Source organism: Streptomyces sp. SID1328, assembly GCF_009865595.1.
GTDB classification, from domain to species: domain Bacteria; phylum Actinomycetota; class Actinomycetes; order Streptomycetales; family Streptomycetaceae; genus Streptomyces; species Streptomyces griseoluteus.
In genome coordinates, this window is sequence record NZ_WWKH01000702.1 from 1 (window position 1) to 49,714 (window position 49,714).

Annotated in this window: 45 protein-coding genes and 1 pseudogene; 43 read left to right on the plus strand and 3 right to left on the minus strand. The window is 71.2% G+C overall.

What is annotated here, in order from left to right:
* Positions 1-305 precede the first annotated feature (305 nt).
* From pdxS to GT030_RS22365, 11 genes are all read left to right on the plus strand, one after another.
* The gene (gene pdxS / locus GT030_RS22310) at positions 306-1,211 is read left to right on the plus strand and encodes a pyridoxal 5'-phosphate synthase lyase subunit PdxS (protein WP_161202612.1); all 906 of its coding nucleotides are present in this window, start codon (positions 306-308) and stop codon (positions 1,209-1,211) included.
* A 12-nt stretch (positions 1,212-1,223) separates the two neighbouring features.
* Positions 1,224-1,829: a pyridoxal 5'-phosphate synthase glutaminase subunit PdxT gene (gene pdxT, locus GT030_RS22315; protein ID WP_135792740.1), complete on the plus strand. Its 606-nt coding sequence runs from the start codon at positions 1,224-1,226 to the stop codon at positions 1,827-1,829.
* Positions 1,830-1,909: 80 nt separating this feature from the next.
* Complete coding sequence (locus tag GT030_RS22320) at positions 1,910-2,662, plus strand: YebC/PmpR family DNA-binding transcriptional regulator (protein WP_161202613.1); 753 nt, start codon at positions 1,910-1,912, stop codon at positions 2,660-2,662.
* 210 nt (positions 2,663-2,872) lie between these two features.
* Positions 2,873-3,448, plus strand: coding sequence for a crossover junction endodeoxyribonuclease RuvC (ruvC, locus tag GT030_RS22325; RefSeq protein WP_161202614.1), 576 nt, complete (start codon positions 2,873-2,875; stop codon positions 3,446-3,448).
* The gene (gene ruvA, locus GT030_RS22330) at positions 3,445-4,050 is read left to right on the plus strand and encodes a Holliday junction branch migration protein RuvA (RefSeq protein WP_161202615.1); all 606 of its coding nucleotides are present in this window, start codon (positions 3,445-3,447) and stop codon (positions 4,048-4,050) included. The genes ruvC and ruvA overlap by 4 nt, the downstream gene beginning before the upstream one ends.
* 30 nt (positions 4,051-4,080) lie before the next feature.
* Complete coding sequence (gene ruvB / locus GT030_RS22335) at positions 4,081-5,151, plus strand: Holliday junction branch migration DNA helicase RuvB (protein ID WP_161202616.1); 1,071 nt, start codon at positions 4,081-4,083, stop codon at positions 5,149-5,151.
* Between the two features lie 163 nt (positions 5,152-5,314).
* Positions 5,315-5,857: a preprotein translocase subunit YajC gene (gene yajC / locus GT030_RS22340; RefSeq protein ID WP_161202617.1), complete on the plus strand. Its 543-nt coding sequence runs from the start codon at positions 5,315-5,317 to the stop codon at positions 5,855-5,857.
* A 144-nt stretch (positions 5,858-6,001) separates the two neighbouring features.
* Positions 6,002-7,783: a protein translocase subunit SecD gene (gene secD, locus GT030_RS22345; protein WP_346009715.1), complete on the plus strand. Its 1,782-nt coding sequence runs from the start codon at positions 6,002-6,004 to the stop codon at positions 7,781-7,783.
* Between the two features lie 3 nt (positions 7,784-7,786).
* Positions 7,787-8,896 carry a protein translocase subunit SecF gene (gene secF / locus GT030_RS22350; protein WP_161202618.1) on the plus strand — a complete coding sequence of 370 codons (1,110 nt, stop codon included), beginning with the start codon at positions 7,787-7,789 and terminating at the stop codon, positions 8,894-8,896.
* On the plus strand, positions 8,893-9,432 hold the full coding sequence (locus GT030_RS22355; RefSeq protein ID WP_161202619.1) for an adenine phosphoribosyltransferase: 540 nt from the start codon (positions 8,893-8,895) through the stop codon (positions 9,430-9,432). The genes secF and GT030_RS22355 overlap by 4 nt, the downstream gene beginning before the upstream one ends.
* Positions 9,433-9,672: 240 nt before the next feature.
* Positions 9,673-12,186, plus strand: a complete 2,514-nt coding sequence (locus GT030_RS22365; protein ID WP_161202620.1) for a bifunctional (p)ppGpp synthetase/guanosine-3',5'-bis(diphosphate) 3'-pyrophosphohydrolase — start codon at positions 9,673-9,675, stop codon at positions 12,184-12,186.
* Positions 12,187-12,255: 69 nt separating this feature from the next.
* Here the strand turns inward: GT030_RS22365 and GT030_RS22370 are convergent, their stop codons facing one another.
* Both GT030_RS22370 and GT030_RS22375 read right to left on the minus strand, forming a co-directional pair.
* Positions 12,256-13,485 carry a DUF349 domain-containing protein gene (locus GT030_RS22370; protein ID WP_161202621.1) on the minus strand — a complete coding sequence of 410 codons (1,230 nt, stop codon included), beginning with the start codon at positions 13,483-13,485 and terminating at the stop codon, positions 12,256-12,258.
* 168 nt (positions 13,486-13,653) lie between these two features.
* Entirely contained in the window at positions 13,654-14,478 is an 825-nt protein-coding gene (locus GT030_RS22375) for a peptidylprolyl isomerase (protein WP_161202622.1), read from the minus strand.
* A 231-nt stretch (positions 14,479-14,709) separates the two neighbouring features.
* Between GT030_RS22375 and GT030_RS22380 the strand changes: the two genes are divergently transcribed.
* The 18 genes from GT030_RS22380 to nusB all read left to right on the plus strand — a co-directional run bounded on the left by GT030_RS22380 (position 14,710) and on the right by nusB (position 32,958).
* Complete coding sequence (locus GT030_RS22380; protein WP_161202623.1) at positions 14,710-15,417, plus strand: MBL fold metallo-hydrolase; 708 nt, start codon at positions 14,710-14,712, stop codon at positions 15,415-15,417.
* 13 nt (positions 15,418-15,430) lie between these two features.
* On the plus strand, positions 15,431-16,690 hold the full coding sequence (hisS, locus tag GT030_RS22385; RefSeq protein ID WP_030810658.1) for a histidine--tRNA ligase: 1,260 nt from the start codon (positions 15,431-15,433) through the stop codon (positions 16,688-16,690).
* 224 nt (positions 16,691-16,914) lie between these two features.
* The gene (locus GT030_RS22390; protein ID WP_161202624.1) at positions 16,915-17,571 is read left to right on the plus strand and encodes a vitamin K epoxide reductase family protein; all 657 of its coding nucleotides are present in this window, start codon (positions 16,915-16,917) and stop codon (positions 17,569-17,571) included.
* A gap of 60 nt (positions 17,572-17,631) precedes the next feature.
* On the plus strand, positions 17,632-18,987 hold the full coding sequence (locus GT030_RS22395) for a replication-associated recombination protein A (RefSeq protein WP_161202625.1): 1,356 nt from the start codon (positions 17,632-17,634) through the stop codon (positions 18,985-18,987).
* A 343-nt stretch (positions 18,988-19,330) separates the two neighbouring features.
* Positions 19,331-19,945: a 30S ribosomal protein S4 gene (gene rpsD, locus GT030_RS22400; protein WP_135788065.1), complete on the plus strand. Its 615-nt coding sequence runs from the start codon at positions 19,331-19,333 to the stop codon at positions 19,943-19,945.
* Positions 19,946-20,125: 180 nt separating this feature from the next.
* Complete coding sequence (locus GT030_RS22405) at positions 20,126-20,569, plus strand: DUF948 domain-containing protein (protein ID WP_161202626.1); 444 nt, start codon at positions 20,126-20,128, stop codon at positions 20,567-20,569.
* Between the two features lie 8 nt (positions 20,570-20,577).
* Complete coding sequence (locus GT030_RS22410; protein ID WP_161202627.1) at positions 20,578-20,925, plus strand: hypothetical protein; 348 nt, start codon at positions 20,578-20,580, stop codon at positions 20,923-20,925.
* Positions 20,925-23,597: an alanine--tRNA ligase gene (alaS, locus tag GT030_RS22415; protein WP_161202628.1), complete on the plus strand. Its 2,673-nt coding sequence runs from the start codon at positions 20,925-20,927 to the stop codon at positions 23,595-23,597. The genes GT030_RS22410 and alaS overlap by 1 nt, the downstream gene beginning before the upstream one ends.
* Before the next feature lie 11 nt (positions 23,598-23,608).
* Positions 23,609-24,073: a Holliday junction resolvase RuvX gene (gene ruvX / locus GT030_RS22420; RefSeq protein WP_161202629.1), complete on the plus strand. Its 465-nt coding sequence runs from the start codon at positions 23,609-23,611 to the stop codon at positions 24,071-24,073.
* Between the two features lie 122 nt (positions 24,074-24,195).
* Entirely contained in the window at positions 24,196-25,827 is a 1,632-nt protein-coding gene (gene mltG, locus GT030_RS22425; RefSeq protein WP_202460427.1) for an endolytic transglycosylase MltG, read from the plus strand.
* A gap of 63 nt (positions 25,828-25,890) precedes the next feature.
* On the plus strand, positions 25,891-26,730 hold the full coding sequence (locus tag GT030_RS22430; RefSeq protein WP_161202631.1) for a shikimate dehydrogenase: 840 nt from the start codon (positions 25,891-25,893) through the stop codon (positions 26,728-26,730).
* A gap of 177 nt (positions 26,731-26,907) precedes the next feature.
* Entirely contained in the window at positions 26,908-28,092 is a 1,185-nt protein-coding gene (aroC, locus tag GT030_RS22435) for a chorismate synthase (RefSeq protein ID WP_161202632.1), read from the plus strand.
* Positions 28,089-28,607, plus strand: a complete 519-nt coding sequence (locus GT030_RS22440) for a shikimate kinase (protein WP_161202633.1) — start codon at positions 28,089-28,091, stop codon at positions 28,605-28,607. Before aroC ends, GT030_RS22440 begins: the two co-directional genes overlap by 4 nt.
* Positions 28,604-29,695: a 3-dehydroquinate synthase gene (gene aroB, locus GT030_RS22445; protein ID WP_135788059.1), complete on the plus strand. Its 1,092-nt coding sequence runs from the start codon at positions 28,604-28,606 to the stop codon at positions 29,693-29,695. The genes GT030_RS22440 and aroB overlap by 4 nt, the downstream gene beginning before the upstream one ends.
* Before the next feature lie 166 nt (positions 29,696-29,861).
* Positions 29,862-30,734 (plus strand): Pro-rich N-terminal domain-containing protein, encoded by an 873-nt coding sequence (locus tag GT030_RS22450; protein ID WP_161202634.1) that lies wholly within the window; start codon positions 29,862-29,864, stop codon positions 30,732-30,734.
* A 70-nt stretch (positions 30,735-30,804) separates the two neighbouring features.
* Complete coding sequence (locus GT030_RS22455; protein WP_161202635.1) at positions 30,805-31,911, plus strand: aminopeptidase P family protein; 1,107 nt, start codon at positions 30,805-30,807, stop codon at positions 31,909-31,911.
* Positions 31,912-31,960: 49 nt separating this feature from the next.
* Positions 31,961-32,527: an elongation factor P gene (efp, locus tag GT030_RS22460; protein WP_130339883.1), complete on the plus strand. Its 567-nt coding sequence runs from the start codon at positions 31,961-31,963 to the stop codon at positions 32,525-32,527.
* Positions 32,528-32,529: 2 nt separating this feature from the next.
* The gene (gene nusB, locus GT030_RS22465) at positions 32,530-32,958 is read left to right on the plus strand and encodes a transcription antitermination factor NusB (RefSeq protein WP_161202636.1); all 429 of its coding nucleotides are present in this window, start codon (positions 32,530-32,532) and stop codon (positions 32,956-32,958) included.
* A 188-nt stretch (positions 32,959-33,146) separates the two neighbouring features.
* On the opposite strand, the gene bldD is transcribed toward nusB, so the two are convergent.
* Positions 33,147-33,647, minus strand: coding sequence for a transcriptional regulator BldD (gene bldD, locus GT030_RS22470; protein ID WP_018549006.1), 501 nt, complete (start codon positions 33,645-33,647; stop codon positions 33,147-33,149).
* A 252-nt stretch (positions 33,648-33,899) separates the two neighbouring features.
* Between bldD and pyrR the strand changes: the two genes are divergently transcribed.
* The 14 genes and pseudogenes from pyrR to GT030_RS22540 all read left to right on the plus strand — a co-directional run.
* Positions 33,900-34,472: a bifunctional pyr operon transcriptional regulator/uracil phosphoribosyltransferase PyrR gene (gene pyrR, locus GT030_RS22475; protein WP_086694204.1), complete on the plus strand. Its 573-nt coding sequence runs from the start codon at positions 33,900-33,902 to the stop codon at positions 34,470-34,472.
* 91 nt (positions 34,473-34,563) lie between these two features.
* Positions 34,564-35,544 (plus strand): aspartate carbamoyltransferase catalytic subunit, encoded by a 981-nt coding sequence (locus GT030_RS22480; RefSeq protein ID WP_161202637.1) that lies wholly within the window; start codon positions 34,564-34,566, stop codon positions 35,542-35,544.
* A gap of 5 nt (positions 35,545-35,549) precedes the next feature.
* Positions 35,550-36,836 (plus strand): dihydroorotase, encoded by a 1,287-nt coding sequence (locus GT030_RS22485; protein ID WP_161202638.1) that lies wholly within the window; start codon positions 35,550-35,552, stop codon positions 36,834-36,836.
* Positions 36,833-37,417 carry a hypothetical protein gene (locus tag GT030_RS22490; RefSeq protein WP_161202639.1) on the plus strand — a complete coding sequence of 195 codons (585 nt, stop codon included), beginning with the start codon at positions 36,833-36,835 and terminating at the stop codon, positions 37,415-37,417. Before GT030_RS22485 ends, GT030_RS22490 begins: the two co-directional genes overlap by 4 nt.
* Positions 37,414-38,568 carry a glutamine-hydrolyzing carbamoyl-phosphate synthase small subunit gene (gene carA, locus GT030_RS22495; RefSeq protein ID WP_161202640.1) on the plus strand — a complete coding sequence of 385 codons (1,155 nt, stop codon included), beginning with the start codon at positions 37,414-37,416 and terminating at the stop codon, positions 38,566-38,568. Before GT030_RS22490 ends, carA begins: the two co-directional genes overlap by 4 nt.
* Positions 38,561-41,869 (plus strand): carbamoyl-phosphate synthase large subunit, encoded by a 3,309-nt coding sequence (gene carB / locus GT030_RS22500; protein ID WP_161202641.1) that lies wholly within the window; start codon positions 38,561-38,563, stop codon positions 41,867-41,869. Before carA ends, carB begins: the two co-directional genes overlap by 8 nt.
* 77 nt (positions 41,870-41,946) lie before the next feature.
* The gene (locus GT030_RS22505; protein ID WP_135792769.1) at positions 41,947-43,053 is read left to right on the plus strand and encodes a quinone-dependent dihydroorotate dehydrogenase; all 1,107 of its coding nucleotides are present in this window, start codon (positions 41,947-41,949) and stop codon (positions 43,051-43,053) included.
* Positions 43,050-43,889, plus strand: a complete 840-nt coding sequence (gene pyrF, locus GT030_RS22510) for an orotidine-5'-phosphate decarboxylase (RefSeq protein ID WP_161202642.1) — start codon at positions 43,050-43,052, stop codon at positions 43,887-43,889. Before GT030_RS22505 ends, pyrF begins: the two co-directional genes overlap by 4 nt.
* A gap of 255 nt (positions 43,890-44,144) precedes the next feature.
* On the plus strand, positions 44,145-44,468 hold the full coding sequence (locus tag GT030_RS22515) for an integration host factor (RefSeq protein ID WP_030810589.1): 324 nt from the start codon (positions 44,145-44,147) through the stop codon (positions 44,466-44,468).
* Positions 44,469-44,528: 60 nt separating this feature from the next.
* A complete protein-coding gene (gene gmk / locus GT030_RS22520) occupies positions 44,529-45,122 on the plus strand; it encodes a guanylate kinase (protein WP_135792771.1) in 594 nt (197 codons plus the stop codon).
* Between the two features lie 84 nt (positions 45,123-45,206).
* Positions 45,207-45,479, plus strand: coding sequence for a DNA-directed RNA polymerase subunit omega (gene rpoZ, locus GT030_RS22525; RefSeq protein ID WP_005319902.1), 273 nt, complete (start codon positions 45,207-45,209; stop codon positions 45,477-45,479).
* An 85-nt stretch (positions 45,480-45,564) separates the two neighbouring features.
* Positions 45,565-46,812 carry a bifunctional phosphopantothenoylcysteine decarboxylase/phosphopantothenate--cysteine ligase CoaBC gene (gene coaBC / locus GT030_RS22530; RefSeq protein ID WP_161202643.1) on the plus strand — a complete coding sequence of 416 codons (1,248 nt, stop codon included), beginning with the start codon at positions 45,565-45,567 and terminating at the stop codon, positions 46,810-46,812.
* Positions 46,813-47,075: 263 nt separating this feature from the next.
* Positions 47,076-48,284, plus strand: coding sequence for a methionine adenosyltransferase (gene metK, locus GT030_RS22535; RefSeq protein ID WP_086694212.1), 1,209 nt, complete (start codon positions 47,076-47,078; stop codon positions 48,282-48,284).
* A 111-nt stretch (positions 48,285-48,395) separates the two neighbouring features.
* Positions 48,396-49,714: pseudogene (locus GT030_RS22540) on the plus strand (primosome assembly protein PriA); the annotation flags it as partial.

Genomic DNA, 49,714 nt, shown 5'->3' on the forward strand with positions numbered 1-49,714 from the left:
GCGGTGCGCCGGGTGCCGATGGCCCGCCGCTTCCACAACGACGCCGTGGGCGCCGCCCGCCGGCTGCGCGAGCACCGCAAGGTCCGCTGGTTCCGGCTGGCCGGGCACGCGCCGTTCCCGCTGGCCTTCGAGATGGACGACGAACCGCCCGCCGCGCTGGTCGAACGGGTCGCCTGAGCGGGGTCCCGCAGGGGCACGCGGGGACAAAACGATCCACCGGCTTCCCATTGGCCCTTGATGTGGCCCGGCCCGGTCGCGTTTCCTCGGCGGTGCAGAAACCGTCTTACCCACCAGTGAGGTCACGCGTGTCCATCATCGACAACCAGGGTCCCGAGACCGGCACCGCCCGTGTGAAGCGCGGCATGGCCGAGCAGCTCAAGGGCGGCGTCATCATGGACGTGGTCAACGCCGAGCAGGCGAAGATCGCCGAGGACGCGGGCGCCGTGGCCGTCATGGCCCTGGAGCGGGTCCCGGCCGACATCCGCAAGGACGGCGGCGTGGCCCGCATGTCCGACCCGGACATGATCGAGGGCATCATCGACGCCGTCTCGATCCCGGTCATGGCCAAGTCCCGCATCGGTCACTTCGTCGAGGCCCAGGTGCTCCAGTCCCTCGGCGTCGACTACATCGACGAGTCCGAGGTGCTCACCCCGGCCGACGAGGTCAACCACTCCGACAAGTGGGCGTTCACCACCCCCTTCGTCTGCGGTGCCACCAACCTGGGCGAGGCCCTGCGCCGCATCGCCGAGGGCGCGGCCATGATCCGCTCCAAGGGCGAGGCCGGCACCGGCAACGTCGTCGAGGCCGTGCGCCACCTGCGCCAGATCAAGGGCGAGATCGCCAAGCTGCGCGGCTGCGACCACAACGAGCTGTTCGCCGCCGCCAAGGAGCTGCGCGCCCCCTACGAGCTGGTCAAGGAGGTCGCCGAGCTGGGCAAGCTCCCCGTCGTCCTGTTCTCCGCCGGTGGCGTCGCCACCCCGGCCGACGCCGCTCTGATGCGCCAGCTCGGCGCCGAGGGCGTCTTCGTCGGCTCCGGCATCTTCAAGTCCGGCGACCCGGCCAAGCGCGCCGCCGCCATCGTGAAGGCCACCACCTTCTACGACGACCCGAAGATCGTCGCGGACTCCTCCCGCAACCTCGGCGAGGCCATGGTCGGCATCAACTGCGACACCCTCCCCGAGACCGAGCGCTACGCCAACCGCGGCTGGTAGGACCTGCACACCATGAACACCCCCGTCATCGGCGTCCTGGCCCTCCAGGGCGACGTACGGGAGCACCTCATCGCCCTGGCCGCGGCGGACGCCGTGGCCAGGCCGGTCAGGCGCCCCGAGGAACTCGCCGAGGTGGACGCCCTCGTCCTGCCCGGCGGTGAGTCCACCACCATCTCCAAGCTGGCCGTCCTCTTCGGCCTGATGGAGCCCCTGCGCGCCCGTGTGCGCGCCGGGCTGCCCGTCTACGGCACCTGCGCCGGGCTGATCCTGCTCGCCGACAAGATCCTCGACCCGCGCTCGGGCCAGGAGACCATCGGCGGCATCGACATGATCGTCCGCCGCAACGCCTTCGGCCGCCAGAACGAGTCCTTCGAGGCGGCGGTCGACGTCAAGGGCGTCGAGGGCGCTCCCGTGGAGGGCGTCTTCATCCGCGCCCCGTGGGTCGAGTCCGTGGGCGCGGCCGCCGAGGTGCTCGCCGAGCACGACGGGCACATCGTCGCCGTACGCCAGGGCAACGTGCTCGCCACCTCGTTCCACCCGGAACTGACCGGTGACCACCGTGTGCACGCGCTCTTCGTCGACATGGTCCGCGCGAACCGGACACCGGAGTCCTTGTAGGATCTGCGGCGGTACCCCCCAGGCTCTCCCAGCACCGGGGGAGTCCGTATCGGATCGGGTTACGCGAAGGAGACAGGCAGATGTCCGGCCACTCTAAATGGGCTACGACGAAGCACAAGAAGGCCGTGATCGACGCCAAGCGCGGCAAGCTCTTCGCGAAGCTCATCAAGAACATCGAGGTCGCGGCCCGCATGGGCGGCGTCGACATCGACGGCAACCCGACGCTCTACGACGCCATCCAGAAGGCCAAGAAGCAGTCGGTCCCCAACAAGAACATCGACTCCGCGGTCAAGCGCGGCGGCGGCCTGGAGGCCGGCGGCGCCGACTACGAGACGATCATGTACGAGGGTTACGGCCCCAACGGTGTCGCGGTGCTCATCGAGTGCCTCACCGACAACCGCAACCGTGCCGCCTCCGACGTCCGCGTCGCCATGACCCGCAACGGCGGCAACATGGCCGACCCCGGCTCGGTGTCGTACCTGTTCAACCGCAAGGGCGTCATCATCGTCCCCAAGGGCGAGCTGACCGAGGACGACGTACTCGGCGCCGTCCTGGACGCCGGTGCCGAGGAGGTCAACGACCTCGGTGAGTCCTTCGAGGTGCTCAGCGAGGCCACCGACCTGGTCGAGGTCCGCACCGCCCTCCAGGAGGCCGGCATCGACTACGACTCCGCCGACTCCAGCTTCGTCCCGACCATGCAGGTCGAGCTGGACGAGGACGGCGCCCGGAAGATCTTCAAGCTGATCGACGCCCTCGAGGACAGCGACGACGTCCAGAACGTCTTCGCCAACTTCGACGTGAGCGACGACGTCATGGAGAAGGTCGACGCGTAACGCCGCCACGGGCTTGGCGGTGGGCACGGGCCGGCGGGACACATCCCGCCGGCCCGTCGTCGTTGTCGGTGGCAGCGGCTAGCCTTGCGGTGTTCGTTCAAAAGATCACCGTCCACGGGCCGCGACCATCAATTGCGGGACCACGACGGTGCTCAGCCACCTCCGCGGGAGCGGCGGCGGTTCAGCCGCAAAGAAGGGTTGGGGGCGGCGTTGCGGGTGCTTGGGGTGGACCCCGGACTGACGCGGTGCGGGGTGGGCGTGGTCGACGGGGTCGCGGGACGGCCGCTCACCATGGTCGGCGTCGGTGTCGTCCGTACGCCCCCCGACGCCGAGCTGAGCCACCGGCTGCTCGCCGTCGAGCAGGGCCTCGAACAGTGGCTGGACGAGCACCAGCCGGAGTTCGTGGCCGTGGAGCGGGTCTTCAGCCAGCACAACGTCAGCACCGTCATGGGCACCGCCCAGGCCAGCGCCGTCGCCATGCTGTGCGCCGCCCGGCGCGGCATCCCGGTCGCCCTGCACACCCCCAGCGAGGTCAAGGCCGCCGTCACCGGCACCGGCCGCGCCGACAAGGCCCAGGTCGGGGCCATGGTCACCCGGCTGCTCCGGCTCAGCGCGCCCCCCAAGCCCGCCGACGCCGCCGACGCCCTCGCGCTCGCCATCTGCCACATCTGGCGCGCCCCCGCGCAGAACCGGCTCCAGCAGGCGGTCGACCGGCACACGGCCCAGAAAACGGTCCCGGGAACAGCACCGCGCACCGCCCACGCAACGAAAGGCCGAACGGCATGATCGCCTTCGTCAGCGGCACCGTCGCCGCCCTCGCCCCCGACTCGGCGGTCGTCGAGGTCGGCGGGGTCGGCATGGCCGTCCAGTGCACGCCCGACACCCTGGCGAAGCTCCGCGTCGGCCAGGAGGCCCGGCTGCACACCTCGCTCGTCGTCCGGGAGGACTCGCTCACCCTCTACGGCTTCGCCGACGACGACGAGCGCCAGGTCTTCGAGCTGCTCCAGACCGCCAGCGGCGTCGGCCCCCGCCTCGCCCAGGCCATGCTCGCCACCCACCGCCCGGACGCGCTGCGCCGCGCCGTCGCCACCGCCGACGAGAAGGCCCTCACCGCCGTACCCGGCATCGGCAAGAAGGGCGCGCAGAAGTTGCTGCTGGAGCTGAAGGACCGGCTCGGCGCCCCCATCGGCGCCCCCGCCGTCGGCGCCCCGGTGAGCCAGGGCTGGCGTGACCAGTTGCACGCGGCCCTCATCGGTCTGGGCTACGCCACCCGCGAGGCCGACGAGGCCGTCACCGCCGTGACCCCCCAGGCCGAGGCGGCGGGCGGCGCCCCCCAGGTCGGCCAGCTGCTCAAGGCCGCCCTCCAGACCCTGAACCGCGCCCGCTGACCCGCGCGCATCCCGCTAGGAGCACCTGAAGTGAACTGGGACGACACGACGGACGGCGCCGCCGCGGAACGGCTGGTGGACACCGCCGCCGACCGGGAGGACCAGGCCGTCGAGGCCGCCCTGCGCCCCAAGGACCTCGGCGAGTTCATCGGCCAGGAGAAGGTGCGCGAACAGCTCGACCTCGTACTGCGCGCCGCCCGCGCGCGCGGCGCCACCGCCGACCATGTGCTGCTCTCCGGCGCGCCCGGCCTCGGCAAGACCACCCTGTCGATGATCATCGCGGCCGAGATGGGCGCCCCCATCCGCATCACCTCCGGCCCCGCCATCCAGCACGCCGGCGACCTCGCCGCGATCCTCTCCTCCCTCCAGGAGGGCGAGGTCCTCTTCCTGGACGAGATCCACCGCATGTCCCGGCCCGCCGAGGAGATGCTGTACATGGCGATGGAGGACTTCCGGGTCGACGTCATCGTCGGCAAGGGCCCCGGCGCCACCGCCATCCCGCTGGAGCTGCCCCCGTTCACCCTGGTGGGTGCCACCACGCGCGCGGGTCTGCTGCCGCCCCCGCTGCGCGACCGCTTCGGCTTCACCGCGCACATGGAGTTCTACGAGCCGCGCGAACTCCAGCGGGTCGTGCACCGCTCGGCCGCCCTGCTGGACGTCGAGATCGACCCGTCCGGCGCCGCCGAGATCGCCGGCCGTTCGCGCGGCACGCCCCGGATCGCCAACCGGCTGCTGCGCCGGGTGCGGGACTACGCCCAGGTCAAGGCGGACGGCATGATCACCGAGGGCATCGCGGCCGCCGCCCTCGCCGTCTACGAGGTGGACGAGCGCGGCCTCGACCGGCTCGACCGGGGCGTGCTGGAGGCGCTGCTGAAACTGTTCGGCGGCGGCCCGGTGGGCCTGTCCACCCTGGCCGTCGCGGTGGGGGAGGAGCGGGAGACGGTGGAGGAGGTCGCCGAACCGTTCTTGGTGCGCGAGGGCCTGCTCGCCCGAACCCCGCGCGGGCGCGTGGCCACCCCGGCCGCCTGGGTCCACCTGGGGCTCACCCCGCCGCAGCGGCCGGCCACGGGAAACGGACAACAGGATCTGTTCGGGGCGTGAGAGCGGCGCATTGGCCCCAGGAGGAACCCAAGTGCCATGCTGAGCGTTGTTCCATGCGCGCGGACTCGCTTAGACTCCGCCGATGCCGCCCTTGCGGGCGACGCCGACCAGCACCCTCCAACAGGCCGCTCACCGCGCGGTCGCGCGAAGGAAATTCCGTCCCGTGAATGTCTATACCCTTCTCCCCTTCATCGTGCTCATCGCGGTCATGTTCCTGATGACGCGCTCGGCCAAGAAGAAGCAGCAGCAGGCCGCCAATATGCGGAACGAGATGCAGCCCGGTTCGGGCGTCCGCACGATCGGGGGGATGTACGCGACGGTCAAGGAAGTCACGGAGGACACCGTCCTCCTCGACGCCGGGCCGGGCGTCGAGCTGATCTTCGCCAAGAACGCGATCGGCGCCGTCCTCTCCGACGACGAGTACAACCGCATCATCCACGGCATCGAGCACGACCTTAAGTCGGACTCCGAGATCGTCCCCGACGACGCCTCCTCCCTCACCGCCGCCGACGCCGAGCACAAGGCGGTCGACTTCGGCAAGAAGGACACCGCCGAGGAGACCGCCGTGGCCGAGGACACGACGCTCGCCGACAAGACCGAGACCGTCGAGCCCGCCGCCAAGGACGACACCGTCGTGAACAAGGCGGAGACGGCCGAGCCGGCCGAGGCGCCGAAGAAGACCGACGGCGACACCGACGCGAAGTAGTCACGTCCCCGGGGCGTCCCGGCGCCCCTCACCGGGCGCGCGGCACGTCCCGGACGCCTCTGTTTCCCGCACGGAATCCCGACACCATGTCATGGCCACCGGCGCCCACGGCGCACCGGGCGGCCCGAGAGGGAGTACGAGAAGGTGGCAGCACCTAAGAAGGGCCGGGGCGCGAGTGCCCAGAGCAAGCCAGGGCGCTCGCTGGTCCTCATCCTGATCGCCATCGTGGCGATGACCGGGGGCATGTTCCTCGCCGGTCACACCACCCCGCGTCTCGGCATCGACCTTGCCGGCGGTACGAGCATCACGCTCAAGGCGAAGGCCGACCAGGGGTCGGCGATCAACAAGGCCAACATGGACACCGCGGTCGACATCATGAACCGCCGTGTCAACGGCCTTGGTGTCTCCGAGGCCGAGGTGCAGACCCAGGGCGACGATCACATCATCGTCAACATCCCCAAGGGCACCAACTCCAAGGAGGCCCAGCAGCAGGTCGGCACCACCGCCAAGCTGTACTTCCGCCCGGTCCTGGCCAGCGAGCCCAGCGGCGGCGCGGCCCCCAAGCCGTCGCCGAGCACCTCCTCCGGCGCCAGCGGCTCCCCGAGCCCGGCCGCCAGCCCCTCCGGCGACCAGAAGGCCACCTCGCCCTCCGGTGCCCCCTCGCCGAACGCCTCGGCCACCTCGCAGGGCCGCGCCGTCAGCGACGCCCTGAAGGCCGACGCCACCCCGTCGCCCACCGGCTCCGCGAGCGCCAAGTCCTCCGGTGCCCCGGCGAGCCCCTCCCCGACGCCGAGCGCCAACGCGGACGCCGCGAAGCTCCAGGCCCAGTACGCGGCCCTGGACTGCACCAAGCCCGCCGAGCGCGCCAAGGTCGGCAAGGCCGGCAAGCCCGGGGAGCCCACCGTGGCCTGCGGCGAGATCGACAAGGTCTGGTACAAGTACGTGCTCGGCCCCGCCGCCGTGGACGGCACGGAGGTGAAGAACGCCAAGGCGGTCTTCGACACCCAGGGCGCCTCCGGCTGGCAGGTGCAGATGAACTTCACCTCCTCCGGCGCCAAGAAGTTCGCCGACATCACCGGCGAGCTGGCCAAGAACCAGCAGCCGCAGAACGAGTTCGGCATCGTCCTCGACGGCGACGTGGTCTCCAGCCCGTACGTGCAGCAGGCCATCACCGGCGGCCAGGCCGAGATCTCCGGCCGGTTCACGCAGGAGGAGGCCCAGAGCCTCGCCAACATGCTGTCCTACGGCGCGCTCCCGCTGTCCTTCCAGGAGGAGACCGTCACCACGGTCACCGCGGCCCTCGGCGGCGAGCAGCTCAAGGCGGGCCTCCTCGCGGGTGCCATCGGCCTCGTGCTGGTCGTGATCTACCTGGTGGCCTACTACCGCGGCCTGTCGCTGGTGGCCATGGCCTCCCTGCTGGTCTCCGCGATCCTCACCTACGTGATCATGTCGCTGCTCGGCCCGGCCATCGGCTTCGCGCTGAACCTGCCCGCCGTCTGCGGTGCCATCGTCGCCATCGGTATCACCGCGGACTCGTTCATCGTGTACTTCGAACGCATCCGGGACGAGATCCGCGAGGGCCGCACCCTGCGCCCCGCCGTGGAGCGGGCCTGGCCGCGCGCCCGGCGCACCATCCTGGTCTCCGACTTCGTGTCGTTCCTCGCCGCCGCCGTGCTGTTCATCGTCACCGTCGGCAAGGTCCAGGGCTTCGCGTTCACGCTCGGCCTGACCACCGTCCTCGACGTCGTGGTGGTCTTCTTCTTCACCAAGCCGCTCATGACGCTGCTGGCCCGCCGCAGGTTCTTCGCCGACGGCCACAAGTGGTCCGGCCTCGACCCGCAGAGCCTGGGCGCCAAGCCCCCGCTGCGCCGCACCCGCCGTCCCTCCGGTCCCACCACGGGCCCCGTCGACCCCAAGGGGGCGTGAGCGATGTCGAAACTCGGTAACCTCGGCGCACGGCTGCACCGCGGCGAAGTCAGCTACGACTTCATCGGCAAGCGCAAGATCTGGTACGGCGTCTCCATCCTGATCACCATCACGGCCATCCTCGGCCTGGCGGTGCGCGGCCTGAACATGGGCATCGACTTCCAGGGCGGCGCCGTCTTCACCACCCCGACCAAGATGAGCGCCTCGGTCGCCCAGGTCGAGGAGTACGCCCACGACGCCTCCGGTCAGGAGGCCGTCGTGCAGAAGCTCGGCAACGGCAGCCTTCGCATCCAGATCGCCGGCCTCGACACCGCCAAGTCCGACCAGGTCAAGCAGACCCTGGCCAAGGACCTGAAGCTCGACCCCGAGCGGCTCAACGCCGACCTGGTCGGCCCGAGCTGGGGCGAGCAGATCGCCAACAAGGCGTGGCAGGGCCTGGCGATCTTCATGGTGCTCGTGGTGATCTACCTGGCGATCGCCTTCGAGTGGCGCATGGCCATCGCGGCCCTCGTCGCGCTGATCCACGACATCACCATCACCGTCGGCATCTACGCCCTCGTCGGCTTCGAGGTCACGCCCGGCACGGTCATCGGTCTGCTGACCATCCTCGGTTACTCGCTCTACGACACGGTCGTCGTCTTCGACAGCCTCAAGGAGCAGACCAAGGACATCACCAAGCAGACCCGCTTCACCTACAGCGACATCGCCAACCACTCGATCAACGGCACCCTGGTGCGCTCCATCAACACCACGGTGGTCGCCCTCCTCCCGGTGGCGGGCCTGCTGTTCATCGGCGGCGGTTTCCTCGGAGCGGGCACCCTCAACGACATCTCCCTGTCGCTGTTCGTCGGCCTCGCGGCCGGCGCGTACTCCTCGATCTTCATCGCCACGCCGCTCGTCGCCGACCTCAAGGAGCGCGAGCCGGCGATGAAGGCCCTCAGGAAGCGGGTCATGGCCAAGCGTGCCCAGGCCGCCGCCGGAGAGGCCCAGGGGGAGTCCCGGTCCGCCACCGGAGAACCGTCCGACGGCGCGGCGCCCGCTGTGGTGGGCCCGCGCGACCAGTCCGCGACCCGCAACCGGGGCCGCGGCCGACCCTCTGGAAAGCGCCGATGACCTCCATCCAGGAGCTGCTGCTCAGCCGTATCCGCGACGTGGCCGACTACCCGGAGCCGGGCGTGATGTTCAAGGACATCACCCCGCTCCTGGCCGACCCCGCCGCGTTCACGGCCCTCACCGACACGCTGGCCGAACTCGCCACGGCCACCGGGGCCACCAAGATCGTCGGCCTGGAGGCGCGGGGCTTCATCCTGGGCGCGCCGGTCGCCGTCCGCGCGGGCCTCGGCTTCATCCCCGTCCGCAAGGCCGGCAAGCTCCCGGGAGCGACGCTGCGCCAGGCGTACGACCTGGAGTACGGCTCCGCCGAGATCGAGGTGCACGCCGAGGACCTGTCCGACGGTGACCGCGTGTACATCGTGGACGACGTGCTCGCCACCGGCGGCACCGCCGAGGCCGCGGTCAAGCTGATCGAGCGCGCCGGCGCACGCGTCTCGGGCGTCGCCGTCCTCATGGAGCTGGGCTTCCTCCAGGGCCGCGCCCGCCTGGAGTCCGCCCTGAACGGCGCGCCCCTGGAGGCGCTGCTGCAGGTCTGAACCGGACCGAGCGGACCCTGAGCGGCCGCGAGCGCACCGGGCCGTCCCGGCCCGCGCTCGCGGCCGCTCGGCGTCCCGCGGCCTCCGGGTTCCGGCCCTCCGGAATCCACCACCCGTCCCACGTGTTCCACTGGTGGGCCGTTCTCCCCACCGCCTGAAGGCGATGGCGGGGCGCGGGATCGCTACCATGGGGTATCCGGAGCCTGACCGGGGGACCCGGATCGCGCACTAGGAGTCCTCTTGCCAGACGAGGCCCAGCCACTGACCGCCGCCAAGCCGGAGTCCGCCTCGGCGCCCGCGGTGAAGCCCGTGCCGAACGCGTCCGACGCGAAGAACGACCGGCGCGGCTCGGTCGAGCACGCCCAGTCGGCGCCGGTGGAGAAGACCGCCGACACCGCGCGCCCCAAGCCCGCCCCCGTGCGCCCCGCGGCCGGTCAGCCCGCGCCCCGCTCCGGCTCCTCCAACCGCGTCCGCGCCCGCCTGGCCCGTCTCGGCGTGCAGCGCGCGAACCCGTACAACCCGGTGCTGGAGCCGCTGCTGCGGATAGTGCGCAGCAACGACCCCAAGATCGAGAACGCGACGCTCCGCCAGATCGAGCGCGCCTACCAGGTGGCCGAGCGCTGGCACCGCGGCCAGAAGCGCAAGAGCGGTGACCCGTACATCACCCACCCGCTCGCCGTCACCACCATCCTGGCCGAGCTGGGCATGGACCCGGCGACCCTGATGGCCGGGCTGCTGCACGACACCGTCGAGGACACCGAGTACGGCCTGGACGACCTGCGCCGGGACTTCGGTGACGTGGTCGCGCTGCTGGTGGACGGCGTCACCAAGCTGGACAAGGTCAAGTTCGGCGAGGCCGCGCAGGCCGAGACCGTGCGCAAGATGGTCGTCGCCATGGCCAAGGACCCCCGCGTCCTGGTCATCAAGCTCGCCGACCGCCTGCACAACATGCGCACCATGCGCTACCTCAAGCGCGAGAAGCAGGAGAAGAAGGCGCGCGAGACCCTGGAGATCTACGCGCCGCTCGCCCACCGGCTGGGCATGAACACCATCAAGTGGGAGCTGGAGGACCTGGCCTTCGCCATCCTCTACCCCAAGATGTACGACGAGATCGTGCGGCTGGTGGCCGAGCGCGCCCCCAAGCGTGACGAGTACCTCGCCATAGTCACCGACGAGGTGCAGGCCGACCTGCGCGCCGCCCGGATCAAGGCGACCGTCACCGGCCGGCCCAAGCACTACTACAGCGTCTACCAGAAGATGATCGTCCGCGGCCGGGACTTCGCGGAGATCTACGACCTGGTCGGCATCCGCGTCCTGGTGGAGACCGTCCGGGACTGCTACGCGGCGCTCGGCACGATCCACGCGCGATGGAACCCGGTCCCCGGCCGGTTCAAGGACTACATCGCGATGCCGAAGTTCAACATGTACCAGTCGCTGCACACGACGGTCATCGGCCCCAACGGCAAGCCGGTCGAGCTGCAGATCCGCACCTTCGACATGCACCGCCGCGCCGAGTACGGCATCGCCGCGCACTGGAAGTACAAGCAGGAGGCCGTCGCCGGCGCCTCCAAGGTGCGCACCGACGCGCCGAAGTCCTCCGGCAAGGGCAAGGACGACCACCTCAACGACATGGCGTGGCTGCGCCAGCTGCTGGACTGGCAGAAGGAGACCGAGGACCCCGGCGAGTTCCTGGAGTCCCTCCGCTTCGACCTGTCCCGCAACGAGGTCTTCGTCTTCACGCCCAAGGGCGACGTGATAGCGCTCCCGGCCGGGGCCACCCCGGTCGACTTCGCCTACGCGGTGCACACCGAGGTCGGCCACCGGACCATAGGGGCACGCGTCAACGGACGCCTCGTCCCGCTGGAGTCCACCCTGGACAACGGCGACCTGGTGGAGGTCTTCACCTCCAAGGCACCCGGCGCCGCGCCCTCCCGCGACTGGCTGGGCTTCGTCAAGTCGCCCCGCGCCCGTAACAAGATCCGCGGCTGGTTCTCCAAGGAGCGCCGGGACGAGGCGATCGAGCAGGGCAAGGACGCGATCGTCCGCGCGATGCGCAAGCAGAACCTGCCGATCCAGCGCATCCTGACCGGCGACTCCCTGGTCACGCTGGCGCACGAGATGCGGTACTCCGACATCTCCGCGCTGTACGCGGCGATCGGCGAGGGCCATGTCTCCGCGCAGAACATCGTGCAGAAGCTCGTCCAGGCGCTCGGCGGCGAGGAGGCGGCCACCGAGGAGATCGAGGAGCCGGTCCCGCCGACCCGGCGCAGCCGCAAGCGCCGCTCCAGCGCCGACCCCGGTGTCGTGGTCAAGGGCGTCGACGACGTGTGGGTGAAGCTGGCCCGCTGCTGCACCCCGGTACCGGGCGACCCGATCATCGGGTTCGTCACGCGGGGCAGCGGGGTCTCGGTGCACCGCAGCGACTGCGTCAACGTGGACTCGCTCTCCCGCGAGCCCGAGCGCATCCTCGACGTGGAGTGGGCGCCCACCCAGTCCTCGGTCTTCCTGGTCGCCATCCAGGTCGAGGCGCTGGACCGCTCCCGGCTGCTCTCGGACGTCACCCGCGTCCTGTCCGACCAGCACGTCAACATCCTGTCCGCGGCCGTGCAGACCTCCCGTGACCGGGTCGCCACCTCCCGCTTCACCTTCGAGATGGGCGACCCCAAGCACCTGGGCCACGTCCTGAAGGCGGTCCGGGGCGTGGAGGGCGTGTACGACGTCTACCGCGTGACCTCGGCCCGCAACCGCGGCTAGCCACGCATACGCCGAGGGGCTCCGTACGGTGTGTACGGAGCCCCTCGGCGTACGCGGTGGGGGAGTGTCTCAGCCCCCGAACTCCTCAAGACCCTTCAGCGCCTGGTCCAGCAGCGCCTGGCGGCCCTCCAGCTCACGCTCCAGCTTGTCGGCGCGGGAGGTGTTGCCCTGGGCGCGGGCCTGCTCGACCTGGCCGCGGAGCTTGTCCACGGCGGCCTGGAGCTGACCGGTCAGACCCGCGGCACGCGCACGCGCCTCCGGGTTGGTCCGGCGCCACTCGGCCTCCTCGGCCTCCTGGATCGCCCGCTCCACGGCGTGCATCCGGCCCTCGACCTTGCCCCGCGCGTCGCGCGGCACATGCCCGATGGCCTCCCACCGCTCGTTGACCGAACGGAAGGCGGCACGTGCGGCCTTCAGGTCCCGCACCGGGAGGATCTGCTCGGCCTCCTCGGCCAGCGCCTCCTTGAGCTTCAGGTTCTCGCCCTGCTCCGCGTCCCGCTCGGCGAACACCGAGCTGCGCGCGGCGAAGAACACGTCCTGCGCGCCCCGGAAGCGGTTCCACAGGTCGTCCTCGTGCTCGCGCTGGGCGCGGCCCGCGGCCTTCCAGTCCGTCATCAGCTCGCGGTACCGGGCCGCCGTGGCACCCCAGTCCGTCGAGCCCGACAGCGCCTCCGCCTCCGCGACCAGCCGCTCCTTCACGCGCCGGGCGTCCTCGCGCTGCGAGTCGAGCTGCGCGAAGTGCGCCTTGCGGCGCTTGGAGAAAGCCGACCGGGCGTGCGAGAAGCGGTGCCACAGCTCGTCGTCGGACTTGCGGTCGAGCCGGGGCAGGCCCTTCCAGGTGTCCACCAGGGCCCGCAGCCGCTCACCGGCCACCCGCCACTGGTCGGACGCCGCGAGCTGCTCCGCCTCCGCGACCAGGTCCTCCTTGGCCTTGCGGGCCGCGTCGGACTGCTTGGCCCGCTGCGCCTTGCGCTCCTCGCGGCGCGACTCGACCTTCTCGACGAGCTTGTCCAGCCGGGTCCGCAGCGCGTCCAGGTCGCCCACCGCGTGGTGCGCGTCCACCTGCTCGCGGATGTGGCCGATCGCGGTCTGGGCGTCCTTCGCGGACAGATCGGTGGTCTGCACGCGCTTTTCGAGGAGGCCGATCTCGACCACCAGGCCCTCGTACTTGCGCTCGAAGTAGGCAAGCGCCTCCTCGGGGGAGCCGGCCGCCCACGATCCGACGACCTGCTCGCCGTCGGCCGTACGCACGTACACGGTCCCCGTCTCGTCGACGCGGCCCCACGGGTCGCTGCTCACAGCGCCTCCTCCACATGATGCCTGCGGGGAGCCTCCCGGCCCCCTGGCATCGTCCACAATTTCGTCATCGCCAACATAGGCGACCGGCAGGGGGCCTGTCCGCATCCGGAGGCACCCAATTCCGCAGGCGACCGGCCCGCGGGGGCGGACCGGAAGGCCCCCGCGGGGTCAGGACTTCGTGACCGTCGCCTTGTCGATCACGACCGTCGCGTTCGGGGCGCCGTCGCCCTGGCCGGTGTTCTCGCCCGCCTTGGCGATCTTGTCCAGCACCTTCAGCCCGGCCTTGTCGATCGTGCCGAAGGGGGTGTACGACGGCGGCAGCGGGCTGTCCTTGTACACCAGGAAGAACTGGCTGCCGCCGGTGTGCGGCTGCCCGGTGTTGGCCATCGCCACCGTGCCCGCCGGGTAGGTGTTCTTCTTGAGGCTCTTGTCCTTCAGGTTCTCGTCCGGGATCGTGTAGCCCGGCCCGCCGGTGCCGGTGCCCGTCGGGTCACCGCACTGCAGGACGTAGATCCCGTTCGTGGTCAGCCGGTGGCACTTGGTGTGGTCGAAGAAGCCCTTGTCCGCGAGGTAGGAGAAGGAGTTCACCGTGTGCGGGGCCGCAGACGCCTTCAGGGCCAGACCGATGTCGCCGCAGGTGGTGGCCAGCTTCATCGTGTAGTCGGCCGACGTGTCGATCGACATCGCCGGCTCCTTCTTCCAGGACTGCTTCTTCACCGAGCCCTTGGCCGGCTTCTCGCAGGGGTCCGGGGCCTTGCTGGGGCTCGCGGACGCGCTCGGCGAGGACCCGGCGGCGTCCACCTTCTTCTCGCCGTCGTCCTTCATCACGCCCGTCGTGTACAGCGCCACACTGCCGATCACGATCACGCCGAGCACCGACGCGATCACCGAGTTGCGCATGCGCGCCTTGCGTCGCGCGTCCGTGCGCCGCTGCTGCTGCCGCAAGAACTTCTCCCGTGCGAGCTGACGCCGCCGCTGCTCCTGGCTGACCACCGGGTTTCTCCCTCATGCGTGTCGTGTGCCGACCGGTACGTGTGCGTCCTGTGATCCGACAGGCGCGTGTAGCCCCGTACCGTATATGGGTTCGCTGAGGAAACGGCAGCGCCGGTAGGCTCTAGGGGGCTTCTTCCCGGTCCTCGCGGGCCCGCGAGGACCGGGAAGAAGCCCCCCACCACGGGCCGCCCGCGCGCGAGCCCTCCCGTACCGACACAACGAAGGACGATCGTGCTCATTGCCGGGTTCCCCGCCGGGGCCTGGGGGACGAACTGTTATCTCGTCGCCCCCGCCGCCGGTGAGGAGTGCGTGATCATCGACCCCGGCCATCAGGCCGCCCCCGGCGTCGAGGAAGCGCTGAAGAAGCATCGCCTCAAGCCGACCGCCGTCGTCCTCACCCACGGCCACATCGACCACGTCGCCTCCGTCGTCCCCGTGTGCGGCGCGCACGACGTGCCCGCGTGGATTCATCCCGACGACCGCTACATGCTGAGCGACCCGGAGAAGGCGCTCGGCCGGTCCATCGGGATGCCGCTCATGGGCGAACTGACCGTGGGGGAGCCGGACGACGTCCGGGAGCTGACCGACGGGGCGAAGCTGGACCTGGCCGGGATGGAGTTCTCCGTCGCCCACGCGCCGGGCCATACCAAGGGGTCGGTGACCTTCCGGATGCCCGAGAGCGCCGACGTCCCGTCGGTCTTCTTCTCCGGGGATCTGCTGTTCGCCGGCTCCGTGGGACGCACCGACCTGCCGGGCGGATCGATGGAGGAGATGCTCGGGTCGCTGGCACGCGTGTGCCTGCCGCTCGACGACTCCACCGTGGTCCTGTCCGGCCACGGCCCCCAGACCACCATCGGCCAGGAACGCGCCACCAACCCCTATCTGCGGCAGGTGGCCGCCGGCCAGGGAACCGACCCGGCTCCCCGACGAGGAATGTGACGAGAGAACTTCCGTGAGCACCTTCAAGGCCCCCAAGGGCACGTACGACCTGATCCCGCCGCAGTCCGCGCAGTACCTCGCCGTCCGGGAGGCCATCGCCGCCCCCCTGCGCAACTCCGGGTACGGCTACATCGAGACGCCGGGCTTCGAGAACGTCGAGCTGTTCGCGCGCGGTGTCGGCGAGTCCACCGACATCGTCACCAAGGAGATGTACGCCTTCGAGACCAAGGGCGGCGACCGCCTCGCCCTGCGCCCCGAAGGCACCGCCTCCGTGCTCCGCGCCGCCCTGGAGGCCAACCTGCACAAGGCGGGCAACCTCCCGGTCAAGCTCTGGTACTCCGGCTCCTACTACCGCTACGAGCGCCCGCAGAAGGGCCGTTACCGCCACTTCTCCCAGGTCGGCGCCGAGGCGATCGGTGCCGAGGACCCCGCGCTGGACGCCGAGCTGATCATCCTGGCCGACCAGGCGTACCGCTCGCTGGGTCTGCGCGAGTTCCGCATCCTGCTCAACAGCCTGGGCGACGCCGAGTGCCGTCCGGTGTACCGGGCCGCGCTCCAGGACTTCCTGCGCGGACTCGACCTCGACGAGGACACCCTGCGCCGCGCCGAGATCAACCCGCTGCGCGTCCTGGACGACAAGCGCGAGTCGGTGCAGAAGCAGCTCACCGGCGCCCCCCTGCTGCGCGACTACCTGTGCGACGCCTGCAAGGCGTACCACGAGGAGGTCCGCGAGCTGATCACCGCCGCCGGCGTCGCCTTCGAGGACGACCCCAAGCTGGTCCGGGGCCTGGACTACTACACCCGCACCACCTTCGAGTTCGTCCACGACGGCCTCGGCTCCCAGTCCGCCGTCGGCGGCGGCGGCCGGTACGACGGCCTCTCCGAGATGATCGGCGGCCCCGCGCTGCCCTCGGTCGGCTGGGCGCTCGGCGTGGACCGCACCGTGCTCGCCCTGGAGGCCGAGGGCGTGGAGCTGGACCTGCCCTCCACCACCAGCGTCTTCGCCGTCCCGCTCGGCGAGGAGGCCCGGCGGGTGCTGTTCGCCAAGGTCACCGAGTTGCGCAAGGTCGGCGTCGCAGCCGACTTCTCCTACGGCGGCAAGGGCCTGAAGGCCGCGATGAAGGCCGCCAACCGCTCCGGCGCCCGCTACGCGCTGGTGCTCGGCGAGCGCGACCTCGCCGAGGGCCTGGTCCAGGTCAAGGACATGGAGTCCGGCGAGCAGACCGCGGTCGGCCTCAACGAGGTCGTCGCGGAGCTGGAGTCCCGGCTCTGAGCCTCCGGGAGCAGCAAGGGGCCGACGGGCCGGACGGACTGCCGTCCGGCCCGTCACCGTTCGATCGCCTGTGCTGCCGTACGGCCCGAACCGGCCGAAAATAGAGACAGCGTGCCCCGCCCGCCTCGAACTTATGCACAGCGAACGGTGCGCGAGGGGCCCTGTGCGGCACAATGACCGATGCCCGAAGCAGGTCCGATCTAGCGAGTGACGGAATCGGCGTGATGAGCAAGACGACAGTCAACGACGTCTCCACCCAGTCCGGGCCCGAGCGTTCTCGCGGCACGGCCCGCCTTGAGGGCGGCAGCCGCGCCTTCGCCCTGATGCTGGTGATCACCGGCGCGGCCGGACTGCTCGCCGCCTGGGTCATCACGCTCGACAAGTTCAAGCTGCTCGAGGCCAAGGCCGCGGGCAAGACCTTCGTCCCCGGCTGCAGCCTCAACCCCGTGGTCTCCTGCGGCAGCGTCATGGAGAGCAAGCAGGCCGCCGCCTTCGGCTTCCCCAACCCCATGCTGGGCCTGGTCGCCTACGGCATCGTGATCTGCGTCGGGGTGAGCCTGCTCGCCCGTGCCCGCTTCCCCCGCTGGTACTGGCTGACCTTCAACGCCGGCACGCTGTTCGGGGTCGGTTTCTGCACCTGGCTCCAGTTCCAGTCCCTGTACCGGATCAACGCCCTGTGCCTGTGGTGCTCACTGGCCTGGGTCGCCACGATCATCATGTTCTGGTACGTCACCTCCTTCAACGTGCGCCAGGGCTTCCTGCCCGCCCCGCGCCCGCTGCGCTCCTTCTTCGGCGAGTTCACCTGGGTCCTGCCCGTGCTGCACATCGGGATCATCGGCATGCTGATCCTGACCCGCTGGTGGAGCTTCTGGACGAGCTGACCGGCCCGCCCCGACCGGCGGCCGGGGGCGTTGTCAGTGGCGTGATTTAGGGTTTTCGGTGTGGAAGCCGACCTGTTCACCGCCGCAGCCGAAGAACGCCAGGAGAAGGAGCCCGCGGGCAGTCCCCTGGCGGCGCGCATGCGTCCGCGCACCCTCGACGAGGTGGTGGGCCAGCGCCACCTGCTCAAGCCGGGCTCACCGCTGCGCAGACTGGTCGGCGAGGGCGGCCGGGGTCCGGCCGGACCCTCCTCGGTGATCCTCTGGGGCCCGCCCGGCACCGGCAAGACCACCCTCGCCCACGTCGTCTCCCGCGCCACCGACCAGCGCTTCGTGGAGCTGAGCGCGATCAGCGCCGGCGTCAAGGAGGTCCGCGCGGTCATCGACGGCGCCCGCCGCGCCACCGGCGGCTTCGGCAAGGAGACCGTCCTCTTCCTCGACGAGATCCACCGCTTCAGCAAGGCCCAGCAGGACTCCCTGCTCCCGGCCGTGGAGAACCGCTGGGTCACCCTGATCGCGGCCACCACCGAGAACCCGTACTTCTCGGTCATCTCCCCGCTGCTCTCCCGCTCCCTGCTCCTCACCCTCGAACCGCTCACCGACGACGACGTACGCGACCTCGTGCGCCGCGCCCTCGCCGACGAGCGGGGCCTCGGCGGGACGCTCACCCTCCCCGAGGAGTCCGAGGAGCACATCCTGCGGGTGGCCGGCGGCGACGCCCGCCGCGCCCTCACCGTGCTGGAGGCCGCCGCGGGCGCCTCCCTCGACAAGGGCGACGACGCCATCACCCTGACCACGCTGGAGGAGACCGTCGACCGCGCGGCGGTGAAGTACGACCGTGACGGCGACCAGCACTACGACGTGGCCAGCGCCCTGATCAAGTCCATCCGGGGCTCCGACGTGGACGCCGCCCTGCACTACCTGGCCCGCATGATCGAGGCCGGCGAGGACCCCCGCTTCATCGCCCGGCGCCTGATGATCTCCGCCAGCGAGGACATCGGCGTCGCCGACCCGGGCGCGCTGCCGATAGCCGTCGCGGCCGCGCAGGCCGTCGCGATGATCGGCTTCCCCGAGGCCGCGCTCACCCTCAGCCACGCCACCATCGCGCTCGCGCTGGCCCCCAAGTCCAACTCCGCGACCACCGCGATCGGCGAGGCCCTGGCCGACGTGCGCAAGGGCCTCGCGGGCCCGGTCCCGCCCCACCTGCGGGACGGGCACTACCAGGGCGCCAAGAAGCTGGGCCACGCCAAGGGGTACGTCTACCCGCACAACCAGGCCGACGGCATCGCCGCCCAGCAGTACGCCCCGGACGCCCTCAAGGACCGCGAGTACTACACCCCGACCCGGCACGGCGCCGAGGCGCGGTACGCGGACGCGGTCGAATGGACCAGGAAGCACCTGGGTCGCAAGCGGTCCTGAGCGCCCTGTAGACTGCCTCGAAGTGCTGAGTCCCGTGTCCGGGCCCCCGACAAGGGGGAACGGCTCACCAGAGCGGGACATCCAGCCGGAGAGTCCGGCCCCAGGGCGGGGTTCTCCAGGAGCGTCGCGCACCGTCGAAGGTGTCGCGGGCAGCCCACCACCCTCCGGCCAATCGCCGGGACCGGTCGGTGGGCCACTCGCGTGCTGCACGTATGTGCCCAGTTCGGGGAACGGCTGCCCGGCCCGTCCGGCAAGGACAGGCAGGGTCTCCCCGGCTGCGGATGCGACCTCCCCTAACCCTGGTGAAGCCGTATTCGCATAAGAAACACGAGGTGTCGGTTCCATGGCGAACCAGTCCCGCCCCAAGGTCAAGAAGTCGCGTGCCCTCGGCATCGCGCTGACCCCGAAGGCCGTCAAGTACTTCGAGGCCCGCCCCTACCCGCCGGGCGAGCACGGCCGCGGCCGCAAGCAGAACTCGGACTACAAGGTCCGTCTGCTCGAGAAGCAGCGTCTGCGCGCGCAGTACGACGTGTCCGAGCGCCAGCTCGTCCGCGCCTACGAGCGTGCCTCCAAGGTTCAGGGCAAGACCGGTGAGGCCCTGATCATCGAGCTCGAGCGCCGCCTCGACGCGCTGGTCCTGCGTTCGGGCATCGCCCGCACGATCTACCAGGCCCGCCAGATGGTCGTCCACGGCCACATCCAGGTCAACGGCCAGAAGGTCGACAAGCCGTCCTTCCGTGTCCGCCCGGACGACGTCGTGCAGGTGCGCGACCGCTCCAAGGACAAGACGCTCTTCCAGGTCGCGCGCGAGGGTGGCTTCGCCGCCGACGGTGAGACCCCGCGCTACCTCCAGGTGAACCTCAAGGCCCTGGCGTTCCGCCTGGACCGTGAGCCGAACCGCAAGGAGATCCCGGTGATCTGCGACGAGCAGCTCGTCGTCGAGTACTACGCCCGCTGATCCCAGCCCCGGCGCAGCACCACGGCCCGTCGTCCCCCCGCCCTCCGGCGGACGGGACGGCGGGCTCGCGCGTTCCCGGCATCCCCGTCGGAGCCCGGTAATCCGGTACGGAGCCCCGCCGGTGGCGCGATAGGCTCGGTGCACGACTTTATCGATGCTCAAGCACGTTTCAGGGAGCTGGTGCGCACAGTGTCCGGTGGAGAGGTTGCCGGGATGCTGGTGGCCGTCTTCTGGGCGATCCTGGTCTCCTTCCTCGCCGTAGCGCTGGCGAGGCTGGCCCAGACGCTCAAGGCGACCACCAAGCTCGTGGCGGACGTGACCGACCAGGCCGTCCCGCTGCTGGCGGACGCGTCCACGGCGGTGCGCTCGGCGCAGACCCAGATCGAGCGCGTCGACGCCATCGCCTCCGACGTGCAGGAGGTGACGTCGAACGCCTCCGCGCTCTCCTCCACCGTCGCCTCCACCTTCGGCGGCCCCCTGGTCAAGGTCGCGGCCTTCGGCTACGGCGTCCGCCGCGCGCTCGGCGGCCGCGACGAGGCCAGGCCCGCGAAGACGCCGCGCCGTACGGTGATCGTGGGCCGGACGGTCCCGGCCGCACGGCGGGGCAAGCGAAAGAAGGACTGAGGACCGCGATGTTCCGCCGTACGTTCTGGTTCGGCACCGGCGTCGCCGCCGGTGTGTGGGCCACCACCAAGGTCAACCGCAAGCTGAAGCAGCTCACCCCCGAGAGCCTCGCCGTCACCGCGGCCAACAAGGCGCTGGAGACCGGGCACCGGCTCAAGGACGCGGCGGTCGGCTTCGCACTCGACGTCCGCCACAACATGGTCCAGCGCGAGGCGGAGCTGGAGGAGGCGCTCGGCATCCACGAGAGCCCCGCCCTGCCGGAGCCCCGGCGGATCACCGCCATCGAGAACAACAGCAGCACAGTGAAGTACATCGAGAACACGACGTACTCGTACAACCGGAATGAGGACCACTGATGGAGTCGGCCGAGATTCGCCGCCGCTGGCTGAGCTTCTTCGAGGAGCGCGGGCACACCGTCGTCCCTTCGGCGTCGCTCATCGCGGACGACCCGACTCTGCTCCTCGTCCCGGCCGGCATGGTGCCCTTCAAGCCCTACTTCCTGGGTGAGGTCAAGCCGCCCTTCCAGCGCGCCACCAGCGTGCAGAAGTGCGTGCGCACGCCCGACATCGAAGAGGTCGGCAAGACCACCCGCCACGGCACCTTCTTCCAGATGTGCGGCAACTTCTCCTTCGGCGACTACTTCAAGGAAGGCGCCATCAAGTTCGCCTGGGAGCTGCTCACCAGCCCCCAGGACAAGGGCGGTTACGGCCTCGACCCCGAGCGCCTGTGGATCACCGTCTACAAGGACGACGACGAGGCCGAGCGCATCTGGCACGACGTCGTGGGCGTGCCCAAGGAGCGCATCCAGCGCCTGGGCATGAAGGACAACTACTGGTCCATGGGCGTCCCCGGCCCCTGCGGCCCCTGCTCCGAGATCAACTACGACCGCGGCCCCGAGTTCGGCGTCGAGGGCGGCCCCGCCGTCAACGACGAGCGGTACGTCGAGATCTGGAACCTCGTCTTCATGCAGTACGAGCGGGGCGAGGGCATCGGCAAGGACGACTTCGAGATCCTCGGGGACCTGCCGAGCCAGAACATCGACACGGGCCTCGGCCTGGAGCGCCTCGCCATGATTCTGCAGGGCGTGCAGAACATGTACGAGATCGACACCTCCATGGCCGTCATCGAGAAGGCCACCGAGCTGACGGGTGTGGCCTACGGCGACGCCCAGGCCTCGGACGTCTCGCTGCGCGTGGTCACCGACCACATGCGCACCGCCGTCATGCTGATCGGCGACGGTGTCACCCCCGGCAACGAGGGCCGCGGCTACGTGCTGCGCCGCATCATGCGCCGCGCCATCCGCAACATGCGCCTGCTGGGCGCCGACGGTCCGGTGGTCAAGCCGCTGATCGACGTCGTGATCGCCATGATGGGCCAGCAGTACCCCGAGCTGATCACCGACCGCGAGCGCATCGAGAAGGTCGCCGTCGCCGAGGAGAACGCCTTCCTCAAGACGCTCAAGGCCGGCACCAACATCCTCGACACCGCCGTCACCGAGACCAAGCAGTCCGGCGGCAGCATGCTCTCCGGCGACAAGGCGTTCCTGCTCCACGACACCTGGGGCTTCCCGATCGACCTCACCCTGGAGATGGCCGCCGAGCAGGGCCTCTCCGTGGACGAGACCGGGTTCCGCCGCCTGATGACGGCGCAGCGGGAGCGCGCCAAGGCCGACGCCCGCGCCAAGAAGACCGGCCACGCCGACCTCGGCGCCTACCGGGAGATCGCGGACGCCTCCGGCGCCACCGACTTCATCGGCTACAGCGACACCGAGAGCGAGACCACGATCGTCGGCATCCTCGTCGACGGCGTCTCCTCGCCGGCCGCCACGGAGGGCGACGAGGTCGAGATCGTACTCGACCGCACCCCGTTCTACGCCGAGGGCGGCGGCCAGATCGGTGACACCGGCCGCATCAAGGTCGACACCGGTGCCGTCATCGAGGTGCGCGACACCCAGAAGCCGGTGCCGGGCGTCTACGTCCACAAGGGCGTCGTCCAGGTCGGCGAGGTCACGGTCGGTGCCAAGGCCCAGGCGTCCATCGACGCCCGCCGCCGCAAGGCCATCGCCCGCGCCCACTCGGCCACCCACCTGACCCACCAGGCGCTGCGCGACGCCCTCGGCCCGACGGCCGCCCAGGCCGGTTCGGAGAACCAGCCCGGCCGCTTCCGCTTCGACTTCGGCTCCCCGGCCGCCGTCCCGACGGCCGTGATGACCGACGTCGAGCAGAAGATCAACGAGGTCCTCTCCCGCGACCTGGACGTGCACGCCGAGGTCATGGGCATCGACGAGGCCAAGAAGCAGGGCGCCATCGCCGAGTTCGGCGAGAAGTACGGCGAGCGGGTCCGCGTGGTCACCATCGGCGACTTCTCCAAGGAGCTGTGCGGCGGCACGCATGTGCACAACACCGCCCAGCTCGGCCTGGTGAAGCTGCTCGGCGAGTCCTCCATCGGCTCCGGCGTGCGCCGGATCGAGGCGCTGGTCGGCATGGACGCCTACAACTTCCTCGCCCGCGAGCACACGGTCGTCAACCAGCTCAGCGAGCTGATCAAGGGACGCCCGGAGGAGCTGCCGGAGAAGGTCTCCGCGATGCTCGGCAAGCTGAAGGACGCCGAGAAGGAGATCGAGAAGTTCCGCGCCGAGAAGGTGCTCCAGGCCGCCGCCGGTCTCGCCGGGTCCGCCAAGGACGTGCGCGGTGTCGCCCTGGTCGCCGGCCAGGTCCCGGACGGCACCACCCCGGACGACCTGCGCAAGCTGGTGCTGGACGTGCGCGGGCGCATCCAGGGCGGCCGGGCCGCCGTGGTCGCCCTGTTCACGGTGAACAACGGCAAGCCGCTCACCGTGATCGCCACCAACGAGGCGGCCCGCGAGCGCGGCCTCAAGGCCGGTGAGCTGGTCCGCACCGCCGCCAAGACCCTCGGCGGCGGCGGTGGCGGCAAGCCGGACGTCGCCCAGGGCGGCGGCCAGAACTCGGCCGCCGTCGGCGAGGCCGTCGACGCCGTCGAGCGCCTCGTCGCCGACACCGCGAAGTAGGCCGGGCCGTCATGCGCAGAGGACGCCGGCTCGCCGTCGACGTCGGGGACGCCCGGATCGGGGTCGCCTCGTGCGACCCCGACGGAATCCTCGCCACCCCGGTGGAGACGGTCCCCGGCCGCGACGTCCCGGCCGCGCACCGCAGGCTGCGGCAACTGGTCGAGGAGTACGAGCCGATCGAGGTCGTTGTCGGGCTCCCCCGCTCCCTCAAGGGGGGCGAGGGCCCGGCGGCGGTCAAGGTGCGCGCGTTCACCCAGGAGCTGGCACGGGGCATCAAGCCGGTGCCGGTCCGGCTGGTCGACGAGCGGATGACCACGGTGACGGCCAGTCAGGGACTGCGCGCCTCGGGCGTGAAGTCCAAGAAGGGCCGCTCCGTGATCGACCAGGCGGCCGCGGTGATCATCCTCCAGCAGGCACTGGAATCCGAACGGGTGTCAGGTGCACCACCCGGTGAGGGCGTCGAAGTGGTCATCTGATCGCAGTGCGGTAACGTTCCGCGCGATGCGGCGGTGTTCGAACAGCCGCCGCACAGCAAGAGGCGGAACGGAAGCCGGTCCTGGAGCCGGGCGACCGTCGGCCTCGCGGCTCTAGGGGATCGATGACTGAGTATGGCCGGGGCCCAGGCACCGAACCGTGGCATCCGGAGGACCCGTTGTACGGGGATGCCGGGTGGGGAGCGCAGGCGGCCCACGCGGGACAGCAGTACCCCTACGGCGGCCAGCCGCAGCACCCGCAGTACCACGGCTGGTCCCAGGACCAGCAGCCGCACTACGGGGGTCAGCAGTACCCCCAGTACGACGGTCAGGGCCAGCACTTCGATCCCCAGCAGACCGGGCAGCACCCGCATCCCCAGCAGCACCAGGGCGGCTGGGACGCCACGGGCACGCACGGCCATGTGCCCTACGCCGCTGATCCGGGCGACCCCTACGGGCAGCACCCTGTCGCCTACGGCGCCGAGCAGCCCGACCTCTACGGCACCGAGGACGCCTACCCGCCGCCCCAGCCGCCCGGCCACCGGCAGCCCCAGGGCGACGACGAGCACCCCCTGCCCCCCGGCGACGACGACGGCGACCCCGAGGCCGACGACACGGCGGTGCCCCCCGAGCGGCGCGGCAAGGGCCGCAAGCCCGTCAAGAGCAAGAAGGGCCGCACCGGCTGCGCCCTGATGGTCGTCGTCCTGGTCTTCGGCGGCGGGCTCGGCGGCGTCGCCTACTTCGGCTACCAGTTCTACAAAGACCGTTTCGCCCCCGCCCCGGACTACGCGGGCAGCGGCAACGGCGAGGCGGTGACGGTCGAGATCCCCAAGGGTGCGGTCGGCGCCGACATCGGCCGCAAGCTGAAGGAGGCCGGCGTCGTTCAGAGCGTCGACGCCTTCGTCTCGGCCCAGCTTGCCAACCCCAACGGCAAGTCCCTCCAGGACGGGGTCTACACCCTCCAGAAGCACATGTCCGCCGCCAGCGCGGTGGAGCTGATGCTCAGCCCGAAGAGCCGTGACAACCTCGTCATTCCCGAAGGCAAGCGCAACATCTGGGTGTACGAGGCGATCGACACCCGCCTGAAGCTCGCCAAGGGCACCACGGCGAAAATCGCCAAGAACGACTGGAAGGACCTTGGCCTGCCCTCCTGGGCGAACAGCAACAAGGGCATCAAGGACCCCCTGGAGGGATTCCTCTTCCCGTCCAGCTACGCGGTGGCGAAGGGCATGAAGCCCAAGGACGTCCTGAAGAGCATGGTCGAGCGCTCGAACGAGCAGTACAAGCAGTACGACCTCGCGGGCAAGGCTCAGGACCTGGGCCTGGACAGTCCGCTCCAGGTGCTCACGGTGGCGAGCCTCGTGCAGGTCGAGGGCAAGTACAAGCACGACTTCGGCAAGGTCGCCCGCGTCGTGTACAACCGCCTCAAGCCGGACAACGTCGAGACGGCCGGCCGACTGGAGTTCGACTCCACGGTCAACTACCTGAAGGGCCAGAGCACCCTGGACGTAGGCTCGGTCGCCGATCTGCGGAAGATCGCCGATCCGTACAACACGTACGACATCAAGGGACTTCCGCCCGGTCCCATCAGCAACCCCGGCAGCGAAGCGATCGAGTCCGCGCTGAACCCCACTCCGGGTCCTTGGTACTACTTCGTCTCGATCAACGAGAACGAGACGGTCTTCGCCGTCACCAACGAGGAGCACAACCGGAACGTGGAGAAGTACCAGGAGGCGCGGAAGCAGGCCGGTAACTGATCCGGCGGGGTGTCGAGCCGGCCGGTCGGAGACCTGCGGTCCGCAAAGCAAGGGACATGTGCAATGACTTCAAGGGCCACCGGCGCCCGCCGGGCCGCCGTGCTCGGCAAGCCCATCGCCCACTCGCTCTCCCCGGTGCTGCACCGGGCGGCCTACGCCGAACTCGGCCTCGACAACTGGTCGTACGACCGGTTCGAGGTCGACGAGGCGGGGCTGGCCGGGTTCTTCGAGGGGCTGGGACCCGAATGGGCCGGACTGTCGTTGACGATGCCGCTCAAGCGGGCCGTGATGCCCCTGCTGGACGAGGTCAGTGAGACGGCGGCCTCCGTGGATGCCGTCAACACGGTGGTGTTCACGGAGGACGGGCGCAAGGTAGGGGACAACACCGACATCCCCGGCATGGTGGCGGCGCTGCGCGAGCACGGGATCGAGGAGGTGGAGTCCGCCGCAGTCCTCGGCGCCGGCGCCACCGCCTCCTCCGCGCTCGCCGCGCTCGCCCGGATCTGCCCGGGCGAGGTCGTGGTGTACGTCCGCAGCGCCGCCCGCGCCGCCGAGATCCGGGAGTGGGGCGAGCGCCTCGACATGGACGTCCGCACCGCCGACTGGGCGGACGCCGCCGAGGCCCTGCACGCGCCCCTGGTGATCGCCACCACCCCCGCCGGCACCGCCGACGCCCTCGCCACCGCCGTACCCGAGCGCCCCACCACCCTCTTCGACGTGCTCTACGACCCCTGGCCCACCGAGCTGGCGGCCCGCTGGTCGATGTTCGGCGGCGCCGTGGTCGGCGGTCTGGACCTGCTGGTCCACCAGGCGGTGCTGCAGGTGGAACGGATGACCGGCCGCACCCCGGCCCCGCTGGAGGCCATGCGCCGGGCGGGCGAACGGGCCCTCGCCGCCCGCTGACCCGCCGCACCCCGCCCCGCACCTGGGTCCCGAAATCCGGACCGAGGCCCGGATACCGGGCCCGGCGTGGGAGGATCGGAGGTGGCGGGCCGGGATCGCGCACCCGGTCGGGCCGCCGCCGTACGCGCGGACACGCGTAAGCGGGGCAGTACCGGGCGCGAAATCTGAGGAGCACCGTTGAGCAGGCTGCGTTGGCTGACCGCGGGGGAGTCCCACGGTCCCGCACTCGTCGCGACGCTGGAGGGACTTCCCGCCGGCGTGCCGATCACCACGGAGATGGTGGCGGATCATCTCGCGCGGCGGCGGCTCGGCTATGGGCGTGGCGCGCGGATGAAGTTCGAGCGTGACGAGGTCACGTTCCTCGGCGGTGTGCGGCACGGGTTCACGCTCGGCTCCCCGGTGGCGGTCATGGTGGGCAACACCGAGTGGCCGAAGTGGGAGCAGGTCATGTCGGCCGACCCGGTGGACGAGGAGGTGCTGGCCGGCCTCGCGCGCAACGCCCCGCTGACCCGCCCGCGCCCCGGCCACGCGGACCTCGCCGGCATGCAGAAGTACGGCTTCGACGAGGCCCGGCCGATCCTGGAGCGGGCCTCCGCGCGGGAGACGGCGGCGCGGGTCGCGCTCGGCGCGGTCGCCAGGTCGTACCTGAAGGAGACCGCCGGGATCGAGATCGTCAGCCACGTCGTGGAACTGGCCGCCGCGAAGGCGCCGTACGGCGTGTACCCGACCCCGGCCGACGTCGAGCGGCTCGACGAGGACCCGGTGCGCTGCCTGGACGCGGACGCCTCCAAGGCGATGGTCGCGGAGATCGACCAGGCCCACAAGGACGGCGACACCCTCGGCGGCGTGGTCGAGGTGCTGGCGTACGGCGTCCCGGTCGGCCTCGGCTCGCACGTGCACTGGGACCGCAGGCTGGACGCCCGGCTCGCGGCCGCTCTCATGGGCATCCAGGCGATCAAGGGCGTCGAGGTCGGCGACGGCTTCGACCTGGCCCGCGTGCCCGGCTCGAAGGCGCACGACGAGATCCTCAGCACCCCCGAGGGCATCAAGCGCGCCACCGGCCGCTCCGGCGGCACCGAGGGCGGCCTGACCACCGGTGAGCTGCTGCGGGTGCGCGCGGCGATGAAGCCGATCGCCACCGTGCCGCGGGCGCTGGCCACGGTCGACGTCGCCACCGGCGAGGCCGCGCAGGCCCACCACCAGCGCTCCGACGTGTGCGCGGTCCCGGCCGCCGGCATCGTGGCCGAGGCGATGGTGGCCCTGGTCCTCGCGGACGCGGTCGCGGAGAAGTTCGGCGGCGACAGCGTGGCCGAGACCCGGCGCAACGTCCGCTCCTACCTCGACAACCTGGCGATCGGATGAGCGCCGTGCCCGTGGTCGTCCTGGTGGGCCCGATGGGCGTGGGCAAGTCCACCGTCGGACGGCTGCTGGCCGACCGGCTGGGCGTCGCGTTCCGGGACACCGACGACGACATCGTGGCCGCCCAGGGCCGCACCATCGCCGAGATCTTCGTGGACGACGGCGAGGACGCCTTCCGCGCGCTGGAGAAGCGCGCGGTGGCCGAGGCGGTCGCCGGGCACGCGGGCGTCCTCGCGCTGGGCGGCGGCGCCGTCCTCGACGCGGACACCCGGGCGCTGCTGACCGCGCAGCGGGTGGTCTACCTCTCGATGGACGTCGAGGAGGCCGTGCGCCGCACCGGGCTGAACGCCGCCCGCCCGCTGCTCGCCGTCAACCCGCGCCAGCAGTGGCGCGCGCTGATGGAGGCCCGCCGCCATCTGTACGAAGAGGTCGCCACCGCCGTCGTGCCGACCGACGGACGCGGTCCCGAGGACGTCGCCCGAGCCGTCCTGGACGCACTGGAGTTGAAGGAAGCATGAGCGAGGCAGTCACCCGCATCCAGATCGCCGGCACGGCGGGCACCGACCCCTACGAGGTCCTGGTGGGCCGCCAGTTGCTGGGCGAGCTGGCCGGACTGATCGGCCAGAAGGCCAAGCGGGTCGCCGTCATCCACCCCGAGGCGCTCGCCGAGACCGGCGACGCGCTCCGTGCCGACCTGGCGGAGCAGGGGTACGAGGCGGTCGCCATCCAGGTGCCCAACGCCGAGGAGGCGAAGACCGCCGAGGTCGCCGCCTACTGCTGGAAGGCCCTTGGCCAGTCCGGCTTCACCCGTACCGACGTGGTCGTGGGCGTCGGCGGCGGCGCCACCACCGACCTCGCCGGCTTCGTCGCGGCGACCTGGCTGCGCGGGGTGCGCTGGATCGCCGTACCCACCACCGTGCTGGCCATGGTGGACGCGGCGGTCGGCGGCAAGACCGGCATCAACACCGCCGAGGGCAAGAACCTCGTCGGCGCCTTCCACCCCCCGGCCGGCGTCCTGTGCGACCTGGCCGCGCTGGACTCCCTCCCGGTGCACGACTACGTCTCCGGGCTCGCGGAGGTCATCAAGGCCGGCTTCATCGCCGACCCGGTGATCCTCGACCTGATCGAGTCCGACCCGGAGGCCGCCCGTACCCCGGCAGGACCGCACACCGCCGAGCTGATCGAGCGGTCGATCCGGGTCAAGGCCGACGTGGTCTCCTCCGACCTCAAGGAGACCGGCCGCCGGGAGATCCTCAACTACGGCCACACGCTCGGGCACGCCATCGAGAAGAACGAGCGGTACAAGTGGCGGCACGGCGCGGCCGTCGCCGTCGGCATGCACTTCGCCGCTGAACTCGGCCGTCTGGCAGGCCGGTTGGACGACGCGACCGCCGACCGGCACCGCGCGGTCCTGGAGTCCGTCGGCCTGCCCCTGCACTACCGCTACGACCAGTGGCCCAAGCTGGTGGAGGCGATGAAGGTCGACAAGAAGTCCCGCGGCGACCTGCTCCGCTTCATCGTGCTGGACGGCCTCGCCCGGCCGACCGTGCTGGAGGGCCCCGACCCGGCCGTGCTCCTCGCCGCCTACGGCGAGGTCGGCCAGTAGGTCCCGTACCGCCCGGTGTGCCCCGATTCCCCACGAGGGGCGGGCACTTCGCACCGCCCCCGGCCGTTTCACCGAATGACGGCCGGGGGCGGTACCGTTCGGTAGGGTGCGGACTCCGTACCCGCCTTCCGGCGCCTAGCGTGTGTACGAGATGGAGTGGCAACGGATGCAGCACGCAGTGGGATCTCCGCTGCCGCCGCCCCACCAGCAGGGGCACGGGCCGCACACCACCTGGGCACCGGCCGCGGGGGCGCCACAGGGTCCCGGCGTCCCGCCACCCGGATTCGCGGGTCCCGTACCGCCCGCGCCGCTCACGCCACCGGTTCCGCCCTCGCAGGCCCCGGCTCCGCAGCACCCCGCCCCCCGGCACCCGGTGTCCCCGCCGCCCGCGCCCGACGTCTCCGGGCATGTCACGCTGCCGCCCGGCGGCCCCGTCGGCGTTCCCGCGGCGCCGCCCCACATGACCGCGCCCGACCCCTCGGGCACCACACTCGCCGTGCTGCTGATCGGTCCGGCGGGCGCGGGCAAGACCAGCGTGGCCAAGTACTGGGCCGACCACCGCCGGGTGCCCACCGCCCACATCAGCCTGGACGACGTCCGCGAGTGGGTCCGCTCCGGCTTCGCCGACCCGCAGACCGGGTGGAACGACCACTCCGAGGCCCAGTACCGCCTGGCCCGCCGCACCTGCGGCTTCGCCGCCCGCAACTTCCTGGCCAACGGGATCTCCTGCATCCTCGACGACGCGGTCTTCCCGGACCGTCCCGTGGTGGGGCTCGGCGGCTGGAAGCGCCATGTGGGCCCCGGCCTGCTCCCGGTGGTGCTGCTGCCGGGGCTGGACATCGTCCTGGAGCGCAACGCCGAGCGCTCGGGCAACCGCCGCCTCACCGACGAGGAGGTGGCCCGCATCCACGGCCGCATGGCCGGCTGGTACGGCTCCGGGCTGCCCATCATCGACAACTCCCAGCTGGACGTCCCCGGCACCGCACGGGTCCTCGACGAGGTGCTGGCCCGCGCGATCGCCAGCCCGCCGAACTGGTAGGGGCACCGGCCGCACCCCACTCGGCCCCTGCCAACCGGCACAAACCGGGCACAACTTCTACGCTCGTCTCATGTCAGAGGTGTACGCGACCCGCCGATCCCGGCTGAGGGAACGCTGCAACGCGGCCGGTACCGCGGCAGCGCTCATCTCCCGCCCCGCCAATGTGCGCTACCTGGCGGGCGCCGCGCCCCAGGGCGCCGTCCTGCTGCTCGGCAGGGACCAGGACCAGTTGGTGTGCCCCGTCCCGCCGGAGGACCGGCCCGCGGACGGGCGCCCCGACGAGTCCCTGGTCCTGCACATCCTGTCCGCGCCCGGCCGCGACCCGGCCGTGGCCGCCGCGGACCTGGCCGGGAGCCAGGGCAGTGAGGCCCTCGCCGTGGAGGAGCACCACCTCACCGTCGCCCGGTACCGGGCCCTGGACGCCGTGGCGCCCAAGGTGCGCCTCGCCGGGCTCGGTACGGCCGTGGAGCAGCTCAGGCTGATCAAGGACGAGGAGGAGATCTCCTGTCTGCGCATCGGCGCCGAGATCGCCGACCAGGCCCTCGGCGAGCTGCTGGAGTCCATCCTGGTCGGCCGCACCGAGCGCCACCTCGCGCTGGAGCTGGAGCGCCGGCTGGTCGACCACGGCGCCGAGGGGCCCGCCTTCCCGACCTCCGTCGCCACCGGCCCCAACTCCGGCCGCGCGGGCCACCGTCCCACCGACCGCCGGGTGGAGGAGGGCGACTTCCTCTCCGTCTGCCTGGGCGCCGCCTACCGCGGTTACCGGTGCGAGATCGGCCGGACCTTCGTGATCGGCACCTCGCCGGCCGACTGGCAGGTCGAGCTGTACGACCTGGTCTTCGCCGCCCAACGGGCCGGTCGCGAGGCCCTCGTACCCGGTGCCGCCTGCCGTGACGTGGACCGTGCCGCGCGCCAGGTGCTGGACTCGGCCGGGCACGGCGCGGCCCTCCAGGCGGCCACCGGACACGGGGTCGGCCTCGAAATCGACGAGGACCCGCAGCTCGCCCCCGCGGCCATGGGTAAACTTGACGCTTGCGTGCCGGTCACCGTCGAGCCGGGGGTCCACCTTCCGGGCCGGGGCGGAGTCCGGATCGATGACACGCTCGTCGTCCGCCCCGAGGCGGACGGCGGACCCGAGCTACTCACCATCACGACCAAGGAACTGCTCGCCCTGTAGACAGGTGCGTGCGCCGGGGTCGTACGTCAGTCCAGGAGATTCCGCAACCGTGGCTTCCACGAACGACCTCAAGAACGGCATGGTGCTCAAGCTCGACGGGGGCCAGCTTTGGTCCGTCGTCGAGTTCCAGCACGTCAAGCCCGGTAAGGGCCCGGCCTTCGTGCGCACCAAGCTCAAGAACGTCCTCTCCGGCAAGGTGGTCGACAAGACCTTCAACGCCGGTGTCAAGGTCGAGACGGCCACCGTCGACAAGCGCGACATGCAGTACTCGTACAAGGACGGCGAGTACTTCGTCTTCATGGACATGGAGACGTACGACCAGCTCCACATCGACCCGAAGGCCGTCGGTGACGCCGCGAACTTCCTGATCGAGGGCTTCACCGCCGTCGTCGCCCAGCACGAGGGCGAGGTGCTCTTCGTGGAGCTGCCGGCCGCCGTCGAGCTGGTCATCCAGGAGACCGAGCCGGGCGTCCAGGGCGACCGCTCCACCGGTGGCACCAAGCCCGCCACCCTGGAGACCGGCCACCAGATCCAGGTCCCGCTCTTCATCACCACCGGCGAGAAGATCAAGGTCGACACCCGCACGAGCGACTACCTCGGCCGGGTGAACAGCTAACCGTGGCCGCCCGCAACACGGCTCGCAAGCGCGCCTTCCAGATCCTCTTCGAGGGTGACCAGCGCGGCACCGACGTCATCACGGTCCTCGCCGACTGGGTCCGGCTCTCCCGGAGCGACACCCGGCAGCCGCCCGTCAGCGAGTACACCATGCAGCTCGTCGAGGGGTACGCCGAGCGCGCCCGCCGTATCGACGACCTGATCGCGCAGTACGCGGTGGGCTGGACGCTCGACCGCATGCCGGTCGTCGACCGCAACCTGCTGCGCCTCGGCGCGTACGAGCTGATCTGGGAGGACGAGACCCCGGACGCGGTCGTCCTCGACGAGATGGTGCAGCTCGCGAAGGAGTTCTCGACGGACGAGTCGCCGGCCTTCGTGAACGGCCTCCTGGGCCGCTTCAAGGAGTTGAAGCCGAGCCTGCGGCGCGAGTAGTTTTCGCCGGAGCGCGCCGCAGGGGCGCGGAGGGACTGCGTGTGCCGGCCCGTTCGGGCTGGTCGCGCGGTTCCCCGCGCCCCTTTGGGTTTCTCCGCGCCTGCCAGCCGAAAAGGCCGCCGGGGTGGCAGGGAAGGTCTCCCCGCCACCCCGGCGGCACGTTTCTGCTGCTGAACCCCGCGGAGCGGTCAGCTGTCCTCGTGGGCGACCGCGCGGCGCGCGTCCGCGTCCAGGACGCCCCAGCTGATGAGCTGCTCGGTGAGGACCGAGGGGGACTGGTCGTAGATGACGGCGAGGGTCCGCAGGTCGTCCTGGCGGATCGACAGCACCTTGCCGTTGTAGTCACCGCGCTGGGACTGGATCGTCGCCGCGTACCGCTGGAGGGGGCCCGCCTTCTCGGCCGGCACGGTGGCCAGCCGCTCCAGGTCCAGGACCAGCTTCGGCGGCGGCTCGGCGGCCCCGCCAGGCGTGGTTCCCGGCAGCAGCTCCTGCACCGGAACGCCGTAGAAATCGGCCAGCTCGGCCAGGCGCTGTACGGTCACGGCACGGTCGCCGCGCTCGTAGGAACCGACCACCACGGCCTTCCAGCGCCCCTGGGACTTCTCCTCGACACCGTGGAGGGAAAGGCCCTGCTGGGTGCGGATGGCCCGGAGCTTGGCCCCGAGCTGTTTGGCGTATTCGCTGGACATATAGCTCCCCGGACACTGTGTAGACGCGGGCGGCAGGTGATCCCACCGCGCGGCTGGTAACTCACTGTGAGGTTACGCAGCGTGATTCTCCTGCGTCAAGCCGAATGGTCCACACCGACTCTTCCGTGGTAGTGGCCGCCCATTGCGCCAAGTGGGTGAAGAAGCCGCTCCGGCGACCTGCTAGGGTGGTTGGCGCAAATCCGACGTCCTTTAAAGTCCGTCCCGTGAGGCGGAGAAGGAGGTCCGTTTCGTATGGACACGCACGCCAATCCGCTGAACTCCGATGCCCGGCCCGTACTCGAAGGCCCGGACATCGCCCGCGTTCTGACCCGCATCGCCCACGAGATCGTCGAACGCGCCAAGGGCGCCGACGACGTGGTGCTCCTCGGCATCCCCACACGAGGCGTCTTCCTCGCCCAGCGGCTCGCCGTCAAGCTGGAGCAGGTCACCGGCCGGAAGATCCCCGTCGGCTCGCTCGACATCACGATGTACCGCGACGACCTGCGCATGCACCCCCCGCGCGCCCTCGCCCGCACCGAGATCCCCGCTGAGGGCGTCGACGGCCGCCTGGTGGTACTCGTCGACGACGTGCTCTTCTCCGGCCGCACCATCCGCGCCGCCCTCGACGCCCTGAACGACATCGGGCGCCCCCGCGCGGTGCAGCTCGCCGTCCTCGTCGACCGCGGACACCGGGAACTCCCGATCCGCGCCGACTACGTCGGCAAGAACCTCCCCACGTCGCTGCGGGAGACGGTCAAGGTCCAGCTCGCCGAGGAGGACGGACGGGACACCGTGCTGCTCGGTGCCAAGTCTGCCGACCAGTAGCGCTTCCGGGTGCCCGGCCGCTTCGGCGCGCCCCGACGCACCCCGGCCCGCCCGAAACCTCCCGTATTAACTGCCTTACGGAGCCTGACAGATGCAGCGTCATCTCATCTCGGCCGCCGACCTCACCCGCGACGACGCCGTCCTGATCCTCGACACCGCCGAGGAGATGGCCCGGGTCGCGGACCGGCCGATCAAGAAACTGCCGGCCCTGCGCGGCCGTACGGTCTGCAACCTCTTCTTCGAGGACTCGACCCGCACCCGGATCTCGTTCGAGGCCGCCGAGAAGCGCCTCTCCGCCGACGTCATCAACTTCGCGGCCAAGGGCTCCAGCGTCTCCAAGGGCGAGTCCCTCAAGGACACCGCCCAGACGCTGGAGGCGATGGGCGTGGACGCCGTCGTCATCCGGCACAGCGCCTCCGGCGCCCCCTACCGCCTCGCCAACTCCGGCTGGATCGACGCCCCGGTCATCAACGCCGGCGACGGCACCCACCAGCACCCCACCCAGGCCCTGCTGGACGCCTTCACCATGCGCCGCCGCCTCATCGGCGCCGACGCCGGCCTCGGCCGGGACCTCGACGGCAAGCGCGTCACCCTCGTCGGCGACGTCCTGCACAGCCGGGTCGCCCGCTCCAACGTGGACCTGCTGCACACCCTGGGCGCCGAGGTCACCCTGGTCGCGCCGCCCACCCTGCTGCCGGTCGGCGTGGAGACCTGGCCCTGCGAGGTCTCCTACGACCTCGACTCCACGCTGCCCAAGTCCGACGCGGTGATGATGCTCCGCGTCCAGCGCGAGCGGATGAACGCCGCGTTCTTCCCCACCGAGCGCGAGTACTCCCGCCGCTACGGCCTCGACGGCGACCGCATGGCCAAGCTGCCGGAGCACGCCATCGTGATGCACCCCGGCCCGATGGTCCGGGGCATGGAGATCACCGCCGAGGTCGCCGACTCCGACCGCTGCACGGTCGTGGAGCAGGTGGCCAACGGCGTCTCCATCCGCATGGCCGTCCTCTACCTGCTGCTCGGCGGCAACGAGCCCGCCGGCACCGCCCACCTTCGTACCGAGGAGAAGTAAGACCCATGAGCAAGATCCTGATCCGTGGTGCGAAGGTGCTCGGGGGCGAGCCGCAGGACGTACTGATCGACGGCGAGCTGATCGCGGCGGTCGGCACCGGGCTGAGTGCCGAGGGCGCCGAGGTGGTCGAGGCCGACGGCAAGGTGCTGCTGCCGGGCCTGGTCGACCTGCACACCCATCTGCGCGAGCCGGGCCGCGAGGACTCCGAGACCGTGCTCACCGGCACCCGCGCCGCCGCCTCCGGGGGCTTCACCGCCGTCTTCGCCATGGCCAACACCTTCCCGGTCGCCGACACCGCCGGCGTGGTCGAGCAGGTCTGGCGGCTCGGCAAGGAGTCCGGCTACTGCGACGTACGCCCCATCGGCGCCGTCACCGTGGGCCTGGAGGGCAAGAAGCTGGCCGAGCTGGGCGCCATGAACGACTCGGCCGCCCAGGTCAGCGTCTTCTCCGACGACGGCAAGTGCGTGGACGACGCGGTGATCATGCGCCGCGCCCTGGAGTACGTGAAGGCGTTCGGCGGGGTCGTCGCCCAGCACGCCCAGGAGCCGCGGCTCACCGAGGGCGCCCAGATGAACGAGGGCGTCGTCTCCGCCGAGCTGGGCCTGGGCGGCTGGCCGGCCGTCGCCGAGGAGTCGATCATCGCGCGGGACGTACTGCTCGCCGAGCACGTCGGCTCCCGCCTGCACATCTGCCACCTCTCCACGGCCGGCTCGGTGGAGATCATCCGCTGGGCCAAGTCCCGCGGCATCGACGTCACCGCCGAGGTGTGCCCGCACCACCTGCTCCTGACCGAGGAAATGGTGCGCACCTACAACCCCGCCTACAAGGTCAACCCGCCGCTGCGCACCGAGCGCGATGTGCGCGCCCTGCGCGAGGCGCTGGCCGACGGCACGATCGACATCGTCGCCACCGACCACGCCCCGCACCCGCACGAGGACAAGGACTGCGAGTGGGCCGCGGCGGCCATGGGCATGGTCGGCCTGGAGACCGCGCTGTCCGTGGTGCAGGAGACCATGGTGGAGACCGGCCTGCTGGACTGGGCCGCGGTCGCCGACCGGATGTCCTTCACCCCGGCCCGGATCGGCAACGCCACCGGCCACGGCCGCCCGGTCGCCGCGGGCGAGCCCGCCAACCTCACCCTCGTGGACACGGCCTACCGTGGACAGGTGGACCCCGCGCGCTTCGCCTCGCGCAGCCGCAACACCCCCTACGAGGGCCGCGAGCTGCCGGGCCGTGTCACCCACACCTGGCTGCGGGGCAAGGCCACGCTCATGGACGGGAAGCTCACGTGACACCTGCAACTCAGCTCGCCGTATCGCTCGCCGCCGGGCTGGCGGACGAGAAGAAGTCGGCCGCGGTGACCGACTGGGCCGCCCGCCTGGGCTGGCTCGTCGGCCTGGCCCTCTTCGTCGCCCTCGTCTACTGGCTGATGCGCGAGGGCTGGAAGTGGCGCGGCACCCTCCAGAGCGACCTGCCCGAACTCCCCGAGGTGCCGGACGACCTCGGCGCCGGGAAACTTTCCATGAGCGGCCGCTACCACGGCTCCACCACCGCCGGCCAGTGGCTGGACCGGATCGTGGCCCACGGCCTGGGCTCCCGCAGCCGGGCCGAGCTGACCCTCACCGACGCGGGGCTGGCCGTCGAGCGCCCCGGCGCCACCGACTTCTTCATCCCCGCCGGAGCGCTGCGCGGCGCCCGGCTCGACAAGGGCATCGCGGGCAAGGTCCTCACCGAGGGCGGACTGCTCGTGGTGACCTGGGCGCACGGCGAGAAGCTGATCGACTCCGGCTTCCGCTCCGACCACGCGGCCGAACACACCACCTGGGTCGACACCCTGAACCAGATGACCAACCACACGGAAGGCGCACGATGACGACCTCCACCAGGGGAGCCGCCAGGACTCCCGCCGTACTCGTCCTGGAGGACGGCCGTACCTTCCGCGGCCGCGCCTACGGGGCCGTGGGGGAGACCTTCGGCGAGGCCGTGTTCTCCACCGGCATGACCGGCTACCAGGAGACCCTGACCGACCCCTCCTACGACCGCCAGATCGTCGTCGCCACCGCCCCCCAGATCGGCAACACCGGCTGGAACGACGAGGACGACGAGTCCGGCCGCATCTGGGTCTCCGGCTACGTGGTGCGCGACCCCGCGCGCGTGCCGTCCAACTGGCGCTCCCGGCGCTCCCTGGACGACGAGCTGACCGCCCAGGGCGTCGTCGGCATCAGCGGCATCGACACCCGCGCCCTCACCCGTCACCTGCGCGAGCGCGGCTCCATGCGCGCCGGCATCTTCTCCGGCGAGGCGCTCGCCCCCGACGCCGAACTGGTGCAGCGGGTGCAGGCCCAGCCGCACATGAAGGGCGCGAGCCTCTACGAGGAGGTCGCCACCAAGGAGGCGTACGTCGTCCCCGCGGTCGGCGAGAAGAAGTTCACCGTCGCCGCGATCGACCTCGGCATCAAGGGCATGACCCCGCAGCGGATGGCCGAGCGCGGCATCGAGGTCCACGTGCTCCCGGCGACCGCCACGGCCGAGGACGTCTACGCCGTGGAGCCCGACGGGGTGTTCTTCTCCAACGGCCCCGGCGACCCGGCCACGGCCGACGGCCCGGTGGCCCTGATGACCGCCGTGCTGGAGCGGAAGACCCCGCTGTTCGGCATCTGCTTCGGCAACCAGATCCTCGGCCGCGCCCTCGGCTTCGGCACCTACAAGCTGAAGTACGGCCACCGCGGCATCAACCAGCCGGTCCAGGACCGCACCACCGGCAAGGTGGAGGTCACCGCGCACAACCACGGCTTCGCCGTCGACGCGCCGCTGGACAAGGTCAGCGAGACGAAGTTCGGCCGCGCCGAGGTCTCCCACGTCTGCCTGAACGACGACGTGGTGGAGGGCCTCCAGCTCCTCGATCAGCCGGCCTTCTCCGTCCAGTACCACCCCGAGGCGGCGGCCGGTCCGCACGACGCCGCCTACCTGTTCGACCGCTTCACGTCTTTGATGAGCACCGTCCGGGAGGGCCAGCGTGCCTAAGCGCTCCGACATCCAGTCCGTCCTGGTCATCGGCTCCGGCCCGATCGTCATCGGTCAGGCCGCCGAGTTCGACTACTCCGGCACCCAGGCGTGCCGCGTGCTCAAGGCCGAGGGCCTGCGCGTGATCCTGGTCAACTCCAACCCGGCGACGATCATGACCGACCCGGAGATCGCCGACGCCACCTACGTCGAGCCGATCACCCCCGAGTTCGTCGAGAAGATCATCGCCAAGGAGCGCCCCGACGCCCTCCTGCCCACCCTGGGCGGCCAGACGGCCCTGAACACCGCCATCTCGCTGCACGACAGCGGGGTGCTGGAGAAGTACGGCGTCGAACTGATCGGCGCCCGGCCCGAGGCGATCCACAAGGGCGAGGACCGCGACCTCTTCAAGGGCGTCGTGGAGGAGGTCCGCAAGAAGACCGGCCACGGCGAGTCCGCCCGCTCGGTCATCTGCCACACCATGGACGACGTCCTCCGCGGCGTCGACACGCTCGGCGGCTACCCCGTCGTCGTCCGCCCCTCCTTCACCATGGGCGGCGCCGGCTCCGGCTTCGCCCACGACGAGGACGAGCTGCGCCGCATCGCCGGCCAGGGCCTCACGCTCTCCCCGACCACCGAGGTGCTCTTGGAGGAGTCCATCCTCGGCTGGAAGGAGTACGAGCTGGAGCTGATGCGCGACAAGAACGACAACGTCGTGGTCGTCTGCTCCATCGAGAACTTCGACCCGATGGGCGTGCACACCGGCGACTCGATCACCGTCGCCCCCGCGATGACGCTGACCGACCGCGAGTACCAGCTGCTGCGCGACGTCGGCATCGCCATCATCCGCGAGGTCGGCGTGGACACCGGCGGCTGCAACATCCAGTTCGCCGTCAACCCCGAGGACGGCCGGGTCATCGTCATCGAGATGAACCCGCGCGTCTCGCGGTCCTCCGCGCTCGCCTCCAAGGCCACCGGCTTCCCGATCGCCAAGATCGCCGCCAAGCTGGCCGTCGGCTACACGCTGGACGAGATCCCGAACGACATCACGCGGGAGACCCCGGCCTCCTTCGAGCCCACGCTCGACTACGTCGTCGTCAAGGCCCCCCGGTTCGCCTTCGAGAAATTCCCGCAGGCCGACTCCACGCTGACCACCACGATGAAGTCGGTCGGCGAGGCCATGGCCATCGGCCGCAACTTCACCGAGGCGTTCCAGAAGGCGCTGCGCTCGCTGGAGAAGAAGGGCAGCCAGTTCACCTTCACCGGTGACCCCGGCGACAAGAAGGCCCTCCTCGAAGAGGCGGTACGCCCCACCGACGGCCGGATCAACACCGTCATGCAGGCGATCCGCGCGGGTGCCACCCCGGAGGAGATCTTCGAGTACACGAAGATCGACCCCTGGTTCGTGGACCAGCTCTTCCTCATCAAGGAGACCGCGGACGAGCTGGCCGAGGCGCCCGAGCTGACCGCCGAGCTGCTCGCCGAGGCCAAGCGGCACGGCTTCTCCGACCTCCAGATCGGTGAGATCCGGGGCCTGCGCGAGGACGTCGTCCGCGAGGTCCGGCATGTGCTCGGCATCCGCCCGGTCTACAAGACGGTCGACACCTGCGCCGCCGAGTTCGCCGCCAGGACGCCGTACTTCTACTCCTCCTACGACGAGGAGAGCGAGGTCGCGCCGCGCGAGAAGCCCGCCGTGATCATCCTGGGCTCCGGGCCCAACCGCATCGGCCAGGGCATCGAGTTCGACTACTCCTGCGTCCACGCCTCCTTCGCGCTCTCCGACGCCGGGTACGAGACGGTGATGGTCAACTGCAACCCGGAGACCGTCTCCACCGACTACGACACCTCCGACCGGCTCTACTTCGAGCCGCTCACCCTGGAGGACGTGCTGGAGATCGTGCACGCGGAGTCCCTCGCCGGCCCCGTCGCCGGTGTGGTCGTGCAGCTCGGCGGGCAGACCCCGCTGGGCCTCGCGCAGGCGCTGAAGGACAACGGCGTGCCGGTCGTCGGCACCCCGCCCGAGGCCATCCACGCCGCCGAGGACCGGGGCGCCTTCGGCCGCGTGCTCGCCGAGGCCGGCCTGCCCGCCCCCAAGCACGGCACCGCCACCACCTTCGCCGAGGCCAAGGCCATCGCGGACGAGATCGGCTACCCGGTCCTGGTCCGCCCCTCCTACGTCCTCGGCGGGCGCGGCATGGAGATCGTGTACGAGGAGGAGCGGCTCTCCGCGTACATCGAGGAGTCCACCGAGATCAGCCCGTCCCGGCCGGTCCTCGTGGACCGCTTCCTGGACGACGCCATCGAGATCGACGTCGACGCCCTGTACGACGGCGAGGAGCTGTACCTCGGCGGCGTCATGGAGCACATCGAGGAGGCCGGCATCCACTCCGGCGACTCGGCGTGCGCCCTGCCCCCCATCACGCTGGGCGGCTTCGACATCAAGCGGCTGCGCGCCTCCACCGAGGCCATCGCCAAGGGTGTCGGCGTCCGCGGACTGATCAACATCCAGTTCGCCATGTCGGGCGACATCCTCTACGTCCTGGAGGCCAACCCGCGCGCCTCCCGCACGGTCCCGTTCACCTCCAAGGCGACCGCCGTCCCGCTCGCCAAGGCCGCCGCCCGCATCTCGCTGGGCACGACCATCGCCGAGCTGCGCGCCGAGGGCCTGCTGCCCGCCACCGGCGACGGCGGCGAACTCCCGCTGGACGCGCCGATCTCCGTCAAGGAGGCCGTGATGCCCTGGTCCCGCTTCCGGGACATCCAGGGCCGCGGCGTGGACACCGTGCTCGGCCCGGAGATGCGCTCCACCGGCGAGGTCATGGGCATCGACTCCGTCTTCGGCACGGCGTACGCCAAGTCGCAGGCGGGCGCGTACGGCCCGCTGCCCACCAAGGGCCGCGCGTTCATCTCGGTCGCCAACCGCGACAAGCGCTCGATGATTTTCCCGGCCCGCGAGCTGGTCGCGCACGGCTTCGAGCTGCTGGCCACCTCCGGCACCGCCGAGGTCCTCAAGCGCAACGGCATCAACGCCACCGTCGTGCGCAAGCAGTCCGAGGGCGCCGGCCCGAACGGCGAGCGGACCATCGTCCAGCTCATCCACGACGGCGAGGTCGACCTCATCGTCAACACGCCCTACGGCACCGGCGGCCGCCTCGACGGCTACGACATCCGTACGGCGGCCGTGGCCCGCTCGGTGCCCTGCCTGACGACCGTCCAGGCGCTCGCCGCCGCCGTCCAGGGCATCGACGCCCTCGGCCGCGGGGAAGTGGGTGTCCGCTCCCTGCAGGAGCACGCGGAACATCTGAACGCGGCCCGCGACTAGCCGCGCCGAGGGGGACACCGGAAACGGTGTCCCCCTCTTCATGAGCCACGCCCGCCCCCGCCTTCGAGGACTTTCCCATGTACAAGCTGTTCTTCCGGCTGATCTTCCAGCGGATGGACCCGGAACAGGCCCACCACCTCGCCTTCCGCTGGATTCGTCTGCTCGCCCGCATCCCGGTCCTGCGCACCTTCGCCGCCGCCGCGCTGGCCCCCCGGCACGAGGAACTGCGCACCGAGGCCCTCGGCCTGCGCATGCACGGCCCCTTCGGACTCGCCGCCGGCTTCGACAAGAACGCCGTCGGCATCGACGGACTCTCCATGCTCGGCTTCGACCACGTCGAGATCGGCACCGTCACCGGCGAGGCCCAGCCCGGCAACCCGAAGAAGCGGCTGTTCCGGCTGGTCGCCGACCGCGCCCTGATCAACCGCATGGGCTTCAACAACGAGGGCTCCCTCGCCGTGGCCGCCCGCCTCGCCTCCCGGCGCCCGGTGTTCCGTACGGTCGTCGGCGTCAACATCGGCAAGACCAAGGCCGTCCCCGAGGCGGACGCGGTCGCCGACTACGTGAAGTCCGCCGAGCGGCTCGCCCCGCACGCCGACTACCTTGTGGTCAACGTCTCCTCCCCGAACACCCCCGGCCTGCGCAACCTCCAGGCCACCGAGGCGCTGCGCCCGCTGCTCGGCGCCGTGCGCGAGGCCGCCGACCGCGCCACCGGCGACCGCCGCGTGCCGCTCCTGGTGAAGATCGCCCCCGACCTGGCGGACGAGGACGTCGACGCCGTCGCCGACCTCGCCGTGGAACTCGGCCTGGACGGCATCATCGCCACCAACACCACCATCGCCCGCGAGGGCCTCGGCCTGCGCTCCGCGCCCTCGGTGGTCAAGGAGACCGGCGGCCTGTCCGGCGCCCCGCTCAAGGCACGCTCCCTTCAGGTGCTGCGCCGCCTGTACGCGCGCGTGGGCGACCGCATCACCCTGGTGGGCGTCGGCGGCGTCGAGACCGCGGAGGACGCCTGGCAGCGCATCCTGGCCGGCGCCACCCTGGTCCAGGGCTACAGCGCCTTCGTCTACGAGGGCCCCTTCTGGACCCGCGCCGTGCACAAGGGCCTCGCCGCCCGGCTCAAGGCCAGCCCGTACGCCACCCTCGCCGACGCGGTCGGCGCCGACGTCAGGAACCCCGCATGACCGAGTCCTTCGGTACCCGTCTGCGCCGTGCCATGGACGAGCGCGGCCCGCTGTGCGTCGGCATCGACCCGCACGCCTCGCTGCTCGCCGACTGGGGCCTGAACGACGACGTGGCCGGCCTGGAGCGGTTCGGCCGCACGGTCGTGGAGGCCGTCGCCGACCGGGTCGCCGTCGTCAAGCCGCAGAGCGCGTTCTTCGAGCGGTTCGGCTCGCGCGGTGTCGCCGTCCTGGAGCGCGTCGTCGAGGAGACCCGCGCGGCGGGCGCCCTGGTCGTGATGGACGCCAAGCGCGGCGACATCGGCTCCACCATGGCCGGGTACGCGGAAGCGTTCCTGCACAAGGACGCCCCGCTGTTCTCGGACGCCCTCACCGTCTCCCCGTACCTCGGCTACGGCTCGCTCGCCCCGGCGGTCGAGCTGGCCCGCGAGAGCGGCACCGGGCTGTTCGTGCTCGCGCTGACCTCCAACCCGGAGGGTCCCGAGGTGCAGCACGCGGTCCGCGCGGACGGGCGCAGTGTCGCCGCGACCGTATTGGCCCACCTCGCCGCCGAGAACGCGGGCGCCGAGCCGCTGGGCTCCTTCGGCGCGGTCGTGGGCGCCACGGTGGGCGACCTGTCGTCCTACGACCTCGCCATCAACGGCCCGCTGCTCGCCCCCGGCGTCGGCGCCCAGGGCGCCACGCCGGCGGACCTCCCGGCGGTGTTCGGGAGCGCGGTGGGCAATGTGGTGCCGAACGTCAGCCGGGGCGTGCTGCGGCACGGCCCCGGCATCGCGTCGCTGCGGGCGGCCACGGCGGCCTTCGCGGACGAGATCCGGGCCGCCGTCGCGGGCTCCTGAGCACCGCGGACGGGCTCGGCCGGGGGTCCGAGAGGCGAATACATCCGCGAATCGTGGGCAGTATGCCGGAAAAGTCCGTCCTCACGGAGGCTGACCAGGACTTTTCCGCTGTTCTCGCTGACTCCGGCGAACATGCCCGCTAGTCTCCGAGCAGTGAGAGCGGGCGAGCGTGTTGCTCGTGGCTCCCCAGGTGTGGGGCGACTAGGTTCCTCACCGGTCCGTATCCGACAGTTCGACATCCGAGGTGACGTAGGCGTGGCTCTTCCGCCCCTTACCCCTGAACAGCGCGCAGCCGCGCTCGAAAAGGCCGCCGCGGCTCGCCGGGAGCGGGCCGAGGTCAAGAATCGACTCAAGCACTCCGGCGCCTCGCTGCACGAGGTCATCAAGCAGGGCCAGGAGAACGAGGTCATCGGCAAGATGAAGGTCTCGGCCCTGCTGGAGTCCCTGCCGGGCGTGGGCAAGGTCCGCGCCAAGCAGATCATGGAGCGTCTGGGCATCTCCGAGAGCCGCCGTGTCCGCGGCCTCGGTTCCAACCAGATCGCCTCCCTGGAGCGTGAGTTCGGCAGCACCGGCTCCTGAGTCCGGGCGCTGCCCGGACCGGAGTCCCGGACACTCCGGGATTGCTGGAATAATCGCTGCATGGCTGGAACATTCCGGGGGACGTCCCCCGTACCCCCGGACGCACGTCCGCGGCTGACCGTGCTCTCCGGCCCCTCCGGGGTCGGCAAGAGCACGGTCGTCGCCCATATGCGCAAAGAGCACCCCGACGTATGGCTGTCGGTGTCCGCGACCACCCGCAAGCCGCGCCCCGGTGAGCAGCACGGCGTCCACTACTTCTTCGTCACCGACGAGGAGATGGACAAGCTGATCGCCAACGGCGAGCTGCTGGAGTGGGCCGAGTTCGCCGGCAACCGCTACGGCACGCCCCGCGCGGCCGTGCTGGAGCGACTGGAGAAGGGCGAGCCGGTACTGCTGGAGATCGACCTCCAGGGCGCCCGGCAGGTCCGCGAGTCGATGTCCGACGCCCAACTGGTCTTCCTCGCCCCGCCGTCCTGGGACGAGCTGGTGCGCCGGCTCACCGGCCGGGGCACCGAGCCGCCGGAGGTCATCGAGCGCCGGCTGGAGGCGGCCCGGACGGAACTGGCCGCCGAGCCCGAGTTCGACGTCACCCTGGTCAACACCTCCGTCGAGGACGTGGCCGGGGAGCTGCTAGCCTTGATGGACGTTGTGTGATCGTGACCGCCGTCCATCGACAGGACCTACCGGTCACGGTGCTCCACACCGACTGATTCTTTCCCACCCATCGGAAGGCAGAGCGTGTCCTCTTCCATCACCGCGCCCGAGGGCATCATCAACCCTCCGATCGACGAGCTCCTCGAGGCCACCGACTCGAAGTACAGCCTGGTGATCTACGCGGCCAAGCGCGCCCGTCAGATCAACGCGTACTACTCGCAGCTCGGTGAGGGCCTCCTCGAGTACGTCGGTCCGCTCGTCGACACCCACGTCCACGAGAAGCCGCTGTCGATCGCGCTGCGCGAGATCAACGCCGGTCTGCTGACCTCCGAGGCCATCGAGGGCCCGGCCCAGTAGTTCCCTCCGCTCGCGGTCGTACTTTCAGATCGCGGTCGACTTGTCCACAGGCCCGGCAGTCATGCTGCCGGGCCTGTGGTGTGTCATGGATGTCAAAGGTTCTCGAAAGTCCGGGGAGACGGTGGAGACGGTGGACAAGCCGAAGGTCGTGCTGGGCGTCAGCGGTGGCATCGCCGCGTACAAGTCCTGTGAGCTGCTCAGACGGTTCACAGAGTCGGGGCACGACGTGCGGGTGGTGCCGACCGCCTCCGCGCTGCACTTCGTCGGCGCCGCCACCTGGTCCGCGCTGTCCGGCAACCCGGTCTCCACCGAGGTCTGGGACAGCGTCCACGAGGTGCCGCACGTCCGCATCGGGCAGCACGCCGACCTCGTGGTGGTCGCGCCCGCCACCGCCGACATGCTCGCCAAGGCCGCGCACGGTCTCGCCGACGACCTGCTCACCAACACCCTGCTCACCGCGCGCTGTCCGGTGGTCTTCGCCCCGGCGATGCACACCGAGATGTGGGAGCACCCGGCCACCCAGGAGAACGTGGCCACGCTGCGCCGCCGGGGCGCGGTCGTCATCGAGCCCGCCGTGGGCCGCCTCACCGGCGTCGACACCGGCAAGGGGCGGCTGCCCGACCCGGCCGAGATCTTCGAGGTGTGCCGCCGGGTCCTGGCGCGGGGCGTGAGCGAACCCGACCTCGCGGGCCGCCATGTGGTGGTCTCGGCGGGCGGCACCCGGGAACCACTCGACCCGGTGCGCTTCCTCGGCAACCGCTCCTCCGGCAAGCAGGGGTACGCCCTCGCCCGGACCGCCGCCGCGCGCGGGGCCCGCGTGACCTTGGTCTCGGCCAACGCCTCCCTGCCCGACCCGGCCGGGGTGGACGTCGTGCACGTCGGCACCGCCGTCCAGCTCCGCGAGGCGGTGCTCAAGGCCGCGGCCGACGCCGACGCCGTGGTCATGGCCGCCGCCGTCGCCGACTTCCGCCCGGCGGTCTACGCGAGCGGGAAGATCAAGAAGAAGGACGGCCAGGAGCCCGAGCCGGTCGCCCTGGTCCGAAACCCCGACGTGCTCGCCGAGGTCTCCGCCGAGCGCGCCCGCCCCGGCCAGGTCGTCGTCGGCTTCGCCGCCGAGACCGACGACGTGCTCGCCAACGGCCGGGCCAAGCTGGCCCGCAAGGGCTGCGACCTGCTCGTGGTCAACGAGGTGGGGGAGCGCCGGACCTTCGGCTCGGAGGAGAACGAGGCGGTGGTCCTCGGCGCCGACGGCACCGAGACGGCCGTACCGCACGGGCCGAAGGAGGCCCTGGCGGACACCGTCTGGGACCTGGTGGCGGCGCGGCTGGGCTGAGCGGCTGGGCCGTTCGGGGCGGTCCGTTTTCGGCCACCCGGAGTCTTTTTTTCACACCGCGATGGCGCGTGGCGGATCTGTTCAAGGCCGCGCTCCAGCGTGCAGAATGCCTGTGCCGCAGGTCACAGCGTTCTCGCTGGGCGAGAACGGGTGGCCCTGCGGCCAGGTGCGACCGATAAACTGTTCGCGGACGACGTTGGGCGCAGCTCCCGACGTGGTCCTTCAATGATCAGCCAGCAGCCGCTGCAACCCCAGGGAGCGTTGTGTCCCGTCGCCTGTTCACCTCGGAGTCCGTGACCGAAGGTCACCCCGACAAGATCGCTGACCAGATCAGCGACACCATTCTCGACGCGCTGCTCCGCGAGGACCCCTCGTCCCGCGTCGCCGTCGAGACGCTGATCACCACCGGCCTGGTGCACGTGGCCGGCGAGGTCACGACCAAGGCTTACGCGCCCATCGCCCAGTTGGTGCGCGAGAAGATCCTCGAGATCGGGTACGACTCCTCCAAGAAGGGCTTCGACGGCGCCTCCTGCGGCGTCTCGGTGTCCATCGGCGCGCAGTCCCCGGACATCGCGCAGGGCGTCGACACCGCGTACGAGTCGCGGGTCGAGGGCGACGAGGACGAGCTGGACAAGCAGGGCGCGGGCGACCAGGGCCTGATGTTCGGCTACGCCTCCGACGAGACGCCGACGCTGATGCCGCTGCCGATCTTCCTGGCGCACCGCCTGTCCAAGCGCCTCTCCGAGGTCCGCAAGAACGGCACCATCCCCTACCTGCGCCCCGACGGCAAGACCCAGGTCACCATCGAGTACGACGGCGACAAGGCCGTCCGTCTCGACACCGTCGTGGTCTCCTCCCAGCACGCCTCCGACATCGACCTCGAGTCGCTGCTCGCGCCCGACATCCGCGAGTTCGTGGTCGAGCCCGAGCTGAAGGCCCTGCTGGACGAGGGCATCAAGATCGACACCGAGGGCTACCGGCTGCTGGTCAACCCGACCGGCCGCTTCGAGATCGGCGGCCCGATGGGCGACGCCGGCCTCACCGGCCGCAAGATCATCATTGACACCTACGGCGGCTTCGCCCGTCACGGTGGCGGCGCCTTCTCCGGCAAGGACCCGTCCAAGGTGGACCGCTCGGCCGCGTACGCCATGCGCTGGGTCGCCAAGAACGTGGTGGCCGCGGGCCTCGCCTCGCGCTGCGAGGTCCAGGTCGCCTACGCGATCGGCAAGGCCGAGCCGGTCGGTCTCTTCGTGGAGACCTTCGGCACCGCCAAGATCGACCCCGAGAAGATCGAGAAGGCCATCGACGAGGTCTTCGACCTGCGTCCGGCCGCGATCATCCGCGACCTCGACCTGCTGCGCCCGATCTACGCCCAGACGGCGGCCTACGGCCACTTCGGCCGTGAGCTCCCCGACTTCACCTGGGAGCGCACCGACCGCGTCGACGCCCTGCGCAAGGCCGCCGGCGTCTGATCCGCACCGCGTGAACCGGGGCCCGGCCTCCCTTCGGGGACGCCGGGCCCCGGCATGTTCTGGGTGCCTCGGCGGGCGGTGCTGTCAGTGGTCTTTGGTAAGAATGCAAGCGTGAGCAGCGACAACGGGCCGGGGGACGGCGGGGCCGAGGGGCCGCCGCCGGAGCAGCTCGCGCTCATCCGGGAGAGCGTGCGCGGCGCCGAGGTACCGCGCGCCAAGCCGCGCACCTGGCGTGGGGCCGCGCTCGCCAAGGACCGGCCGGTCGCGCGGGTGCTCGTCGACAAGGGCGTCCTGCATCTCGACCGCTACTTCGACTACGCGGTGCCCGAGGAACTCGACGCCGACGCCCAGCCCGGCGTCCGGGTCCGGGTGCGGTTCGGTGCCGGGCGGCACCGGGTGCGGGACGGGCGGCGCGAGGGCGGCGGCCTGATCGACGGCTACCTGATCGAGCGGCGGGAGGAGTCCGACTACGCGGGACCGCTCGCCGCCCTCGCCCAGGTCGTCTCCCCGGAGCCGGTGCTCGGCGAGGAACTCCTCGGGCTGGCCCGCGCAGTCGCCGACCGGTACGCGGGCAGCCTCGCCGACGTGCTGCAGCTGGCCGTGCCGCCGCGCAGCGCCCGCGCGGAGAAGCGCGCTTCCCCGGAGCCCCTCCCCGCGCCCCCCGCCCCGGACGCGGGCACCTGGGCCCGCTACGAGCACGGTCCCGCCTTCCTCGACGCCCTGGCCTCCGGCGGTTCGCCCCGTGCGGTGTGGAACGCGCTGCCCGGACCCGAGTGGAGCGAGGACATCGCCCGCGCCGTCGCCGCCACCCTCGCCTCCGGACGCGGCGCCCTGGTCGTCGTCCCCGACGGGCGGACCGCCGCGCGGGTCGACGCCGCGCTGACCGGCCTGCTCGGCAAGGGCCGTCACGCGCTGCTCACCGCCGACGCCGGACCCGAGAAGCGGTACGCGCAGTGGCTCGCGGTCCGGCGCGGCTCCGTACGGGCGGTCGTCGGCACCCGCGCCGCCATGTTCGCCCCCGTGCGGGACCTCGGGCTCGTGGCCGTCTGGGACGACGGCGACGACAGCCACAGCGAGCAGCACGCGCCCCAGCCGCATGCCCGCGACGTCCTGCTGCTTCGCGCCTCCCTCGACAAGTGCGCGTTCCTGGTGGGCGGTTGGAGCTGCACGGTGGAGGCGGCGCAGCTCGTCGAGAGCGGCTGGGCGCGGCCCCTGACCGCCGGACGCGACCAGGTCCGCCGTACCGCGCCGCTGGTACGCACCGTCGGGGACACCGACCTCGCCCGTGACGAGGCCGCCCGTGCCGCCCGGCTGCCCAGCCTCGCCTGGCAGGCCGTCCGGGAGGGGCTCAGGACCGGCCCGGTGCTGGTGCAGGTGCCCCGGCGCGGATACGTACCCCGCCTGGCCTGCGCCCAGTGCCGGGCGCCCGC

Excerpts from the sequence above, each read along its gene's own strand:
- ruvX (WP_161202629.1), top strand. The coding sequence starts at position 23,609 with ATGCGCAGAGGACGCCGGCTCGCCGTCGACGTCGGGGACGCCCGGATC.
- GT030_RS22430 (WP_161202631.1), top strand. The coding sequence starts at position 25,891 with ATGACTTCAAGGGCCACCGGCGCCCGCCGGGCCGCCGTGCTCGGCAAG.
- GT030_RS22440 (WP_161202633.1), top strand. The coding sequence starts at position 28,089 with ATGAGCGCCGTGCCCGTGGTCGTCCTGGTGGGCCCGATGGGCGTGGGC.
- GT030_RS22450 (WP_161202634.1), top strand. The coding sequence starts at position 29,862 with ATGCAGCACGCAGTGGGATCTCCGCTGCCGCCGCCCCACCAGCAGGGG.
- carA (WP_161202640.1), top strand. The coding sequence starts at position 37,414 with ATGACGACCTCCACCAGGGGAGCCGCCAGGACTCCCGCCGTACTCGTC.
- GT030_RS22390 (WP_161202624.1), top strand. The coding sequence starts at position 16,915 with ATGAGCAAGACGACAGTCAACGACGTCTCCACCCAGTCCGGGCCCGAG.
- GT030_RS22455 (WP_161202635.1), top strand. The coding sequence starts at position 30,805 with ATGTCAGAGGTGTACGCGACCCGCCGATCCCGGCTGAGGGAACGCTGC.
- pdxT (WP_135792740.1), top strand. The coding sequence starts at position 1,224 with ATGAACACCCCCGTCATCGGCGTCCTGGCCCTCCAGGGCGACGTACGG.
- pyrF (WP_161202642.1), top strand. The coding sequence starts at position 43,050 with ATGACCGAGTCCTTCGGTACCCGTCTGCGCCGTGCCATGGACGAGCGC.
- gmk (WP_135792771.1), top strand. The coding sequence starts at position 44,529 with ATGGCTGGAACATTCCGGGGGACGTCCCCCGTACCCCCGGACGCACGT.
- aroB (WP_135788059.1), top strand. The coding sequence starts at position 28,604 with ATGAGCGAGGCAGTCACCCGCATCCAGATCGCCGGCACGGCGGGCACC.
- bldD (WP_018549006.1), bottom strand. The coding sequence starts at position 33,647 with ATGTCCAGCGAATACGCCAAACAGCTCGGGGCCAAGCTCCGGGCCATC.
- mltG (WP_202460427.1), top strand. The coding sequence starts at position 24,196 with ATGACTGAGTATGGCCGGGGCCCAGGCACCGAACCGTGGCATCCGGAG.
- pyrR (WP_086694204.1), top strand. The coding sequence starts at position 33,900 with ATGGACACGCACGCCAATCCGCTGAACTCCGATGCCCGGCCCGTACTC.
- GT030_RS22485 (WP_161202638.1), top strand. The coding sequence starts at position 35,550 with ATGAGCAAGATCCTGATCCGTGGTGCGAAGGTGCTCGGGGGCGAGCCG.
- rpsD (WP_135788065.1), top strand. The coding sequence starts at position 19,331 with ATGGCGAACCAGTCCCGCCCCAAGGTCAAGAAGTCGCGTGCCCTCGGC.
- GT030_RS22505 (WP_135792769.1), top strand. The coding sequence starts at position 41,947 with ATGTACAAGCTGTTCTTCCGGCTGATCTTCCAGCGGATGGACCCGGAA.
- GT030_RS22410 (WP_161202627.1), top strand. The coding sequence starts at position 20,578 with ATGTTCCGCCGTACGTTCTGGTTCGGCACCGGCGTCGCCGCCGGTGTG.
- GT030_RS22480 (WP_161202637.1), top strand. The coding sequence starts at position 34,564 with ATGCAGCGTCATCTCATCTCGGCCGCCGACCTCACCCGCGACGACGCC.
- GT030_RS22355 (WP_161202619.1), top strand. The coding sequence starts at position 8,893 with ATGACCTCCATCCAGGAGCTGCTGCTCAGCCGTATCCGCGACGTGGCC.
- ruvA (WP_161202615.1), top strand. The coding sequence starts at position 3,445 with ATGATCGCCTTCGTCAGCGGCACCGTCGCCGCCCTCGCCCCCGACTCG.
- coaBC (WP_161202643.1), top strand. The coding sequence starts at position 45,565 with ATGGATGTCAAAGGTTCTCGAAAGTCCGGGGAGACGGTGGAGACGGTG.
- GT030_RS22320 (WP_161202613.1), top strand. The coding sequence starts at position 1,910 with ATGTCCGGCCACTCTAAATGGGCTACGACGAAGCACAAGAAGGCCGTG.
- alaS (WP_161202628.1), top strand. The coding sequence starts at position 20,925 with ATGGAGTCGGCCGAGATTCGCCGCCGCTGGCTGAGCTTCTTCGAGGAG.
- secF (WP_161202618.1), top strand. The coding sequence starts at position 7,787 with ATGTCGAAACTCGGTAACCTCGGCGCACGGCTGCACCGCGGCGAAGTC.